This is a genomic window from Streptomyces sp. P1-3, assembly GCF_050613155.1.
Lineage (GTDB): Bacteria > Actinomycetota > Actinomycetes > Streptomycetales > Streptomycetaceae > Streptomyces.
In genome coordinates this window covers 5007592-5065262 of the sequence record NZ_CP192512.1, presented here as the reverse complement: position 1 = coordinate 5065262, position 57671 = coordinate 5007592, and the positions used below count along the sequence as shown (strand labels likewise).

The following is a 57671-nucleotide window of genomic DNA, read 5'->3' as shown; positions in this document are numbered from 1 at the left end:
AGCACCAGCGGAGCCTCCAGCGTCAGTTCCTCCAGGTGGTCGCAACCGACCTGGTCACCGGCGCGGATCGCCAACTCCACGAACGCCGTACCCGGCAGCAACACCGTGTCCAGGATGGTGTGGTCGGCGAGCCAGGGGTGGGTCGACAGCGCCAACCGGCCGGTGAACAGCAGACCGTCCGCGTCGGGCAGTTCGGCGCTGGCCCCCAGCAGCGGGTGCCCGGCCTCGCCCAGGCCCACGGCGGCGACATCGCCGAACGACAGCCACGACACGTTCGGCCAGTACCGCTGCCGCTGGAAGGCATACGTGGGCAGCTGCACCTGGCGGGCACCGGTGCCCGCGAAGTACGCGGCCCAGTCCACCGCCGCGCCACGCGCGTGCGCACGGGTGAGCGCTTCGGTCGACGACTCGGCCTCGGGCCTGCCCTTGCGCAGGACCGGAACGAACACGGCGGTGTCGCCGGTCACGCACTCCTGCCCCATCGCGGACAGCACCGCGTCCGGACCCAACTCGACGAAGGTCGTGACGTTCTGGGCTTCGAGGGCGCGGATGCCGTCCAGGAAACGGACCGCCTCCCGGACGTGTCGCACCCAGAAGCCGGCGGAGGCGATCTCCTCGGCGGAGACCACGGCACCGGTCAGGTTCGACACGATCGGGATCTTCGGGGCCGCATACGTGAGCCCCTCAGCGACCGTACGGAACGCCTCCAGCATCCCGTCCATACGCGGCGAGTGGAACGCGTGGCTCACCGTGAGCCGCTTCGTCTTACGACCCTGCGCCTCGAAGCGCGCCGCGACCTCCAGCGCCACCTCCTCGTCACCGGCGATGACCACGGAGGTCGGGCCGTTGAGGGCGGCGATGCCGACGCCCTCGGTGAGCAGCGGCAGCACCTCCTCCTCCGACGCCTGCACCGCGATCATCGCGCCACCGGCCGGGAGTTCCTGCATCAGACGACCACGGGCGGCGACCAGCGCGCAGGCGTCGGTCAGGGACAGCACTCCGGCGACGTGCGCGGCGGCAAGCTCGCCGATCGAGTGCCCGGAGAGGAAATCGGCCTTCAGACCCCACGCCTCGACCAGGCGGAACAGCGCCACCTCGACCGCGAACAGCGCGGGCTGGGTGAAACCGGTCTGGTCCAGCACGTCGGCGTCGTCACCGAACAGAACGTCCTTCAACGGCCGTTCGAGATGCCGGTCCAGCTCCGCGCAGACCGCGTCCAGCGCCTCCGCGAAGGCCGGGTAGGCGTCGTACAGCTCGCGGCCCATGCCCAGCCGCTGACTGCCCTGGCCCGTGAACAGGAACGCCACCTTGCCCGCGACAGCCGTGTCCGTGACGAGACCAGCCGCGTTGCGCCCCTCCGCCAGCGCCTCCAGGCCCGCCAGCAGACCCTCCCGGTCCCCGCCGACGACCGCCGCGCGCTCCTCGAAGGCAGCGCGGCCGACGGCCAGCGAGTAGCCGACGTCCGTCAGGTCGGCGTCCGTCGCGGTGGCCAGGTGGGTACGGAGCCGGTCGGCCTGCGCGCGCAGCCCGTCCCCGCTCTTGGCCGACAGGACCACCGGCAGGGCCGTCAGCGGCGTCGTGCCCGGGGCCGCCGCCACGTCCTCGTGGTCGGCGGTCGGCGCCTGTTCGATGATCGCGTGGGCGTTGGTGCCGCTGAAGCCGAAGGAGGAGATTCCGGCCCGGCGCGGCTGCCCGGTCTCGGGCCACGGCACTGGTTCGGTGAGCAGGGCGACCTGGCCCGCCGACCAGTCGACGTGCGGGGTCGGCTCGTCCACGTGCAGCGTCCGCGGGAGCACCCCGTGCTGCATCGCCAGGATCATCTTCATCACACCGGCGACACCGGCGGCGGCCTGGGTGTGGCCGATGTTGGTCTTGATGGAGCCCAGCCACAGCGGCTGGTCCTCAGGGCGGTCCTGGCCGTACGTGGCCAGCAGCGCCTGCGCCTCGATGGGGTCGCCGAGCTTCGTCCCCGTGCCGTGCGCCTCGACGGCGTCCACGTCGGTGGCCGACAGCCCGGCGCTCGCCAGGGCCTGGCGGATGACGCGCTGCTGGGACGGGCCGTTGGGGGCTGTGAGGCCGTTGCTCGCGCCGTCCTGGTTGACGGCGGAGCCCCGGACGACCGCCAGCACCGGGTGCCCGTTCCTGCGGGCGTCCGACAGCCGCTCCACCAGCAGCATGCCCACACCCTCACCCCAGCCCGTGCCGTCGGCGCCCGCCGCGAACGCCTTGACCCGGCCGTCGGCGGCCAGCCCGCGCTGACGGCTGAAGTCGACGAAGATGCCCGGGGTGGACATGACGGTGACGCCACCGGCCAGCGCCAGCGTGCACTCGCCGTTGCGCAGCGCCTGGATCGCCCAGTGCAGCGCGACCAGCGACGACGAGCACGCCGTGTCGACGGTGACCGCCGGACCCTCAAGACCGAAGGTGTACGCCAGGCGGCCGGAGACCACGCTCGCCGCGTTGCCCGTACCCATGTGCCCCTCAAGGCCCTCGGGTCCGTTCATCAGCAGGGACAGGTAGTCCTGGCCGTTGGTGCCGACGAAGACGCCGGCCTGGCTGCCGCGCAGCGTCGCCGGGTCGATGCCCGCCCGCTCGAACGCCTCCCACGACGTCTCCAGCAGCAACCGCTGCTGCGGGTCCATCGCCAGCGCCTCACGCGGCGAGATCCCGAAGAACGCCGGGTCGAAGTCGGCGGCGGTGTCCAGGAAGCCGCCCTCGCGGGCGTATGAGGTGCCCTCGACGTCCGGGTCCGGGTTGTAGAGCCGCTCCAGGTCCCAGCCGCGATCCGCGGGCATGCCCGAGATCGTGTCCTCGCCGGACACCAGGAGTCGCCACAGCTCCTCGGGGGTGCGGACCCCGCCGGGGAAGCGGCAGCTCATCGCGACGATCGCGATCGGGTCCTCGGACACCGCCGTGACGGTGGGGCCGGTGACGGCGGCCTGTTCGCCGAGCAGCTCGGTGAGGAGGTGGTCGGCGAGGGCGAGCGGGGTCGGGTAGTCGTAGATGAGCGTGGCCGGGAGCCGCAGCTCGGTCACGGCGTTGAGGCCGTTCCGCAGTTCGACGGCGGTCAGCGAGTCGAACCCGATCTCCCTGAACGCCCGGTCCGCGGCGACGTCCGCCACGTCGGCGTGGCCGAGTACGTCCGCGACGTGCGTGCGGACGAGGTCGAGGAGGACGCTCTTCCGCTCCGTCTCGGAGGGGAGGGCGACGAGCCGGCGGGCGAGCGAGGAGGCCGTTTCGGCGGCTTCCGCGTCGTTCCCGTGCCGCGCCCCGTGTCCGGCGCCGTCCCGCGCGGCCTCGGCGCGGCGCACCTCGGCCAGGTCCGCCAGCAGGGCGCTCGGCCGGACGGCGGTGAAGCCGGGCGCGAACCGCTCCCAGTCGATGTCCGCGACGGTGACGACCGTGTCGTCCTGGTCGAGGGCCTGCTGGAGCGCGCTCATCGCGAGCCCGGCGTCCATCGGCGGCACGCCGCCGCGCCGCATCCGCTGCTCCAGGGCCTCGTCGGCGGCCATCCCGCCCGCGGCCCACGGACCCCACGCGATCGAGGTCGCCGCGAGGCCCTCGGCCCGGCGCCGCTCGGCGAGCGCGTCCAGGAACGCGTTCGCCGCCGCGTAGTTGGCCTGTCCGGCCGCGCCGACCGTACCGCTCGTCGACGAGAAGAGGACGAACGCGGACAGATCCAGGTCGCGGGTCAGCGCGTCCAGGTTGGCCGCGGCCTCGGCCTTCGCCCGCAGCACGGAGGCGAACCGCTCGGGAGTGAGCGCGTCCAGCACACCGTCGTCGAGCACACCGGCCGCATGCACCACGGCCGTCAGCGGAAGGTCTTCCGGCAGCCCGGCCAGCAGCCCGGCCAGCGCGTCCCGATCGGCCACATCACACGCCGCGACCGTCACCCGCGCCCCGGAGGAGGCGAGTTCGTCCCGCAGCTCCACCGCACCCGGCGCGTCCAGACCACGACGGCTGGTCAGCACGACATGCTCGGCACCGCTGTCGACCAGCCAACGGGCCACATGCGCACCCAGCGCACCCGTACCACCCGTCACCAGGACCGAACCCCGCGGCCGCCACGCCTCGGACTCCGCCACCGGCGTCCCGACAGCGGCGCGTGCGATACGGCGTGCCAGGACGCCGGAAGCACGGACCGCCACCTGGTCCTCACCGCTGCCGCCCGCCAGCACCCCGGCCAGCCGAGACAGGACCCGGTCGTCCGCCGTCTCGGGCAGGTCCACCAGACCGCCCCAACGCTCGGGGAGTTCGAGAGCCGCGACCCGGCCCAGACCCCACACCGGCGCCTGAACGAGATCCACCACCGCATCCGAACGACCCACCGACACCGCACCCCGCGTGGCCACCCACAACGGCGCACCGATCTCCGCGTCGCTCAGCGCCTGCGTCAACGCCACGGTACGCAGCAGGCCTCCGGCACCCTCGACGGCCAGCAGCGAGAACACACCCGCCACAGAACCGTCGACAACCGCCGCGCGCAGCAGCTCGGCGACACCGGCACGCTCCTCGGCACCGATCTCGACTCTCAGGACCTCGGCACCCCGCGCGGACAGCGTCCGCTCCACCCCGGCAGCCCAGTCTTCTGCGGCACCGCCGGCGGGCACGGCCACCAGCCAGGTCCCGGAGAACCGCGCCGTGGTCCCCAGGGCCAGCGGCTTCCACGTCACGCGGTAGCGCCAACCGTCGACGCCGGTCGGCGCGAGGCTGCGCACCGGCTCTTCCGGCCAGTAGCGGCGACGCTGGAAGGCATACGTGGGCAGCTCCACGCGCTGAGCACCGGACCCGGCGAAGAACGCCGCCCAGTCCACACCGGCACCCCGGACATGCACCTGCCCGAGGGCTGCTGTGAGGGTCTCGGCCTCGGGGCGGCCACCGCGCAGCACGGGGACGAAGGCGGCAGCGTCGCCGGTCACGCACTCCTGCCCCATCGCGGACAGCACCCCGTCCGGGCCCAACTCCACGAAGGTGGTGACGCCCTGGGCTTCGAGGGTGCGTACGGCATCGACGAAGCGGACCGCCTCGCGGACGTGCCGCACCCAGAAGTCAGCGGAGGTGATCTCCTCGGCAGAGACCAGCTCGCCGGTCAGGCTCGACACGATCGGGATACGCGGCGCCTCGTACGACAACCCCTCGGCGACCGTACGGAAGGCGTCCAACATGCCGTCCATACGCGGCGAGTGGAACGCGTGACTGACGGCGAGCCGCTTGGTCTTCCGCCCCTGAGCCTCGAACCGCGCCGCGACCTCCAACGCCGCGTCCTCATCACCGGCGACGACGACAGAGGTCGGGCCGTTGAGGGCGGCGATGCCGACGCCCTCGGTGAGCAGCGGCAGCACCTCCTCCTCGGATGCCTGGACCGCGATCATCGCGCCACCGGCGGGCAGCTCCTGCATCAGACGGCCACGCGCCGCCACCAGCACACACGCGTCCGCCAGCGACAACACACCCGCCACATGCGCGGCCGCCAACTCGCCGATCGAGTGCCCGGAGAGGAAGTCGGCGCGCAGCCCCCATGCCTCGACCAGGCGGAACAGCGCCACCTCGACCGCGAACAGCGCGGGCTGGGTGAAGCCGGTCTGGTTCAGCAGGTCGGCGTCCGCGCCGAACAGCACACCCTTCAGCGGCTGCTCAAGGTGCCCGTCCAGCTCCGCGCACACCGCGTCCAGCGCCTCCGCGAACACCGGATACGCCTCGTACAGCCCACGGCCCATGCCGAGCCGCTGGCTGCCCTGCCCCGTGAACAGGAACGCCGTCTCGCCGCCGGTCACCGAGCCCTGCACGAGGCCCTGCGCCGTCGGCTCACCCGCCGCCAGGGCCGCCAGCCCGCGGAGCAGCCCGTCACGGTCCTCGACGGCCAGCACGACGCGGTGGTCCAGCCCGGCGCGGCCGGTGGCCAACGCGCAGGCGACACCCGCCGGTTCGAGACCGGCGTCCGAGGTCAGGTGCGCGTGCAGCCGCTCCGCCTGCGCGCGCAGCGCGTCCGCGCCCTTTGCCGACAGCAGGTACGGCAGCACCGGCGGCAGCGATCCGTCCGCCGACCGCACCGGCGCCCCCTCGGCGGCCGGGGCCTGCTCGATGATCGTGTGCGCGTTGGTGCCGCTGATACCGAACGAGGAGACGGCGGCCCGGCGCGGGCGGCCGGTCTCCGGCCACTCCCGCGCCTGCGTCAGCAGCTCGATCTCGCCCGCCGCCCAGTCCACGTGCGGGGTCGGCTCGTCCACATGCAGCGTCTGCGGCAGCACGCCGTGGCGGATCGCCATCACCATCTTGATGATTCCGGCGACACCGGCGGCGGCCTGGGAGTGGCCGATGTTGGACTTGATGGAGCCGAGCCACAGCGGCTGGTCCTCAGGGCGGTCCTGGCCGTAGGTGGCCAGCAGCGCCTGCGCCTCGATGGGGTCGCCCAGCGTCGTCCCCGTACCGTGCGCCTCGACCACGTCCACGTCGGCGGTCGTGAGCCCGCCGCTGACCAGCGCCTGGCGGATGACGCGCTGCTGCGACGGGCCGTTCGGCGCCGTCAGGCCGTTGCTGGCACCGTCCTGGTTGACGGCCGAGCCACGGACGACCGCCAGCACGGGGTGCCCGTTGCGGCGGGCGTCGGAGAGCCGCTCCACGAGCAGCATGCCGACGCCCTCGCCCCAGCCGGTGCCGTCGGCGGCGGCCGCGAACGACTTGCAGCGGCCGTCGGCGGCGAGGCCGCGTTGGCGGCTGAACTCGGTGAACGTGCCGGGCGTCGACATGACGGTGACACCGCCCGCGAGCGCCATGGAGCACTCGCCCTGCCGCAGCGCCTGGATCGCCCAGTGCAGGGCGACCAGCGACGACGAGCACGCGGTGTCGACGGTGACCGCCGGGCCCTCCAGACCGAAGGCGTAGGCGATCCGGCCGGACATGACGCTGCCCGCGTTGCCGGTCATCACATGTCCGGCGACCTCGGCCCCGGCCTCTTCCAGGCCCGCGTCGTAGCCGCTGTAGGCGGCGCCCACGAAGACTCCGGCGCGGCTTCCGCGCAGCGTGTCCGCGTCGATGCCGGCGCGCTCGAAGACCTCCCACGAGGTCTCCAGCAGCAGCCGCTGCTGCGGGTCCATCGCCAGCGCCTCACGCGGCGAGATCCCGAAGAACGCCGCGTCGAAGCGGTCCGCGTCGTGCAGGAAGCCGCCGGTGCGGGCGTAGTCGGCGTCCGCCGCGTCCGCGCCTTCGGCATGGTGGCTCTCCCAGCTCTCCCAGCCGCGGTTGACCGGGAAGCCGGAGATCGCGTCCGTGCCGGTGGTCACGAGCTGCCACAGGTCCTCGGGCGAGTGCACGTCGCCGGGGTAGCGGCAGCTCATCGCGACGATCGCGATGGGGTCGTCGGCGACGACGACCGCGCCCGTGGTGTCCGCGCCCGCGTCCTCGGCGTCCTGGTCGGCGTCCGCACCGAGGAGTTCGGCGCGCAGGTGGTCCGCGAGGGAGGTGGGGTTCGGGTGGTCGTAGACGATCGTCGTGGGCAGGCGCAGCCCGGTGGCGGTGGACAGCCGGTTGCGGAACTCGACCGCGGTCAGCGAGTCGAAGCCCAGTTCCTTGAAGGCCCGGCCCGGCTCGACGGCGTCCCGGGAGGTGTGTCCCAGCGCCGTTGCCGCCTGGGTGCGGACCAGGTCCAGCAGCGCGCGCCGCCGTTCCGGCGCGGAGCGTGCGAGCAGCCGCTGCGCCAGGGACGTGCCGGCCGCGGCCTGGTCGTCGGCAGCGGCGACGCGCCGTCCCGTCGTGGGGATCAGTACGCGCAGCAGGGCGGGGACCGGGTCCGTGCCGATGGCGGTGCGCATCGCCGTCAGGTCCAGGCGGGCGGGGATCAGGGTGGCGCGGCCGGTGCGGCGGGCGGCGTCGAACAGCGCCATGCCCTCGTCGTCGGCGAGCGCGCCCATGCCGTGCCGGGCCATGCGCGCCAGGTCGGCGTCCCGCAGGCCGCCGGTGATGCCGCTGGCCCCGGCCCACAGGCCCCAGGCCAGGGAGGTGGCGGGCAGCCCGTGGGCGTGCCGGTGCTGGGCGAGCGCGTCGAGGAAGACGTTGGCCGCCGCGTAGTTGGCCTGGCCCGCGTTGCCGAACGTACCGGCGATGGCCGAGAACAGGACGAACGCCGACAGGTCGAGGTCGCGGGTCAGCTCGTGCAGGTGCCATGCGGCGTCGAGCTTGGGGCGCAGGACGCGGTCGACGGCGTCCGGCGTCAGGGCCGCCACCGTGCCGTCGTCCAGCACACCGGCGGTGTGGACGACGGCGGTGAGCGGGTGCGCGGCCGGGACGGCGGCCAGGGTCGCCGCCAGGGCGTCGCGGTCGGCGGCGTCGCAGGCGGCGAACGTGACCTCGGCCCCCTGCGCGCCCAGTTCGGCCGCCAGCTCGGCGGCGCCGTCGGCCTCGGCACCGCGACGGCTGGTGAGCAGCAGGTGGCGTGCGCCGTGCTCGGCGACCAGGTGCCGAGCGACGAGCCGGCCCAGGGTGCCGGTGCCGCCGGTGATGAGGACGGTGCCGTGGGGGTCCAACGCGGGGATCCGGACGGTGCCACCGCCCCCGGCGGCGGCACCGGTGACCGGTCGGGGGTCGGAGGCCGGGCCCGGGTCGGCCGCAAGGCCGGTCCCGGTAGCCGGGCCGGACTCGGCCGCCCGGCCGGACGGGGTGGCCGGGCCGGATCCCTCGGCTACGCGGGACGCGACGGACGCCTGTGGCCCGGCACCGGTGCCGGGCTCGACGGCGGCGTCGGCCCGACTTGCGGCACCGGCCACCACGCCGGACCCGGCGGCAGTGGACCCAGTGGATCCAGTGGGCCCACTCGCCGCCTCGCCGCGCGCCGGCTCCGGCGCCGGGGCGCGGACCAGGCGCGGCGCCAGGGCGCGGCCCGCGCGCAGTGCCAGTTCCGGTTCTCCCTCGGCGTGACCGTGGCCCAGGGCCAGCGTCAGGGCGCCGGGAAGGGCGGCGGTCGAAGCGGCCTCCGTGTCGAGGTCGATCAGGACGAAGCGGCCCGGGTTCTCGGTCTCCGCCGTGCGCAGCAAGCCCCACAGGGCCGCGTGCGCGAGGTCGGTGACGTCGTCATCCGATGCGGCCGCGACCGCGCCGCGGGTCAGCACGGCCAGCCGCGAGCCCGCCAGCCGTTCGTCGGTCGTCCAGTTCCGCACCAGGTCCAAGCCCCGGTGCGCCGCCTGGTGCGCGGCCGCGACGAGGTCTTCGGAGGCGTACGGGGCAGTGAAGGCGGCGAGGACGAGGTCCGGCGCGGCGATGTCCCCCGCGTCGACGGCCGCGCCCAGAGCCGCCAGGTCCGGGTAGGAGGCGGTGGCGAGTCCGGCCTCGGCCAGTGCCTCGGCCAGGCCGAAGGGGTCCTGGCCCAGGACGACGGGCCGCACGTCGGCGGCCGGCCCGGCCTCGGCGGCGCGCGGGGCCACCCAGTCGAGTTGGTAGAGGTGGCGCTGGCCGGTACCGAACGCGGCACCGAAGGCGCCCTCCGGCAGCGGACGCAGACTCAGGCTGTCGACGGTGCCGACGGGCAGCCCGGTGGCGTCGGCGAGCGTAAGGGACAGCGTGCCGTCGGCGGCGGGCGCGATCCGTACCCGGAGCGCGGCGGCGCCCACCGCGTGCAGGGACACGCCCTGCCACACCTCGGGGAGCCGGGCTCCGTCGCGGCCGTACGCCGGGTGCAGCGCGGCGTCCAGCAGCGCCGGGTGCAGGGCGAAGCGGCGTGCGCCGGGCTCGGTGTCCTCGGGCAGCCGGACCTCGGCGAACAGTTCGGCGCCACGCCGCCAGGCGGTCGTGAGGCCCTGGAACACCGGCCCGTGCCCGAGCCCGGCCGCGGCGAGTTCCGCGTAGAGCCCGTCGGTGCCGATCGGTTCGGCGCCGGGCGGCGGCCACTCGGCCAGGTCGGGCGACGGCTGCCGGACCCCGGTGGCGAGGACGCCGACGGCGTGCCGGGCCCACGGCGAGTCGGGGCCGGCGTCTTCCGTGCGGGAGGAGACGGTGACCGGGCGGCGCCCGGCGTCGTCCGGCGCCCCGACCTCCAGCTGGATCCGCACCCCGCCGCGCTCGGGCAGTACCAGCGGCGCTTCCAGGGTCAGTTCGTCCAGGTGGTCGCATCCGACCTGGTCACCGGCGCGGATCGCCAGTTCCACGAAGGCCGTACCCGGAAGCAGCACCGCTCCCATGACGGTGTGATCGGCGAGCCACGGGTGGGTGTCGAGGCCGAGCCGCCCCGTGAACAGGAAGCCGTCGGTCACGGCGAGCGGCACGGCCGCGCCCAGCAGCGGATGGTCCGCCGCCTCCAGGCCCGCGGACGTCACATCGCCGACCCGGGCCCCCGGCTCCAGCCAGAACCGCTGGCGCTGGAAGGCGTACGTGGGCAGATCGACCGTACGGGCGCCGAGCCCCGCGAAGACCCGCTCCCAGTCCAGCGGCACGCCGCGGACGTGCGCGCGGGCGAGGGCCGTGGTCAGCGCCTCGGCCTCCGGCCTGCCCTTGCGCAGGACGGGCACGAACGCGGCACCCTCGCCGGTCACGCACTCCTGCCCCATCGCGGACAGCACTCCGTCCGGGCCCAACTCGACGAAGATGGTGACCTTCTGGGCTTCGAGGGTGCGAACGCCGTCAAGGAAACGGACGGACTCGCGGACGTGCCGCACCCAGAAGTCGGCGGTCGCGATCTCCTCGGCGGAGACCAGGTCACCCGTCAGACACGACACGATCGGGATCCGCGGGGCCTCGTACGTCAGCCCCTCGGCGACCGTACGGAACGCGTCCAACATGCCGTCCATACGGGGCGAATGGAACGCGTGGCTGACGGCGAGCCGCTTGGTCTTCCGGCCGTCGGCCTCGAACCGCGCCGCGACCTCCAGCGCCGCGTCCTCGTCACCGGCGATGACGACCGACGCCGGACCGTTGAGGGCGGCGATGCTCACCCGCTCGTCGAGGAGCGGGAGCACCTCCGCCTCCGACGCCTGGATCGCGATCATCGCGCCACCGGCCGGGAGTTCCTGCATCAGACGCCCACGGGCCGCCACCAGCGCACACGCGTCCGCCAGGGACAACACACCCGCCACATGCGCGGCCGCCAGCTCACCGATCGAATGACCCGACAGGAAGTCAGGCTTCAGCCCCCAGGCTTCCACCAACCGGAACAGCGCCACCTCGACCGCGAACAGCGCGGGCTGGGTGAAGGCCGTCTGATCCAGCAGCCCGGCGTCCTCACCGAACAGCACATCGCGCAGCGGCCGTTCCAGGTGCGCGTCCAGCTCCGCGCAGACCGCGTCCAGCGCCTCCGCGAACACCGGATACGCCTCGTACAACTCACGGCCCATCCCCAGCCGCTGGCTGCCCTGCCCCGTGAACAGGAAGGCGAGCTTCCCCGTCACCGGCGAACCCTGCACCAGGCCTGGCGCGCTCGAGTCCTCGGCCAGGGCGTCCAGTCCGGCCAGGAAGCCGTCCTCGTCACCCGCGACGATCACCGCGCGGTGGTCGAAGGCGGCGCGGGTGGTCGCCAGCGAGTAGCCGATGTCGGCGAGGCCGGACACGGGGTGCTCGGCGTCGCGCAGGTAGTCCCGCAGCCGCGCGGCCTGGGCGCGGGCCGCCGCACCGCCGCGCCCGGACAGCACCCACGGCAGGACGGGCGGCAGGGCGGCGGCGGACGTGTCGGTCGCGGCGCCGGACGGGGCGCCGGACGCGGGCTGCGCCGCGGCCGGTTCGGCCTCGGGTGCCTGCTCGATGACGGTGTGCACGTTGGTGCCGCTGACGCCGAACGACGACACACCGGCCCGGCGCGGGCGGCCGGTCTCCGGCCACGGCCGGGCCTCGGTCAGCAGCGACACCTCGCCCGCCGACCAGTCGACGTGCGGGGTCGGCTCGTCCACGTGCAGTGTCCGCGGAAGCACGCCGTGCCGCATCGCCATGACCATCTTGATGACGCCCGCGACACCCGCCACGTTCTGGGTGTGGCCGATGTTCGACTTCAGGGAGCCCAGCCACAGCGGCTGCCCCTCCGGCCGTTCCTGGCCGTACGTGGCCAGCAGCGCCTGCGCCTCGATCGGGTCACCCAGCGTCGTGCCCGTGCCGTGCGCCTCCACCGCGTCCACGTCGGTGGGCGCGAGCCGGGCGTTCTCCAGGGCCTGGCGGATGACACGCTGCTGGGCGGGGCCGTTGGGCGCGGTCAGACCGTTGCTCGCGCCGTCCTGGTTGACCGCCGAGCCGCGCACGACGGCCAGCACCTGGTGACCGTTGCGCCGGGCGTCCGACAGCCGCTCCACCAGCAGCACGCCGACGCCCTCACTCCACCCCGTACCGTCGGCGGCGGCCGCGAAGGACTTGCAGCGGCCGTCGGCGGACAGTCCGCGCTGGCGGCTGAACTCCACGAAGACGTCCGGGGACGACAGCACGGTCACACCGGCGGCGAGGGCGAGCGAGCACTCGCCGTGCCGCAGCGCCTGGACCGCCATGTGGAGGGCGACCGAGGAGGACGAGCAGGCGGTGTCGATGGTGGCCGCCGGGCCTTCGAGGCCGAAGGCGTACGAGAGCCGTCCGGAGACGACGCTGGAGGCGGTACCGGTGAGCAGATGGCCCTCGACGCCCTCCGGCAGGTCGTACTCGCCCGCCCCGTACGCCTGGGCGGAGGCGCCGACGAACACGCCCGCGCGGGAGCCGCGTATCGAAGCCGGGTCGATCCCGGCCCGCTCGAACGCCTCCCACGAGGTCTCCAGGAGCAACCGCTGCTGCGGGTCCATGGCGAGGGCCTCGCGCGGCGAGATGCCGAAGAAGTCCGGGTCGAACTGTCCGGCGTCGTGCAGGAAGCCGCCCCCGCGGGCGTAGAAGGTGCCCTCGTGCTCGGGGTCGGGGTCGTACAGCGACTCGATGTCCCAGCCCCGGTCGTCGGGGAAGCCGGAGATGGCGTCCTGGCCGCCCGCGACGAGCTGCCACAGCTCCTCCGGGGAGCGCACGCCCCCGGGGAACCGGCAGCTCATGCCGATGATGGCGATCGGTTCCCGGGACGCCTCGGTCAGCTGCTGGTTCTGCCGCCGCAGCCGGTCGGTCTCCTTCAGCGAGGCCCGCAGCGCTTCAACGAGTTTGTCGTTGGGGGTTGTCATCTGTGTACGTACTCCGCTTTGGGCCGGGTCAGGAATGAGTGCCGTCGTTGCTGTCGAGCTCGAGCGCCATGTCGATCAGGTGCTGGACGTCCATCGCGTCGATGGATTCGGCGCCGTCGTCGGGGCTCGTGTCGAGGGTCGTACCGGGGGTCGCCGCCTCCGGGTCGGCCAGCTGGAGGAGCGACTCCAGCAGCCCGGCCTCCCGGATCCGGTTCATCGGGATGGTCGCCAGGGTCCGCCGCAGCGCGGCGTCCTGGGGATCGGTGTCCATGTCGGCGGGACCGCCTACATGGACGCCACCTCCGGCCGGGACCAGTTCGCGCAGCAGCTGCTCGGCGAGCGCCTGCGGCGTCGGGTAGTCGAAGACGAGGCTCGCGGGCAACCGCAGCCCCGTGGCCGCGCCGAGCCGGGTGCGCAGCTCGACCGCGGTCAGCGAGTCGAAGCCCAGCTCCCGGAAGGCGCGCCCGGCCTCGACGTCGTCGGCGGAGGCGTGGCCGAGGGCGGCCGACACCTGGGTGCGGACCACCTCCAGCACGGCGTCCCGCCGGTCCGCCTCGCCCAGTCGGGCCAGCCGGTCGCGCAGTGTCGGCCCCGCTTCGGCCGCCAACGGGTCCGTCGCCGGGTCCGCCGGTCCGCCGGGGCCACCGTGCAGGGCCTTACGCACCTGCGGCAGGTCGTCGATCAGCGGGCGGGGGCGGGCGGCGGTGAACGCCGGGGCGAACCGCCCCCAGTCGACGTCGACCACGGTCACGGTCGTCTCCCGGCGGGTCAGCGCCTGCTGGAAGGCGGCCATGTTCAGCTCGGGGGCCATGGGCGGCAGGCCGCGGCGGCTGAGCTGCTCCCCGGCGTCGCCTTCGGTGGCCATGCCGCCGTCGGCCCACGGTCCCCAGGCCATGGAGGTGGCGGTCAGGCCGCGGGACCGGCGCCGCTCGGCCAGGGCGTCGAGGAACGCGTTGGCCGCCGCGTAGGCGCCCTGGCCGCCGCTGCCCCACACCCCGGCGATGGAGGAGAAGAGCACGAAGGCGTCGAGGGCCGGGCGTTGGTCGGGGGCGGTCCCTGCCGGGGTATCGGCCGCGCCCCCGTCCCGGCCGCCGAAGATGGCGTCGAGGTGGATCGCCCCGGCGGTCTTGGCCGCCACGACGTGGGCGAACTCCGGCAGTTCGGTGCCGGTGCCCGGTCCCTGGGAGACACCGGCCGCGTGCACCACGGCCCGTACCGGGGTGCCGTCCGCCGCCAGCTTGTCCACGAGGGTCTCCAGCGCGGCGCGGTCCGCCACGTCGCACGCCTCGACGGTCACGGTGGTGCCGGACGCGGAGAGTTCCGCGACGAGCTCGGCCGCGCCCGGGGCATCGGCGCCCCGGCGGCTGAGCAGGACCAGCCGCTCCGCTCCGTTACGGGCCAGCCAGCGGGCGACATGCTGCCCGAGCGCGCCGGTGCCGCCCGTGACCAGCACGGTGCCGCGCGGGGTCCAGGGTTCGGCGGGCGCGGTGGAGGACGACGGGGTGGGCTGTGCCAGGCGCCGTACGAAGAGCCCGGCGGCGCGGATCGCCACCTGGTCCTCCACGTCCCCGGCACCGGCGGCGGCTCGGGTCCCGGTACCGGCGGCGGCTCCGATCGCGGATCCGGACCCGATACCGGTCTCGGCCGCGGCCCCGTTACCGGCCGCGGATCCGGCGAGCACGCCCGCCAGTCGGTCCAGCGCGCCCTCGTCCACCGTCTGTGGCAGGTCGATCAGACCGCCCCACCGCTCGGGCCGGTCCAGCGCGACGACCCGGCCCAGGCCCCAGATCTGGGCCTGGGTGACGCTCTCCAGCCGGTCAGCGGCGCCGACGGAGACCGCGCCCTGGGTGACGCACCACAGCCGCGCGTCCGGCACCTCGGCGAGTACCTCGTCCAGCGCCTCGGCCAACGCGGCGGTCAGCGCCAGGCCGACCGGCACCGCCGGATGCTCGGGGTGCGGCCGCTCGTCCAGCGCGAGCAGCGACAGCACACCGGTGACGGGACCGCCCGCCGACGCGGCGGCGAGCCGCGCGCCGATCGTCACCGGGTCCCCGTCGGCCGCGTCCAGCTCGACCCGGGCAACCCGCACGCCGCGCCGGGTGAGGTCCTCGACGACCGCGCCGACCCGGGCGTCGTCCGCGTGGCTCGCGGGGACGACCGTCAGCCATGTCCCGGACGGGGTGCGCGAACCCGACGCGCCCCGCGCCCCGGGCGAAGGCTTCCACACCACGTGGTAGCGGCAGGCGTCAGCGGCGGACAGCTCCTGTTGCCTGCGCCGCCACGACGACAGGGCGGGCAGCACCGCGCTGAGCGGCTGGTCGCCCTCGACCAGCAGCTCGGCGGCGAGGGAGGCCAGGTCCTCTCGCTCCACGGCTTCCCAGAACCGCGCGTCCACCGCGCTCACGGTGCTGTCGCCGGACGTCGCGGACCCGCCTCCGGCCCGGGTGCCGGTGTCCGCGTCGGGCCAGTAGCGGCGGCGCTGGAACGCGTACGTCGGCAGGTCGACGCGCCGGGCGCCGGACCCACCGAAGAACGCCGCCCAGTCCACCCCGGCACCCCGGACATGGGCCTGAGCGAGGGCGGCGGTCACGGTCTCGCCCTCGGGGCGGCCACTACGCAAGGCGGGTACGAAGACGGCGGCGTCGCCGGTCACGCACTCCTGCCCCATCGCGGAGAGGATCCCGTCGGGGCCCAGCTCGACGAAGGTGGTGACGCCCTCGGCTTCGAGGGCGCGGATGCCGTCGAGGAAGCGGACCGCGTCCCGGACGTGCCGGACCCAGAAGTCGGCGGTGGCGATCTCCTCGGCGGAGACCACGGCACCGGTCAGGTTCGACACGATCGGGATCTTCGGCGCCTGGTACGTGAGTCCCTCGGCGACCGTACGGAACGCCTCCAACATGCCGTCCATACGCGGCGAGTGGAACGCGTGGCTGACCGTCAGCCGCTTGGCCTTGCGGCCCTGCGCCTCGAACGACGCCGCGATCTCCAGTGCCGCACCCTCGTCACCGGCGACAACCACCGATGTGGGGCCGTTGAGGGCGGCGATGCCGACGCCCTCGGTGAGCAGCGGCAGCACCTCCTCCTCCGACGCCTGCACCGCGATCATCGCGCCACCGGCCGGGAGTTCCTGCATCAGACGACCACGAGCCGCCACCAGCACGCAGGCGTCCGCCAGAGACAGCACCCCGGCCACGTGCGCGGCGGCCAGCTCACCGATCGAGTGCCCGGAGAGGAAGTCGGCGCGTAGACCCCACGCCTCGACCAGGCGGAACAGCGCCACCTCGACCGCGAACAGGGCGGGCTGCGTATACGCCGTCTGGTCCAGCAGCCCGGCATCCTCGCCGAACAGAACATCCCGCAACGGCCGCTCAAGGTGCCCGTCCAGCTCCGCGCACACCGCGTCCAGCGCCCCCGCGAACACCGGATACGCCTCGTACAACTCACGACCCATCCCCAGCCGCTGACTCCCCTGCCCCGTGAACAGGAACGCCGTCCTGCCCTCGGCGGGCGTGCCCTGGATCGCGTGGGGCGCCGACTCTCCCGCCGCCAGTGCCGCCAGGCCCCGCAGCAGACCGTCCCGGTCCCCGGCGGCCACGACCGCACGGTGGTCGTGAACGGCGCGGCCGGTGGCCAACGCGTAGGCCACGTCGGCGGGTTCGGGCGCCGGGTCGGCCGACAGGCGCGCACGCAGCCGCTCCGCCTGCGCCCGCAGCGCCTCCGTGTCCTTCGCCGACAGCACGTACGGCAGCACCGGAGGCAGCGGCCGACCCGCCGCACCCTCGGCTTCAGCGGCCTCGGCCGACGGAGCCTGCTCGATGATCGCGTGCGAGTTGGTGCCGCTGTAGCCGAACGAGGAGATGCCCGCGCGGCGCGGCTGTCCGGTCTCCGGCCACGGCCGGGCCTCGGTCAGCAGCTCGATCTCGCCCGCCGACCAGTCCACGTGCGGGGTCGGCTCGGTGATGTGGAGCGTCTGCGGCAGCGTGCCGTGCCGCATGGCCATCACCATCTTGATGATTCCGGCGACGCCCGCCACGGCCTGGGTGTGGCCGATGTTGGACTTCACCGAGCCGAGCCACAGCGGCCGTCCCTCGGGGCGGTCCTGGCCGTACGTGGCCAGGAGGGCCTGCGCCTCGATCGGGTCGCCGAGCGTCGTCCCCGTACCGTGCGCCTCCACCGCGTCCACCTCGGCGGCCGACAGCCCGGCGTTCGCCAGCGCCTGCCGGATCACGCGCTGCTGCGACGGGCCGTTCGGCGCGGTCAGGCCGTTGCTCGCGCCGTCCTGGTTGACGGCTGTGCCGCGTACGACGGCCAGCACCGGATGCCCGTTGCGCCGCGCGTCGGAGAGCCGCTCCACCAGCAGGAGGCCGACGCCCTCGGACCAGATGGTGCCGTCCGCGTCCGCCGAGAACGCCTTGATCCGGCCGTCGGCGGCCAACCCGCGCTGGCGGCTGAACTCGGTGAAGGCGCCGGGTGTCGACATGACGGTGACACCGCCCGCGAGCGCCAGCGAGCACTCGCCGTCGCGCAGGGCGCGCACCGCGAGGTGCAGGGCCACCACGGACGACGAGCACGCGGTGTCGACGGTCAGGGCGGGGCCTTCGAGTCCGAAGGTGTACGCCAGGCGGCCCGAGGCCACGCTCGCCGCGTTGCCGGTGCCCAGGTGGCCCTCAAGGCCCTGCGGTTCGTTGACCCACAGGGTCAGGTAGTCCTGGTCGTTGGAGCCGATGTACACCCCGGTCTTGCTGCCGCGCAGCGTCGCCGGGTCGATGCCCGCCCGCTCGAACGCCTCCCACGACGTCTCCAGCAGCAACCGCTGCTGCGGGTCCATCGCCAGCGCCTCACGCGGCGAGACGCCGAAGAAGGCCGCGTCGAAGTCGGCGACGTCGTGCAGGAAGCCGCCCTCGCGGATGTAGCTGCTGCCTTCGAGGTCCGGGTCGTCGCTGTAGAGGGTGTCGAGGTCCCAGCCGCGGTCGACGGGGAACGCCGAGATGCCGTCCCCGCGGTCGGCCAGCAGCCGCCACAGGTCCTCCGGCGACCGGACGCCGCCCGGGAGGCGGCAGCTCATCGCCACGATCGCGATCGGGTCGTCGGCCTCCGCCACGCCGGTCGTCGTCCCCTGGCCCTGGGCGGTCACCTCGGCCGTGTCACCGAGGAGTTCGGCCCGTAGATGGCCCGCCAGGGCGGCCGAGGTCGGGTAGTCGAAGACCAGCGTGGCGGGGAGCCGCAGCCCGGTCACGTCCCGCAGGAGGTTGCGGAGTTCGACGCCGGTGAGGGAGTCGAAGCCCAGCTCCTTGAAGGCCCGGCCCTCCTCGACGGCCTGCGGGCCCGCGTGGCCGAGCACCGCCGCGACCTGGGTGCGGACCAGGTCCAGCAGCAGCCGGTCCTGTTCGGCCGCGCCCAGCCCGGCGAGTCGCCGCGCCAGGCCGGGGCCGTCTCCGGTCGCGGCGGCGGCGCCGACCGTCCGCCGTACGGGCACCCGGACCAGGCCGCGCAGCAGCGGGGAGATCGTCCCGGCCGCCGCCCGGGCCCGCAGCGCCGCGGTGTCCACGCGCATCGGGGCGAGCGACGGCTCCCCGACAGTGAGCGCCGTGTCGAGCAGCGCCAGGCCCTCCGCCGGAGCCAGCGGCGGCAGGCCGGCGCGCCGCATGCGGCTGACGTCGGTCTCGTTCAGGCCGCCGGCCATCCCTGACCCGGCCCACAGCCCCCACGCCAGCGCGGTGGCGGCGCGGCCCTCGGCCCGGCGCCGTACCGCCAGCGCGTCGAGGAACGCGTTCGCCGCCGCGTAGTTGCCCTGCCCCGGGCTGCCGAACACGCCCGAGGAGGACGAGAAGAGCACGAACGCGGACAGCTCCAGCTCCCGCGTCAGCTCATGGAGGTTCCAGGCCGCGTCGACCTTGGGCCGCAGGACGCGGGTGACGCGCTCCGGCGTCAGCGAGCCGATGACGCCGTCGTCGAGTACCCCGGCGGTGTGGACGACGGCGGTGAGCGGGTGCGCGGCCGGGACGGCGGCCAGGGTCGCGGCCAGGGCGTCCCGGTCCGCCGCGTCGCAGGCCGCCCAGCGCACCTCGGCGCCGGAGGCGGCGAGTTCGGCGGTCAGCGCGGCCGCACCGGGGGCTTCGGCGCCGCGCCGGCTGACCAGCAGCAGGTGCCGCACGCCGTGTTCGGCGACCAGGTGCCGGGCGACCAGTCCGCCCAGCGTGCCGCTCGCGCCGGTGACCAGGACCGTGCCGTCGCCGTCGAGGGGGGCCGTGGCGCGGTCGGGATCCGCCGCCACGGGTACGCGGGCCAGCCTCGGCGTCCGTACGACACCCGCGCGTACGGCCAGCTGCTCCTCGCCCGCCGCGAGCGCGGCCGGGAGCGCGGCGCGCGACGCCGGCTCGCCGTCGAGGTCCAGCAGGACGAACCGCTCCGGGTGCTCCGCCTGCGCCGAACGCAGCAGACCCCACATGGCGGCCCGCGCCAGGCGGGGTGCCGGCTCTCCCGGGGTCGCGGCGACCGCGCCCGAGGTCACCAGCACCAGCCGGGCGGCGCCGAACCGCTCGTCGGCCAGCCACGCCTGGGCCAGGCCCAGGGCGCCGACCGTGGCCCGCCGCACCGCGTCGGGCGTGTCGTCGGCGCCCTGCCGGTCGGGCGCGACGTCGGACGGGGAATCGGGCGTGGCGACACCGGGGGTGACGAGGACGTACTCGGGCACCGGTGCGCCCGCGTCCACGGCCTCGGCCAGCGCGGTCAGGTCCGCGTACGCCGCCACGTCCGAACCCGCGCCCGCGCCCGCGAGGCCGAAGGAGTCGGACCCCAGGACCGCCCAACGGCCGCCCGGAGTCCCCTGCTCGGCCGCGACCGGCTGTTCGGTCCACTCCAGACGGAACAGCGACTCGTGGTACGCCGACCCCGCGGCCCGCACCTGCTCCTCCGAGACGGGGCGCAGGGCGAGCGACTCCACGGCCGCGACCGGCACGCCGTCGGCGTCGGCGAGGTCCAGGCGCACGCCGTCCGCGCCCGTCGGCACCAGCCGTGCGCGCAGCGCCGGGGCGCCGCCGGCGTACAGCGTCACACCGCGCCAGGCGAACGGCAGCCGCCCCTCGCCTTGGTTACCGCCCAGGCCTCCCAGGCCGAGCGCGTGCAGCGCGGAGTCCAGGAGCGCAGGGTGCAGCCCGAACGTCCGCGCCTCCGCGGTCGCGTCGGCCGGGAGCCGGACCTCCACGAAGACCTCGTCGCCTCGCCGCCAGGCGGCGGTGAGCCCTTGGAACACCGGGCCGTAGGCCATGCCGATGCCGTCGAGGTCCGCGTACAGGTCGTCGACGGGGACCGCCCGCGCCCCGTTCGGCGGCCACTCGGCGAGCGAGATCGAGGGGCGCGGTGCGCCCGAGGCCAGCACACCGGTCGCGTGCCGCGTCCACGGCTCCTCGGCCGGGGCGTCGGCCGGGGAGGACAGCACGGTGAGGGAACGCCGTCCGTCGCCGTCCAGCGGACCCACCGCGACCTGGAGCCGGACGGCGCCGCGCTCGGGCAGTACCAGCGGCGCTTCCAGGGTCAGTTCGTCCAGGTGGTCGCATCCGACCTGGTCACCGGCGCGGATCGCCAGTTCCACGAAGGCCGTACCCGGAAGCAGCACCGACCCCATGACGGTGTGGTCGGCGAGCCAGGGGTGGGTGTCGAGGCCGAGCCGTCCGGTGAGCAGGAAGCCGTCGGTGTCGGCGAGCGGGACGGCCGCGCCCAGCAGCGGGTGCCCGGCCGCTTCGAGGCCCACGGTGGTCACGTCGCCGCTCGGCGTACCGGGCTCCAGCCAGAACCGCTGGTGCTGGAAGGCGTACGTGGGCAGATCGACGCGCTGGGCGCCGGTCCCGGCGAACAGCGCCGCCCAGTCCACACCGGCACCCCGGACATGGGCCTGGGCGAGGGCGCCGGTCAGCGCCTCGGCCTCGGGGTGCCCCTTGCGCAGCACTGGCGCGAAGGCGGCGCCCTCGCCTGTCACGCACTCCTGCGCCATCGCGGAGAGGACCCCGTCCGGGCCCAACTCGACGTACGTGGTAACGCCCTGGGCTTCGAGGGTCCGTACCCCGTCGAGGAAACGGACCGCCTCGCGAACGTGCCGCACCCAGAAGTCGGCGGTGGTGATCTCCTCTGCGGAGACCACGCCACCGGTCAGGTTCGACACGATCGGGATACGCGGCGCCTCATACGACAACCCCTCCGCGACCGTACGGAACGCCTCCAACATGCCGTCCATACGAGGCGAATGGAACGCGTGGCTGACGGCCAGCCGCTTGGTCTTCCGGCCCTCGGCCTCGAACCGCGCGGCGATGTCCAGCGCCACGGTCTCGTCACCGGCGATCACGACGGACGCCGGGCCGTTGACCGCGGCGATGCTCACGCCGTTGCCAACCAGTGGCAGCACCGCCGCCTCGGATGCCTGGATCGCGATCATCGCGCCACCGGCGGGCAGCTCCTGCATCAGACGACCGCGAGCGGCCACCAACGTGCAGGCATCCGCCAGAGACAGCACCCCGGCGACATGCGCGGCGGCCAGCTCACCGATCGAGTGCCCGGACAGGAAGTCCGCCCGCAGACCCCACGCCTCGACCAGCCGGAACAGCGCCACCTCGACCGCGAACAGCCCCGGCTGCGTATACGCCGTCTGATCCAGCAGCCCGGCATCCTCACCGAACAGCACGCCCTTCAGCGGACGTTCGAGATGCCGGTCCAGCTCCGCGCACACCACGTCCAGCGCCCCCGCGAACACCGGATACGCCTCGTACAACTCACGGCCCATCCCCAGCCGCTGACTCCCCTGGCCGGTGAACAGGAAGGCGAGCTTCCCGTTCACCGGCGAGCCCAGCGCCAGGTCCCGCGCCGCCGTGTCCCCTGCCGCCAACGCGGTCAGCCCCCGCAGCAGGCCCTCCCGGTCCCCGGCGACCAGCACCGCGCGGTCTTCGAAGGCCGCGCGGCCGGTGGCCAGGGAGTAGGCGACGTCGGCCGGTTCGAGGGCGGGCTGGTCGGCCAGTCGGGTGCGCAGTCGCTCGGCCTGGGCCCGGAGCGCGTCCCCGCCCTTCGCCGACACCACGTACGGCAGCACCGGCGGCAGCGGCCGCGACGGCGCGGCGGCCTGCTCGGGCTCCGGATTCGCGTCCGGCCGCGGTTCCTCGGCCGCCGGGGCCTGTTCGAGGATGGTGTGGGCGTTGGTGCCGCTGACGCCGAAGGCCGAGATGCCGACGCGGCGCGGCTGCCCTGTCTCCGGCCACGGCCTGGCCTCGGTGAGCAGCGAGACGGCTCCGGTCGTCCAGTCGACGTTCGGGGTCGGCGCGTCGACGTGCAGCGTCCGTGGCAGCACGCCGTGCCGCATCGCCATGACCATCTTGATGACGCCCGCGACACCGGCGGCGGCCTGCGTGTGGCCGAGGTTGGACTTCAGGGAGCCCAGCCACAGCGGCTGCCCCTCCGGCCGTTCCTGGCCGTACGTGGCCAGCAACGCCTGCGCCTCGATCGGGTCACCCAGCGTCGTGCCCGTGCCGTGCGCCTCCACGGTGTCGACCTCGGCGGCGGACAGCCGGGCGTTCTCCAGGGCCTGGCGGATGACGCGTTGCTGGGCGGGGCCGTTGGGGGCGGTCAGACCGTTGCTCGCGCCGTCCTGGTTGACCGCCGAGCCGCGCACGACGGCCAGCACCTGGTGACCGTTGCGCCGGGCGTCCGACAACCGCTCCACCAGCAGCACGCCGACGCCCTCACTCCACCCCGTACCGTCGGCGGCGGCCGCGAAGGACTTGCAGCGCCCGTCGGGGGCGAGCCCGCGCTGGCGGCTGAACTCCACGAAGACGTCGGGGTTGGGCATGACGGTGACGCCGCCGACGAGCGCGAGCGAGCACTCGCGCTGACGCAGTGCCTGGGCGGCCCAGTGCAGGGCGACCAGGGACGAGGAGCACGCCGTGTCGATGGTGGCCGCCGGGCCCTCGAGCCCGAGGGTGTAGGCGATCCGGCCGGACAGGACGCTGGTGGCGCCGCCGGTGAGCAGCAGCCCCTCCAGTCCTTCGGGCGCGCCGTGGAGGTCGTTGCCGTAGCCCATGGCGGCGGCGCCGACGAAGACACCGGTACGGCTGCCGTGGACGGCGGCGGGGTCGATTCCGGCCCGTTCGAAGACCTCCCAGGAGGTTTCCAGCAGCAGCCGCTGCTGCGGGTCCATGGCGAGGGCCTCGCGCGGCGAGATGCCGAAGAATCCGGGGTCGAACTCGGCGGCGCCGTCGAGGAATCCGCCGCCGCTGTTGTAGAAGGTGCCCTTGCGGTCGGGGTCCGGGTCGGCGAGTGCCTCGATGTTCCAGCCGCGGTCGGCCGGGAATCCGGAAATGGCGTCGCCGCCGCCGTCCACGAGCCGCCACAGGTCCTCGGGGGACCGTACGCCACCGGGGAAGCGGCAGCTCATCGCGACGATCGCGATCGGCTCCCGCCCGTCCTCCTCCACCTCGGCCAGGCGGCGGCGGGTCCGGCGCAGCTCGGTGGTCATCCACTTCAGGTTGTCGAGAAGCTTCGCTTCGTTCGCGCTGGTCACTTCAGGACCTTCCGAATTCATTGCTGATGATGTCGAAGATGTCCTCGGCCGAGGCGGCTTCGAGGTCGCTTTCACCGTTGGCGCCCTCGGCTTCGGCGGCGCGCGCCTCGTCTTCGGCGGCTCGCCATTTCCGCATCAGCGCTTCGAGCCGGGCGGTGACCTTCGCGCGTTCCGCGGTCTCGGAGGGGACGTTCGAGAGGGCGAATTCCAGCTTGTCGATCTCGGCGAGCGCCGGGAGTTCCGGCGCCGTGTCCTCGCCCGTGAGGTCGGCCCGCAGATGGGCGGCGAGCGCGGCGGGCGTGGGGTGGTCGAAGACGAGGGTGGCGGGGAGCCGACTCCCGGTCACCGAGCCGAGCCGGTTGCGGAGTTCGACGGCGGTGAGGGAGTCGAAGCCCAGTTCCTTGAAGGCCCTGCCCGGCTCGACGTCCGCGGTGTCGTCGTGTCCGAGGACGGCGGCGACCTGCGTGGTGACGAGGTCGAGGAGGAGGCGTTCTGCCTCGTCGCCGGTCAGCCCCGCCAGCTGCTCCGCCACGGACGCCGCGGCGCCGTCGGTCCGCTCTTCGGGTTCGGCCGCCAGGGCACCGCGTACCTCGGGCAGGTCGGCGATGAGCGGGCGCGGGCGGGCGGCGGTGAAGGCGGGTGCGAAGCGCTCCCAGTCGACGTCGGCGACGGTCAGGGTCGTCTCGTCGCGGTCCAGGGCCTGCTGGAGGGCGGCGATCGCCTGCCGGGGTGCCATGACCGGCAGGCCGCGGCGGCGCAGTTGCCCGGCCGCCTCGTCGTCGGCGACGAGTCCGCCGTCCGCCCACGGGCCCCAGGCCACGGAGGTGGCGGTCAGGCCGCGGGCGCGGCGCTGCTCGGCGAGCGCGTCGAGGTGCGCGTTGGCCGCCGCGTACGCGCCCTGGCCGCCGCTGCCCCACACCCCCGCGATGGAGGAGAACAGCACGAAGGCGTCCAGCTCGGTGTCGCCGAGCAGGGCGTCCAGGTGCGCGGCGCCCGCGACCTTGGCGGCCACGATGTCGGCGACCTCGGCCGGTCCGGTCTCGGCGAGCGGGGCGAACTGCCCGGCGCCCGCGGTGTGGACGACGGCGGTGAGCGGGTGTCCGGTGGTCTCCGGGCCGATCCGGTCCAGCAGTGCGGCCACGGCGTCCCGGTCGGTGACGTCGCAGGCGGCGACGGTGACCTGGGCGCCGAGCGCGGTGAGTTCGGCCGTCAGCTCCGGCGCGCCGGGGGCCTGGGGGCCGCGGCGGCTGGCCAGGACCAGGTGCTGGGCGCCGCCCTCGGCCAGCCAGCGGGCGACGTGCGCGCCCAGGGCGCCGGTGCCGCCGGTGATCAGGACGGTGCCGCGCGGCGTCCACCGGTCGTCTCCGGCCGACGCGTGTGCGGGCTCGGCGTGGGCGATGCGGCGAGCCAGGACGCCCGCCGTACGGATCGCGAGCTGGTCCTCGGCAGCGTCGCCGGACCCACCGGACCCACCGGGTCCGCCCGGGCCACCGGGTCCGCCGAGGACGGTGGCCAGCCGGTCGGCGGCCCGCTCGTCGAGCGTGGCGGGCAGGTCGACCAACCCGCCCCAGCGTTCGGGGTGTTCCAGGGAGACGACCCGGCCGAGCCCCCACACCTGCGCCTGCGCGGCACTGCGCGGCCGCTCCGACGCGGCGGTGGACACCGCGCCCACCGTGACGCACCACAGCGGGGCGGCCACGTCCGCGTCGCCCAGGGCCTGTACGAGGACGCCGGTGAGCAGCGGCCCGGCGGGCACCGCGGGGTACTCGGGATGCGGCCGCTCGTCCAGGGCGAGGAAGGACAGCACACCGCGGAGGGGTCCACTCGCCGGACCACCGACGGGGCGGCCGTCGGCGCCACCCGCGAGGTGGCCCTCTGGGCCTCGCGCCGGACGGCCCTCGGCGCCGCGCGCGGAGCCATTCGCGACGACACCGGCGCGGGAGCCGTCAGTGCCCCCCGCGGCGACGGTCCGGACGTCCCCCGCGGCAGCGGTCCCGGTGGCCCCCGCGGCAGCCGCCCGCAGCCGGGCGGCGAGCGCGGCGCGGTCGAGGCCGTCCGCGGCCGGTTCGACCGGTCGGATGTCGGCGCCCCGTGCGGCCAGCGCGTCCAGGGTCCGGCGTACGCGGGTGTCCTCGGCGTACCCGGCCGGTACGACGGCCAGCCACGTGCCGGCGACCACCGCGGGCTCCGGCTCGTCCAGCGGCTTCCAGGTGACGCGGTAGCGCCAGCCGTCGACGGCGGACCGTTCGCGCTGCGTGCGCCGCCATGCGGCCAGGGCGGGCAGCAGGGCGCTGACCGGCTGGTCTCCGTCGATCGCCAGCGCGCCGGTGAACGCGGCCAGGTCGTCGCTCTCGACGGCCTCCCAGAACCGTGCGTCGACCGGGTCCTGGACGGTGGCCGCCGCCCCGTCCCGGGTCTGCCGCGCGGCGCCTTCGAGCCAGTAGCGGCGGCGCTGGAACGCGTACGTGGGCAGGTCCACGCGCCGCGCGCCGGTCCCCGCGTACAACGCCACCCAGTCCAGGGCGAGGCCCCGGGTGTGCAGCCGGGCCAGAGCCCCGGTCAGCGTCTCGGTCTCGGGCCGTCCGGCGCGCAGGACGGGTACGAAGGCGGCGCCCTCGCCGGTCACGCACTCCTGCGCCATCGCGGACAGCACTCCGTCCGGGCCCAACTCGACGTAGGTCGTGACTCCCTGGGCCTCCAGCGCGCGGATGCCGTCGAGGAAGCGCACGGCCTGGCGGACGTGGCGTACCCAGTAGTCGGCCTCGCACATCTCGTCGGTGACCGGCTGCCCGGTGACGGTGGAGACGAGCGGGATCCGCGGCTGGTGGTAGGTGAGGCTCTCGGCGACCTTGCGGAAGTCGCCCAGCATCGGGTCCATCCGCGGGGAGTGGAACGCGTGGCTGACGGTGAGCCGCCTGCTCTTGCGGCCCCGTAGCGTGAACGTGGCGGCGATGTCGAAGGCCGTGTCCTCGTCGCCCGCGATGACGACGGAGGCGGGCCCGTTGAGGGCGGCGATGCCGACGCGGTCGGTGAGCTTCGGCAGTACCTCGTCCTCGGTCGCCTGGATCGCGATCATCGCGCCGCCGGCGGGCAGTTCCCGCATGAGGCGGCCCCGGGCGGCGACCAGCGCGCAGGCGTCGGTCAGGGACAGCACCCCGGCGACGTGCGCGGCGGCCAGCTCGCCGATGGAGTGGCCCGCCAGCACGTCGGCCCGCAGCCCGGCGGCCTCGGCCAGCCGGTACAGCGCGACCTCGATCGCGAACAGCGCGGGCTGGGTGTACGCCGTCTGGTCGAGCGGCTCGGCGTCCTCGCCGAACAGCACCTCGTACAGCGGCCGGTCGAGGTGCCGGTCCAGTTCGGCCGCCACCGCGTCCAGCGCCTGGGCGAACACCGCGCTCGACTCGTACAGTTCACGGCCCATGCCGAGCCGCTGGCTGCCCTGCCCGGTGAACAGGAACGCCGTACGGCCCTCGGCGGGCGCGCCCTCGATCACGTGGGCCGCGGACTCTCCGCCCGCCAGGGCCGTCAGGCCCGCCAGCAGCCGGTCGCGGCCGGTGCCGACGACGACGGCGCGGCGCTCCAGCGCGGTACGGCTGGTGGCCAGCGAGTACGCCACGTCCAGCGGATTCAGGCCCGGTTCGGCGGCGAGCCGCTCGCGCAGCCGGTCGGCCTGGGCGCGCAGCGCGTCCTCGGTCTTGCCGGACAGCGGCCAGGCCAGGACGTCGGGCTGCACGAGGGGGAGCGCGGGCTCGGCGGCGTCCGGCTCGGGAGCGGGCTCCGGGGCCTGCTCCAGCACGGTGTGGGCGTTGGTGCCGCTGAAGCCGAACGCGGAGACACCGGCCCGGCGCGGACGGCCGGTCGCCGGCCACTCCCGCGCCTGGGTCAGCAGCTCGACGTCACCGGCCGACCAGTCGACGTGCGGCGTGGGCGTGTCGATGTGGAGCGACGGCGGCAGCACGCCGTGCCGCATGGCCAGCACCATCTTGATGACACCGGCGACACCGGCGGCGGCCTGCGTGTGGCCGATGTTCGACTTGATGGAACCGAGCAGCAGCGGCCGGTCCTCGGGCCGGTCCTGACCGTAGGTCGCCAGCAGCGCCTGGGCCTCGATCGGGTCGCCGAGACGAGTGCCGGTGCCGTGCGCCTCGACCGCGTCCACGTCCGTTGCCGACAGCCCCGCACCCGCGAGGGCCTGGCGGATCACGCGCTGCTGGGCCGGGCCGTTGGGAGCCGTCAGGCCGTTGCTCGCGCCGTCCTGGTTGATGGCGGAGCCGCGTACGAGGGCGAGCACCGGATGGCCGTTCCGGCGGGCGTCCGACAGCCGCTCCACCAGCAGCATGCCCACACCCTCACCCCAGCCCGTGCCGTCCGCCGCCTCGGCGAACGCCTTGCAGCGCCCGTCGGGAGCCAGCCCGCGCTGGCGGCTGAACTCGATGTACGCACCGGGGCCGGACATCACCGTCACGCCGCCCGCGAGCGCCAGCGTGCAGTCGCCCTGCCGCAGCGCCTGGATCGCCCAGTGCAGCGCGACCAGCGACGACGAGCACGCCGTGTCGACGGTGACCGCCGGACCCTCAAGACCGAAGGTGTACGCCAGGCGGCCGGAGACCACGCTCGCCGCGTTGCCCGTACCCAGATAGCCCTCGACGCCCTCGGGAAGGTCACGCAGCGCGGCGTCGTAGTCCTGTCCGTTGGTGCCGACGAAGACACCGGCGGAGGTGCCGCGCAGGGTGGCCGGGTCGATGCCGGCCCGCTCGATGGCCTCCCAGGAGGTCTCCAGCAGCAGCCGCTGCTGCGGATCCATGGCGAGGGCCTCGCGCGGCGAGATCCCGAAGAAGGCGGCGTCGAACTGGCCCGCGTCGTAGAGGAATCCGCCCTCGCGGGCGTAGAACGTGCCCTGCTTGTCCGGGTCCGGGTCGTACAGCGCGTCCAGGTCCCAGCCGCGGTCCGCCGGGAACTCCGCGATCGCGTCCCCGCCCGCGGTGAGCAGCTGCCACAGCTCCTCGGGGGTGCGGACGCCGCCGGGGAAGCGGCAGCTCATCGCGACGATCGCGATCGGGTCTTCGGACCCGTCCGACGGGGCGGTCGGGGCCGGGGCGGCGGAGCCGGAGGCGGCCGCCCGCTCGCCGAGGAGTTCGGTCCGCAGATAGCCCGCCAGCTCCGCCGCGGTCGGGTAGTCGAAGACCAGGGTCGCGGGCAGGGAGACGCCGCTGGCGGCGCCGAGCCGGTTGCGCAGTTCGACGGCGGTGAGGGAGTCGAAGCCCAGCTCCTTGAACGCCCGCTCGGCGCCCACCGCCGCGGAGCCGTCGTGTCCGAGGACGGCGGCCACATGGGTACGCACCAGATCCAGCAGAGCGCGGTCCTGCTCGGCGTCGGACAGCCCGGCCAGGCGCTCGGGCAGCGAGGAGCCGGGCGCGGCACCGGTCGTGTGTACGGTGCCGCTCTCCAGCGCCGCACGGGCCTCCGGGATGTCGGCGAGCAACCGACTCGGCCGTACGGCGGTGAAGTCGGTCGCGAACCGCTCCCAGTCGACGTCCGCGACCGTGACGGCCGTGTCGTCCAGGTCCAGCGCCCGCTGCAACGCGCCCAACGCGAGCCCGGCGTCCATCGGCGGCAGGCCGGCTCGCCGCATCCGCTCCTCAAGCACCTCGTCGGCGGCCATCCCGCCCTCGGCCCAGGGGCCCCAGGCGATCGACGTCGCCACGAGCCCGTCGGCACGGCGCCGCTCGGCGAGCGCGTCCAGGAACGCGTTCGCCGCCGCGTAGTTGGCCTGCCCGGCGGCACCGAGCGTGCCACTCGTCGAGGAGAACAGGACGAACGCGGACAGGTCGAGGCCCAGGTCGTGAGTCAGCGCGTCGAGATGCGCGGCAGCCTCGGCCTTCGCCCGCAGGACGGTGCCGAACCGCTCAGGCGTGAGCGCGTCCAGCACACCGTCGTCCAGCACACCGGCCGCGTGGAAGACCGCCGTCAACGGAGCATCGGCAGGAAGCCCGGCCAGCAGCTCGGACAGCGCCTCCCGATCAGCCACGTCACACCCCGCGACCGTCACCCGCGCACCCGACGCCGCCAACTCGTCCCGCAGCTCCACCGCACCCGGTGCGTCCAGACCACGACGACTGGTCAGAACGATGTGCTCGGCGCCGTTGTCGACCAGCCAACGCGCGACCTGCGCGCCCAACGCGCCCGTACCACCCGTCACCAGCACGGACCCGGAGCCAGGCCGCCAAGTGCGGCCACCGGCCGACGGCACGGAAGCCCGCGTCAGGCGGCTCCCGAAGACACCCGCCGAACGGACCGCCACCTGATCCTCACCGCTGCCACCCGCCAGCACACCGGCCAGCCGGGACAACGCGCGGTCGTCCACGATCTGGGGGAGGTCGACCAGACCACCCCACCGCTCGGGCAGTTCCAGTGCCGCGACCCGGCCCAGGCCCCACACCCGCGCCTGCGCCGGATCCACAGCCGCGTCCGAACGGCCCACCGACACCGCACCCCGCGTGGCCACCCACAACGGGGCATCCACACCGGCATCGCCCAGCGCCTGCGTCAGCGCCACCGTACGCGGCAGCCCGGCCTCGCCGTCCGCGGCGAGCAGTGAGAACACACCCGCCACCGCGCCACCAGCGACCGCGGTGCGCAGCAGCCCGGCCACGCCCGCACGGTCCTCCGCGCCGACCTCGACCCGCAGCACCTCGGCACCCCGCGCCGCCAGCACCCGCTCGGCACCGGCGTACCACTCCTCAACGGCCCCGCCGGCGGGCACGACGACCAGCCAGCGCCCGGACGGCGCCCCGGCGGAGCGATCGGTCAGCGGCTTCCACGTCACGTGGTAGCGCCAGCCGTCGACAGTGGAACGCTCGCGCTGCTGCCGCCGCCACGCCGACAGCGCCGGAAGCAGCGCCTCGGCGGCGTCCAGCGTCGCATCGCCGCCACCGTCCCCGTCGCCGAGTTCCAGCGTGGCCGCGAGCGAGGCGAGGTCCTGGCGCTCCACGGCCTCCCAGAACCGGGCGTCGACCGCGTCCGCCGCGATGGCGGGGGTGGTGCGCGCGGCGGTGGCCGGGGCTTCCAGCCAGTACCGCTGCCGCTGGAACGCGTACGTCGGCAACGCGACGCGGCGCGCGCCGGTCCCGGCGAAGTACCGCGCCCAGTCCACCCCTGCCCCGCGCACGTGCACGGCGGCCAGCGCGGCCGTCAGCGTCGCGGCCTCGGGGCGGCCCGCGCGCAGGGCGGGGACGAAGACGGCGTCGCCGTCGGCCAGGCACTCCTGACCCAGCGCGGAGAGCACGCCGTCCGGGCCCAGTTCCACGAACGTCCTGACGCCCTTGGCCGCCAGCGCCCGTACGCCGTCGACGAAGCGGACGGCTTCGCGGACGTGCCGCACCCAGAAGTCGGCGGAAGCGATCTCCTCGGCGGAGACCAGCTCACCCGTCAGACACGACACGATCGGGATCCGCGGCGCCTCATACGACAGCCCCTCGGCGACCGTACGGAACGCCTCCAACATGCCGTCCATACGCGGCGAATGGAACGCGTGGCTGACGCTGAGCCGCTTGGTCTTCCGGCCCTCTGCCTCGAACCGCGCCGCGATCTCCAGTGCCACGTCCTCGTCACCGGCGATGACCACGGAGGCCGGGCCGTTGAGAGCGGCGATGCTGACGCCCTCAGTGAGCAGCGGCAGCACCTCGTCCTCGGACGCCTGCACCGCGATCATCGCGCCACCGGCCGGGAGTTCCTGCATCAGGCGGCCGCGCGCCGCCACCAGCGCACACGCGTCTTCCAGTGACAGCACGCCCGCCACATGCGCGGCCGCCAGCTCGCCGATCGAGTGCCCGGACAGCACATCCGGCGTCAGGTCCCACTCCTCTACGAGCCGGAACAGCGCCACCTCAACCGCGAACAACGCGGGCTGCGTGTATCCCGTCCGCTCCAGCAGCCCGGCGTCCTCGCCGAACAGCACATCGCGCAACGGCCGTTCGAGATGCCGGTCCAGCTCCGCGCAGACCGCGTCCAGCGCCTCCGCGAACACCGGATACGCCTCGTACAGCTCACGGCCCATCCCCAGCCGCTGGCTGCCCTGCCCGGTGAACAGGAACGCCACCTTGCCGCCGGTCACCGAGCCCTGGACCAGGCCGGTCGCCGTCGGCGCACCGGCGGCGAGCGCCGCCAGGCCGCGCAGGAGGTCGTCCCGGTCCCGGCCCACCAGCACCGCGCGGTCGTCGAAGGCCGCGCGCCCGACGGCCAGGGAGTAGCCGACGTCGGTCAGGTCTGCGTCCGCTTCGGCGGTCAGGTGGTCGCGGAGTCGGCCGGCCTGGTCGCGCAGCGCGTCCTGGCCCACCGCCGACAGCGGCCAGGCCAGCACCGGGGGCCGCGCCGTCGCGGATCGCTCCGGCTCCGCCGCCTCGTCAGCCGGCGCCTGCTCGATGATGGTGTGCGCGTTGGTGCCGCTGATGCCGAACGAGGACACGCCGGCCCGGCGCGGACGGCCGGTCTCCGGCCACTCCCGCGCCTCCGTCAGCAGTGACACGGCGCCGTCCGACCAGTCGACGTTCGGCGACGGCGCGTCCACGTGCAGCGTCCGCGGCAGCACGCCGTGCCGCATCGCCATGACCATCTTGATGACGCCCGCGACACCGGCGGCGGCCTGCGTGTGCCCGATGTTCGACTTGATGGAGCCCAGCCACAGCGGCTGGCCCTCCGGACGCTCCTGGCCGTAGGTCGCCAGCAGCGCCTGCGCCTCGATCGGGTCGCCCAGCGTCGTCCCCGTGCCGTGCGCCTCGACCACGTCCACGTCGGACGCGGACAGCCCGCCACCGGCCAGCGCCTGCCGGATGACGCGCTGCTGGGCGGGTCCGTTGGGGGCCGTCAGGCCGTTGCTGGCGCCGTCCTGGTTGACGGCGGAGCCCCGGACGACCGCCAGCACGGGGTGCCCGTTGCGCCGCGCGTCGGAGAGCCGCTCCACGAGCAGCATGCCCGCGCCCTCGGACCAGCCGGTGCCGTCGGCCGCCGCCGCGAAGGACTTGCAGCGGCCGTCGGTGGACAGGCCCCGCTGGCGGCTGAAGTCGACGAACGTCTCGGGCGTGGCCATGACCGCCACACCGCCTGCCAGCGCCAGCGTGCACTCGCCGTTGCGCAGCGCCTGGATCGCCCAGTGCAGCGCGACCAGCGACGACGAGCACGCCGTGTCGACGGTGACCGCCGGACCCTCAAGTCCGAAGGTGTACGCGACCCGGCCGGAGGCGATGCTGCCCGCGTTGCCGGTGCCGATGTAGCCCTCGACCCCGTCCGGGATGTCGCCGAGGCCGGTGACGTAGTCGTGGTACATCACGCCCGCGAACACCCCGGTCCTGCTGCCGCGCAGCGTCGCCGGGTCGATGCCCGCCCGCTCGAACGCCTCCCACGACGTCTCCAGCAGCAACCGCTGCTGCGGATCCATCGCGAGGGCCTCACGCGGCGAGATGCCGAAGAACGCCGGGTCGAAGTCGGCGGCGTCGTACAGGAAGCCGCCTTCCCGCGTGTAGCTGGTGCCGAGGTGGTCGGGGTCCGGGTGGTACAGCGCGTCCAGGTCCCAGCCGCGGTCGGCGGGGAATCCGGAGATGCCGTCGCCGCCGGTGGCGACGAGCCGCCACAGCTCCTCGGGAGTACGGACCTCGCCCGGGAAGCGGCAGCTCATGCCGACGATCACGATGGGGTCGTCGTCGACGGCCACCGGGGCCACCGTCGGTACGGCGACGGCCGCCGCGGCCTCCTCGGCACCGACCAGTTCGTCGCGCAGGTGGGCGGCCAGGGCGGCGGGGCTCGGGTAGTCGAAGACGAGCGTGGCCGGCAGCCGCAGCCCGGTGACCGCCTTGAGGTCGTTGCGCAGCTCGACGGCCGTGAGCGAGTCGAAACCCAGCTCCTTGAAGGCCCGGCCCGCCTCGACGGCCTCGGCCCCGGCGTAGCCGAGGACCGCCGCGACCCGCCCGCACACCAACTCCAGCAGCGCGCTGTCCCGTTCGGCCGGGGCGAGGGCAGCGAGCCGCTGGGCGAGCGAGGAGCCGTCAGCGGCACCCGGCGCGGTGGCCGCCCGCCGGACGGGGGCGCGGACCAGGCCGCGCAGCAGCGCGGGTACGGTGCCGGTCGCCGCGGCCTCGGCGCGCAGCCCGGCGTAGTCCAGCCGCATCGGGAACAGGACGGCGTCGCCGTGGGCGGCGTCCCCGGAGCCGGCGGTGCCCCCGGCATACGCGGCGTCGAAGAGCGCCAGCCCCTCCTCGGACGCCATCGGCGCGACACCGCCGCGCGAGATGCGCCGCAGATCGACGTCGTCCAGATGGCCGGTCATGCCGCTGGCCTCGGCCCACAGGCCCCACGCCAGCGCGGTCGCCGGAAGCCCCTGGGCGGACCGCCGCTGGGCGAGGGCCTCGAGGAAGGCGTTGGCGGCCGCGTAGCTGGCCTGGCCCGGCGCGCCGAACGCGGCGGCGGCGCCGGAGAACAGGACGAACGCAGACAGGTCGCTGTCCTGGGTGAGGTCGTGGAGGTTCAGCGCGGCGTCCACCTTGGGGCGCAGGACGTGCACCACCCGCTCCGGGGTCAGCGACCCGATCACGCCGTCGTCCAGCACACCGGCGGTGTGCACCACGGCGGTCAAGGGGTGCGCGGCCGGGACGTCGGCGAGGACGTCGGCGAGCGCCGCCCGGTCGGACACGTCGCAGGCGGCCCAGGTCACGCTCGCGCCCGCCTCGGCGAGTTCGGCCCCGAGCTCCCGGGCGCCGTCGGCGTCGGCGCCCCGGCGGCTGACCAGCAGCAGGTGCCGGGCGCCGTAGGCGGAGACCAGGTGGCGGACGAAGAGCCGTCCGAGGGTTCCGGTGGCGCCGGTGACCAGCACCGTGCCGCACGGGTCGAGCGGCGGCACGGCGGCACGGCCGCCCCCGGCGCGGCGGCCGGTGTTGGTGCCGGTGCCGGTGGCGGTGGTGGTGTCCGTATGGGCGTCCGTGCCGGTGCCCTTGTCCGTGCCGGTGTGGGCGACGGGCACCCGTACCAGCCGTGGCGCGAGCACCGTGCCGTCGCGCAGCGCCAGTTCCGGCTCTCCCCCGGCGCGACCGCTGGTCGCCGCCCCCAGGGCGAGCGCGGCGGGCACCGCCCCGTACGCCGGCCGCTCGGCTTCCAGGTCGAGCAGCAGCAGCCGCCCGGGATTCTCCGACTGCGCGGAACGGAACAGGCCGCGGGCGGCGGCCTGCGGCAGGTCCGCCACGCCCGCCCCGGGCGCCGTCTCCACCGCGCCCCGCGTCACCAGCACCAGGCGCGACTCGGAGAAGCGCTCGTCGGCCAGCCAGGACTGGAGCAGGTCCAGCGTGCGCAGCGTGGCGGCGTGCACCTCGGTGGCAGTCGCGGTGGCGTGCACCTCGGTGGCGGTGGCGGCTTCGCCGCCCGTGACGTCACCCGGGCTGTCCGCGCCGCTCGTGGCGTCGATGAGCACGGTGTGCGGTACGGGAGCGCCCGCGTCGACCGCCGTACGCAGCACCGTCAGGTCGCGGTACGCGTCGATCCGGACGCCCGGCCCGAACGCCGCCGCGAACGCGGCCTCGTACGCGGACAGTTCCGCGGCCCCGGCGCCCAGCACCGCCCAGTTCCCCGAGGCGGCGGCCGGGCCCGAGCCGGTGGCGGGCACCGGCACGGCCGTCCAGTCCAGCCGGAACAGGGACTCATGGAGCCCGCCGCGCGCGGCCCGCACCTGGTCGGCGGAGGCCTGGCGCAGCGCCACGGAGTCCACCGTGGCGACCGCCCGGCCGGTGCCGTCGGCGACGAGCAGCGCTACGGCGTGCTCCCCCTGTTCGGTCAGCCGGACCCGCAGTGTGGCCGCGCCGGCCGCCAGCAGCCGTACCCCGTGCCACGCGAACGGCAGCAACGCGCCTTCGGCGAGGGCGGCCGCACGGTCGGGGCTATCCAGCCCGATGACGTGCAGACAGGCGTCCAGCAGGGCGGGGTGCAGCCCGAACCGGGCCGCGTCCGCGCCCACCGCGTCCGCCTGGGCGTGTTCGGGGAGGGCGACCTCCGCGTACAAGTCGTCGCCGAGCCGCCACGCGTCCTTCAGGCCCTGGAACACCGGGCCGTAGCCGAGGCCCGTCCCGGCCAGCTCGGCGTAAAGCCCGTCGACCGGTATCCGCGTGGCGCCCTGCGGCGGCCATACGGCGAGGTCGCCGGGCCCGCCGCCGTCCGTGGCCGCGGCGGCGGCGAGCACACCGGTGGCGTGCCGGGTCCACGGCTCCATCCCCAGTGTGTCCTGCCTGCGCGAATGGAGGCTGAATGTACGGCGGCCGGACTGGTCGGGCCCGTCCACGACCAGCTGGACCTGTACCCCGGTCCGCTCCGGCAGCACCAGCGGCGCCTCCAGCGTCAGCTCGTCCAGCAGTTCGCAGCCGACCTGGGCTCCGGCGTGCAGCGCGAGTTCGACGTAGGCCGTGCCGGGCAGCAGCACGGTGTCCATGACCGCGTGGTCGGCGAGCCACGGGTGCGTACGGGTCGCGAGCAGCCCGGTGAACAGGAAGCCGTCGGCGTCCGCGAGGGGCACCGCGGCGCCCAGCAGCGGGTGGTCCGCGCCGCCCAGACCGACCGAGGCGGGGTCGCCCGCGGCCAGTGCGGCGGCGCCGGGCCAGTACCTCCGGCGCTGGAAGGCGTAGGTGGGCAGCCCGGTCAGGTCGACGCGGCCCGCACCGGTGCCCGCGTAGTACGCCGTCCAGTCCGGGGACAGCCCGCGGACGTGCAGCCGGGCGAGGGCGCCGGTCAGGGTCTCGGCCTCCGGCCTGCCCTTGCGCAGCGCCGGGGCGAACGCGGCGTCCCCGCCCGCACAGTCCTGCGCGGCGGCGGTGAGCACGCCGTCGGGGCCGAGTTCGAGGTAGGTGGTGACGCCGTGGGCCTCGAGGGTCCGTACGCCGTCGAGGAAGCGGACGGCCTCGCGGACGTGCCGCACCCAGAAGTCGGGCGTCGTGATCTCGTCGGCGGAGAGCACATCACCGGTCAGGTTCGACACGATCGGGATGCGCGGGGCCTCGTACGTCAGGCCCTCCGCGACCTGGCGGAAGGCCGCGAGCATCGGGTCCATGTGCGGCGAGTGGAACGCGTGGCTGACCGTGAGGCGCTTGGTCTTCCGCCCCTCGGCCTCGAACCGCGCCGCGATCTCCAGCGCCGCGTCCTCATCACCGGCGATCACGACCGACGTCGGACCGTTGACGGCGGCGATGCCCACCCGGTCGGTGACCAGCGGCAGCACTTCGTCCTCGGCGGCCTGGAGCGCGATCATCGCGCCACCGGCGGGCAGTTCCTGCATCAGACGGCCACGGGCGGCCACGAGGGCGCAGGCGTCTTCGAGGGACAGCACCCCGGCGACGTGCGCGGCGGCCAGCTCGCCGATCGAGTGCCCGGACAGGAAGTCCGGCGTCACGCCCCAGGCTTCCACCAGGCGGAACAGCGCCACCTCGACCGCGAACAGCGCGGGCTGGGTGTACGCCGTGCGGTCCAGCAGCGTGGCGTCCTCGCCGAACAGCACGTCCGTGAGGGGCAGGTCCAGCAGGCGGTCGAAGTACGCGCACGCCGCGTCCAGCGCGTCGGCGAACACCGGGTACGTCTCGTACAGTTCGCGGCCCATGCCGAGCCGCTGGCTGCCCTGGCCGGTGAAGAGGAACGCCAGCTTGCCGTCGGTGACCGTGCCCTCGGTCAGCCCCGCCGTCGCCTCCCCGGCCGCCAGCGCCGCCAGCGCCCGCAGCAGGTCGTCCCGGCTCTCCGCGTTCAGCACCGCGCGCCGCTCCAGGGCCGCCCGGCCGGCGGCGAGGGAGTGCGCGAGGTCCAGCGGGTCCAGCTCCGGCCGCGCCTCGACGTACGCGTGCAGCCGCGCGGCCTGCTCCGCCAGCGCCTCGGCGGACTTGGCGGACAGGAGGTACGGCAGGGCGGTGGGAGCCCGGTGGGCGGCGGTCGGCGTCGCCGCCGGGGCCTCGGCAGCGGGGGCCTGCTCGATGATGGTGTGGGCGTTGGTGCCGCTGATGCCGAAGGCCGACACGGCGGCCCGGCGCGGGCGGCCGGTCTGCGGCCACTCCCGCGCCTGGGTCAGCAGTTCGATGTCACCGGCCGACCAGTCGACGTGCGGGGTCGGCTCGTCGACGTGCAGCGTCTGCGGCAGCACGCCGTGCTCCAGCGCCAGCACCATCTTCATCACACCGGCGACACCGGCGGCGGCCTGGGTGTGGCCGATGTTGGACTTGATGGAGCCGAGCAGCAGCGGCCGGTCCGCCGGGCGGCCCTGGCCGTAGGTCGCCAGCAGGGCCTGGGCCTCGATCGGGTCGCCCAGCTTGGTGCCGGTGCCGTGCGCCTCGACCGCGTCCACGTCCGTGGCCGCGAGTCCGGCGCCCGCGAGCGCCTGGCGGATGACGCGCTGCTGGGACGGCCCGTTGGGGGCGGTCAGCCCATTGCTCGCGCCGTCCTGGTTGATAGCGGAGCCGCGTATCAGGGCGAGCACCGGGTGGCCATTGCGCCGGGCGTCGGACAGCCGCTCCACGAGCAGCATGCCCACGCCCTCACCCCAACCGGTGCCGTCGGCGGCGGCGGCGAACGCCTTGATGCGGCCGTCGGCGGCCAGCCCGCGCTGACGGCTGAAGTCGATGAAGTTCTCGGGGGTGGACATGACCGTGACGCCGCCGGCGAGAGCCAACGTGCACTCGCCGTTCCGCAGTGCCTGCACCGCCATGTGCAGAGCCACCAGCGACGACGAGCACGCGGTGTCGACGGTGACCGCCGGCCCCTCAAGCCCGAACGTGTACGAGACGCGACCCGAGACGACACTGGCGGCATTGCCCGTACCCAGGTGGCCTTCCAGCCCGTCAGGCGCCTTCATCATCAGGGAGAGGTAGTCCTGGCCGTTGGTGCCGACGAACACCCCGGCCTGGCTGCCGCGCAGCGTGGTCGGGTCGATGCCCGCCCGCTCGAACGCCTCCCACGAGGTCTCCAGCAGCAGCCGCTGCTGCGGATCCATCGCCAGCGCCTCGCGCGGGGAGATCCCGAAGAACGCCGCGTCGAAGTCGGCGACGTCGTACAGGAACCCGCCCTCACGGGTGTACGAGGTGCCCTGCCGGTCCGGGTCCGGGTCGTACAGCGCCCCAAGGTCCCAGCCGCGATCGGACGGGAACTCCGCGATCGCGTCCCCACCGGCCGTCAGAAGCTGCCACAGCTCCTCCGGCGAACTCACCCCGCCCGGGAAACGGCAGCTCATCGCCACGATCGCCACCGGATCCCCATCCACAGCGGCCAGCGACGCCACCGGACCGGCGACTTCCGCGTCCGCGCCCAGCAGCTCACCGCGCAGGTGCTCCGCGAGCGCCGAGGCCGTCGGATAGTCGTAGACAAGCGTGGCGGCCAACCGCAGCCCACTCGCCGCACCCAGCCGGTTCCGCAGCTCGACAGCGGTCAGGGAGTCGAAGCCCAGCTCCTTGAACGCCCGCCCGGCCTCGACCGCGTCGGCACCACTGTGCCCCAGCACCGCCGCCACCTGCGTACGCACCAGGTCGAGCAGGGTACGACGGCGCTCGGCCTCGCTCAGCCCGGTCAGCCGCTCGGCAAGGGTCCCGGTGCCGGGCGCCACGGCAGTGCGGGGCGAAACGTCGGCTCCGGTGGCCGCCGACGCCCGCCGGGACGCCGCCAGTTCAGCGAGGAGTGCGCTCGGCCGCACCGCCGTGAACTCCGGCAGGAAGCGGTCCCAGTCGATGTCGGCGACGGTCAGCGCGGTCTCGTCCAGATCGAGCGCCTGCTGGAGCGCGCGGATCGCCAGCTCGGGCGCCATGGGCGGCACACCGTCACGGCGCATCCGCTGCTCCAGCGCCTCGTCGGCGGCCATCCCCGTACCGGCCCACGGGCCCCACGCGATCGACGTCGCCGGAAGCCCCTCCGCCCGCCTCCGCTCAGCCAACGCGTCCAAAAACGCGTTGCCCGCCGCGTAGTTGCCCTGCCCGGCCGCGCCCACCGAACCGGCGAAGGAGGAGAAGAGGACGAACGCGGACAGGTCGAGGTCGCGGGTCAGCTCGTGCAGGTTCTGCGCGGACGCGGCCTTCGCCCGCAGCACCCGCTCCACCCGCTCGGCATCCAACGCGTCCAGGACACCATCGTCCAGCACACCCGCCGCGTGCACCACGGCCGTCAACGGGAACTCCACCGGGAGCTCAGCCAACAACCCGGCCAAAGCCGCCCGATCGGCGACATCACACGCCGCCACGGTGACCTGCGCGCCCGTCGCGGCGAGTTCATCGCGCAGCTCCGCCGCGCCCGGCGCGTCCAGACCACGACGGCTGGTCAGCACGACATGCTCGGCACCGCTGCCGATCAGCCAACGGGCCACATGCGCACCCAGCGCACCCGTACCACCCGTGACCAGCACAGTCCCGGAGCCGGGCCGCCAGCCACGACCACTCGTGGACGGCGCCGAAGCCCGCGTCAGACGACGCCCGAAGACACCGGAGGACCGGACCGCCACCTGGTCCTCGCCACCGCCGCCCGCCAGCACACCGGCCAGCCGCGCCAGACCCCGCTCATCCACGGCCTCGGGAAGGTCGACCAGGCCACCCCACCGCTCCGGCAGTTCGAGTGCCGCGACCCGTCCCAAGCCCCATACCTGCGCCTGAACGGGGCTCACGGACGCGTCCGAGCGCCCGACCGAGACCGCGCCCCGCGTGGCCGCCCACAACGGAGCAGCCACCCCGGCGTCACCCAGCGCCTGCACCAGCGTGGCCGTGCGCAGCAGCCCGGCGGCGCCGTCGGCGTCCTCGACGGCGAGCAGCGAGAAGACACCCGCCACCGGGCCATCGGCGGCCGCGGTACGCAGCAGCTCGGCGACACCGGCCCGGTCCCCGGTGCCGATCTCGACCCGCAGGACCTCGGCACCCCGCGCCGACAGCGCCCGGACCGCCCCGGCCGCCCACTCCTCGGCCGCGCCGCTGGCGGGCACGGCGACGATCCAGGCCCCGGACGGCACGCCTTCGCCGGACCGGTCCGCGGCCACCGGCCGCCACATCACGCGGTAGCGCCAGCCGTCCACCGTCGAACGCTCCGCCTGCTGCCGCCGCCACGACGACAACGCGGGCAGCGCGTCACCCAGCGACAACCCCGGATCCACCGCCAACTCCGCCGCGAGCGCATCCAGATCGCCACGCTCCACGGCCTCCCAGAACCGCTCGTCGACAACGCCGTGCGACGCGGTCTCCGGCGCCGGGGCCGCCTCCAGCCAGAACCGCTCGCGCTGGAACGCGTACGTCGGCAGGGCGGCCCGGCGCGCACCGGTGCCCGCGAAGTACGCCCGCCAGTCCGGCGCCTGGCCCCGGACATGGAGCCGGGCGACGGCATCGGCCAGCGACACGGCCTCGGGGCGATCCTTGCGCAGTACGGGGGCGAAGGCGGCGCCCTCGCCGGTCACGCACTCCTGCGCCATCGCGGAGAGCACACCGTCGGGGCCGAGTTCGACATACGTGGTGACGCCGTGGGCTTCGAGCGTCCGTATGCCGTCGAGGAAGCGCACCGTCTCACGGACGTGCCGCACCCAGAAGCCAGCAGAAGCGATCTCCTCGGCGGAGACCAGCTCACCCGTCAGACACGACACGATCGGGATGCGCGGCGCCTCGTAGGTCAGCCCCTCGGCGACCGTACGGAACGCGTCCAACATGCCGTCCATACGAGGCGAATGGAACGCGTGGCTGACGGCGAGCCACTTGGTCTTCCGACCCTCCGCCTCGAACCGCGCCGCGACCTCCGACGCCGCGTCCTCGTCACCCGCGACGACGACCGACATCGGACCGTTGACGGCTGCGATGCTCACCCGGTCGGAGACCAGCGGCAGCACTTCGTCCTCGGCGGCCTGGATCGCGATCATCGCGCCACCGGCGGGGAGTTCCTGCATCAGACGGCCACGGGCGGCTACGAGGGCGCAGGCATCTTCGAGGGAGAGCACACCGGCGACGTGCGCGGCGGCCAGCTCGCCGATCGAGTGCCCGGACAGGAAGTCAGGTGTCAGACCCCACGCCTCGACCAGGCGGAACAGCGCCACCTCGACCGCGAACAACGCGGGCTGGGTGTACCCCGTCTGGTCCAGCAGCCCGGCATCCTGGCCGAACAACACCTCCCGCAGCGGACGTTCCAGGTGCGCGTCCAGATGCGCGCAGACCGCGTCCAGCGCGTCCGCGAACGCCGGATGCGCCTCGTACAGCTCGCGGCCCATGCCCAGCCGCTGGCTGCCCTGCCCCGTGAACAGGAACGCCACCTTGCCTTCGGTGACCGTTCCCACGGTCAGCCCGGCGGCGCTGCGGTCGGCGGCGAGTGCTTCCAGGCCGTCGACGAGTCCCGTGCGGTCGGCGGCGACGAGCGCGGCGCGGTCGTCCAGCGGGGCGCGGCCGGTGGCGAGCGCGTACGCGACATCGGTCCCGCTCAGCTCGGGGTGCGCGCGCAGGTGCGCGGCGAGGCGCGCGGCCTGGGCGCGCAGCGCCGCCCCGCCCTGGGCGGAGAGGACGTACGGCAGGGCGGTGGGAGCCTGGTGGGTACCGTTCGGCGTCGCCTCCGTGGCTCCGGCGGCGGGTGCCTGCTCGATGATGGTGTGCGCGTTGGTGCCGCTGAGTCCGAACGAGGACACACCGGCCCGGCGCGGACGACCGGTCTCCGGCCATTCCCGCGCCTCCGTCAGCAGCGCGACCTCGCCCGCCGACCAGTCCACATGGGGCGTCGGCTCGTCGACGTGCAGCGTCTGCGGCAGCACGCCGTGCTCCAGCGCCAGCACCATCTTGATGACGCCCGCGACACCTGCGGCGGCCTGGGTGTGGCCGATGTTGGACTTGACCGAACCGAGCAGCAGCGGCCGGTCCGCCGGGCGGCCCTGGCCGTAGGTCGCCAGCAGGGCCTGCGCCTCGATCGGGTCGCCCAGCTTGGTGCCGGTGCCGTGCGCCTCGACCGCGTCCACGTCCGTGGCCGCGAGTCCGGCGCCCGCGAGCGCCTGGCGGATGACGCGCTGCTGGGACGGCCCGTTGGGGGCGGTCAGCCCGTTGCTCGCGCCGTCCTGGTTGAGCGCGCTGCCGCGTACGAGGGCGAGCACCGGATGCCCGTTGCGTCGCGCGTCCGACAGCCGCTCCACGAGCAGCATGCCCACGCCCTCACCCCAGCCGGTGCCGTCCGCGCCCGCCGCGAACGCCTTGACCCGGCCGTCGGCGGCCAGCCCGCGCTGGCGGCTGAAGTCCACGAACGGCTCCGGCGTGGACATGACCGTGACGCCGCCGGCGAGAGCCAACGTGCACTCGCCGTTCCGCAGTGCCTGCACCGCCATGTGCAGAGCCACCAGCGACGACGAGCACGCGGTGTCGACGGTGACCGCCGGCCCCTCAAGCCCGAACGTGTACGAGACGCGACCCGAGACGACACTGGCCGCGTTGCCCGTACCCAGGTGGCCCTCAAGGCCCTCGGGCGGGGTGGCGACCAGCGCGGCGTAGTCCTGGCCGTTCGTCCCCGCGAAGACGCCGGTCTTGCTGCCGCGCAGCGTGGTCGGGTCGATGCCCGCCCGCTCGAACGCCTCCCAGGAGGTCTCCAGCAGCAACCGCTGCTGCGGATCCATCGCCAGCGCCTCGCGCGGGGAGATCCCGAAGAACCCCGCGTCGAAGTCCGCAACGTCGTACAGGAACCCGCCCTCACGCGTGTACGACGTGCCCTGCCGACCCGGATCCGGGTCGTACAACGCCCCCAGATCCCAACCGCGATCGGACGGGAACTCCGCGACGGCGTCCCCACCGGCCGTCAGCAACCGCCACAGCTCCTCGGGCGAACGCACCCCACCCGGGAAACGGCAGCTCATCGCCACGATCGCGACCGGATCCTCATCCACAGCGGCCGTGGTCTCGGAGTCCGCCTCGATGCTCCGTGAGCCGAGGAGTTCGGCGCGCAGGTGCTCCGCGAGCGCCGAGGCCGTCGGGTAGTCGTAGACAAGCGTGGTGGGAAGCCGCAGCCCACTCGCCGCACCCAGCCGGTTCCGCAGCTCGACAGCGGTCAGGGAGTCGAAGCCCAGCTCCTTGAACGCCCGCCCGGCCTCGACCGCGTCGGCACCACTGTGCCCCAGCACCGCCGCCACCTGCGTACGGACCAACTCCAGCAGGACGCGGTCCCGCTCCGCGTCGGGGAGCCCGGCCAGCCGCTCGGTCAGAGGGGACGCCGCGTCGGCGTCGGTGACGAGGCGGGCGCCGTCCACGGCGTTCGGGACCGGGCCCGCCTCGGGGAGATCGGCGAGCAACGGGCTCGGCCGCACCGCCGTGAACCCCGGCAGGAAGCGGTCCCAGTCGATGTCGGCGACGGTCAGCGCGGTCTCGTCCAGATCGAGCGCCTGTTGGAGGGCGGTGATCGCCGGCTCGGGCGCCATGGGCGGCATGCCCTCGCGGCGCATCCGCTGCTCCAGTGCCTCGTCGGCGGCCATCCCCGTACCGGCCCACGGGCCCCACGCGATCGACGTCGCCGGAAGCCCCTCCGCCCGCCTCCGCTCGGCCAACGCATCCAAGAAGGTGTTGGCTGCCGCGTAGTTGGCCTGACCCGCGGCTCCGACGGTGCCGCTGATCGACGAGAACAGGACGAACGCGGACAGGTCGAGGTCGCGGGTCAGCTCGTGCAGGTTCTGCGCGGACGCGGCCTTCGCCCGCAGCACCCGCTCCACCCGCTCGGCATCCAACGCGTCCAGGACACCATCGTCCAGCACACCCGCCGCGTGCACCACGGCCGTCAACGGGAACTCCGCCGGCAGCTCAGCCAACAACCCCGCCAAAGCCGCCCGATCGGCGACATCACACGCCGCGACCGTCACCCGGGCACCGGACGCCGCCAGCTCATCCAGCAGCTCCACCGCGCCCGGCGCGTCCAGACCGCGACGGCTGGTCAGCACGACATGCTCGGCACCGCTGCCGATCAGCCAACGGGCCACATGCGCACCCAGCGCACCCGTACCACCCGTGACCAGCACAGTCCCGGAGCCGGGCCGCCAGCCACGACCACTCGTGGACGGCGCCGAAGCCCGCGTCAGACGACGCCCGAAGACACCGGAGGACCGGACCGCCACCTGGTCCTCGCCACCGCCGCCCGCCAGCACACCGGCCAGCCGCGCCAGACCCCGCTCATCCACGGCCTCGGGAAGGTCGACCAGGCCACCCCACCGCTCCGGCAGTTCGAGTGCCGCGACCCGTCCCAAGCCCCATACCTGCGCCTGAACGGGGCTCACGGACGCGTCCGAGCGCCCGACCGAGACCGCGCCCCGCGTGGCCACCCACAACGGAGCAGCCACCCCGGCGTCACCCAGCGCCTGCACCAGCGTCACTGTGGACAGAAGTCCGCCGACGCCCTCGGCGGCCAGCAGCGAGAACACGCCCGCGACGGGCCTGCCGGCGGCCGCCGTACGCAGCAGTTCGGCCACACCGGGCCGGGCCTCGGCGCCGACCTCGACCAGCCGGACCTCGGCGCCCCGCTCGGACAGTGCCCGCGCCACTGCGGCGGCCCACGGGGCGGTGCCCTCTCCGGCGGGGGCGGTGACCAGCCATGTGCCGTGCGGGGTCCCCTCGGGGCGGTCCGTCAGCGGCTTCCAGGTCGCCCGGTAGCGCCAGCCGTCCACCGTCGAACGCTCCGCCTGCTGCCGCCGCCACGACGACAACGCGGGCAGCGCGTCACCCAGCGACAACCCCGGATCCACCGCCAACTCCGCCGCCAGCGCATCCAGATCGCCGCGCTCCACGGCCTCCCAGAACCGACCGTCGACAACGCCGTGCGACGCGGTCCCCGGCGCCGGGGCCGCCTCCAACCAGAACCGCTCGCGCTGGAACGCATACGTCGGCAGGTCGATCCGCCGGGCTCCCGTACCGGCGTACACCGCGCCCCAGTTGACCTTCTTGCCCCGGACGTACGCCTGGGCGACCGCCCGGGTCAGCGTCTCCGGCTCCGGGCGGGCGGCGCGCAGCGTGGGGGTGAGGACGGCGCCGTCGGCGTCGGGCAGGCAGTCCTGGGCCATGGCGGTCAGTACGCCGTCGGGGCCGAGTTCCAGGAAGGTGGTGGCGCCCCGGTCGGCGAGGGCGCGTACGCCGTCGTGGAAGCGCACGGCCTCCCGTACGTGCCGGACCCAGTATTCGGGCGAGCAGAGTTCCTCGGCGGAGGCCGGGCGTCCGGTGACGGTGGAGACGACGGGGATGCGCGGGGGCGCGTACTCCAGGACCTGGGCGACGCGCCGGAACTCGGCGAGCATGCCGTCCATGTGCGGCGAGTGGAAGGCGTGGCTCACCGTCAGCCGCTTGGTCTTGCGGCCTTGGGTCTCGAAGTGGGCCGCGATCCGCTGCACGGCGTCCTCGTCGCCGGAGACGACGACGGACGCGGGCCCGTTGACGGCGGCGATGCCCGCGTGCTCGGTGAGCAGCGGCAGCACCTCGTCCTCGGTCGCCTGCACGGCGGCCATGGCGCCGCCTGCGGGGAGTTCCTGCATGAGGCGGCCGCGTGCCGCGACCAGGGCGGCCGCGTCCTCCAGGGTGAACACGCCCGCCACGTGGGCGGCGGCGAGTTCGCCGATGGAGTGCCCGGCGAGCAGGTCGGGGCGCAGGCCCCAGGACTCGACGAGGCGGTACAGGGCGACCTCGACGGCGAACAGCGCGGGCTGGGTGTATGCCGTCTGGTCCAGCAGCGCGGCGTCGGGCGAGCCCGCTTCGGCGAAGAGGACGTCCCGCAGCGGGACGTCGAGTTGCTCCTCCAGGTGCCAGCAGGCGTCGTCCAGCGCGTCGGCGAAGACGGGGTAGGCGTCGTACAGTTCGCGGCCCATGCCCAGCCGCTGGCTGCCCTGGCCGGTGAAGAGGAACGCGAGCTTTCCGGCGGCGGGCGCGCCGTGTACGGCGGCGGGGGTGTCGCCGCCGTCGGCGAGGGTCCGCAGGTCCTCCAGGGTGGTGGCGCGGTCGGTGGCGAGGAGGACGGCGCGCTGCTCGAAGGTGGCGCGGGTGGTGGCCAGGGAGTAGCCGATGTCGGTGAGGGCGAGGTGCGGCTGGGCGTCGAGCCGGGCGCGCAGTCGGCGGGCCTGGGCGCGCAGTGCCTCGGCCGACTTGGCCGAGAGCACCCACGGCAGCACGGCGGGCGAAGCCTCGGCGGCGGCCTCTGAGACGGCCACAGCGGGGGCCTCTGAGGTTGCCTCCGGAGCAGCCGGGCCAGTGGCGTCCTGGGGGATCTCGGCCGCGGGGACCGGCGGCTGCTCGATGATGGCGTGGGCGTTGGTGCCGCTCATGCCGAAGGAGGAGACGGCGGCGCGCCGGATCCGCCCCGCGGCGGGCCACTCCCGTGCCTCGGTGAGCAGTTCGACGGCGCCCGCCGACCAGTCGACGTGCGGCGACGGCTCGTCGACGTGCAGCGTGCGCGGCAGCACGCCGTGGCGCATCGCCATGACCATCTTGATGATGCCGCCGACCCCGGCGGCGGACTGGGTGTGGCCGATGTTCGACTTCAGCGAGCCCAGCCAGAGCGGCCGGTCCTCGGGGCGGTGCCGGCCGTAGGTGGCCAGCAGGGCCTGCGCCTCGATCGGGTCGCCCAGCGTCGTCCCCGTACCGTGCGCCTCGACGACGTCCACGTCGGCGGCGGTCAGCCGGGCGTTGGCCAGGGCTTGGCGGATGACGCGCTGCTGGGAGGGTCCGCTGGGGGCGGTGAGGCCGTTGCTGGCGCCGTCCTGGTTGATGGCGGTGCCGCGGATGACGGCCAGCACCCGGTGGCCGTTGGCCTGTGCGTCGGCCAGCCGCTCGACCAGCAGCATGCCGACGCCCTCGCCCCACGCGGTGCCGTCGGCGGCGGCGGCGAACGGCTTGCAGCGGCCGTCCGGGGCGAGCCCGCGCTGGCGGCTGAAGGCGATGAACGAGCCGGGGTTGGCCATGACGGCGACGCCGCCGGCCAGGGCGAGGGAGCATTCGCCGTTGCGCAGTGCCTGGACGGCCAGGTGGAGCGCGACCAGCGACGACGAGCACGCCGTGTCGACGGTGACGGTGGGGCCTTCGAAGCCGAAGGTGTAGGCGATCCGGCCGGAGGCGACGCTGGCGGCGTTGCCGGTGACCAGGTAGCCCTCCATGCCCGCCTCGGCCTCGTGCAGGCGGGGGCCGTAGTCCTGGGTCTCGGCGCCGACGAACACACCGGCCTGGCCGCCGCGCAGCGGCGTGGGGTCGATCCCGGCGCGCTCGAACGCCTCCCAGGCGGTTTCCAGCAGCAGCCGCTGCTGCGGGTCCATGGCGAGGGCCTCGCGCGGAGAGATCCCGAAGAACGCCGGGTCGAATTGATCGGCGTCGTGCAGGAATCCGCCTTCGCGGGTATAGCTGCTGCCCGGGGTGTCGGGGTCGGGGTCGTACAGCCCGGCGAGGTCCCAGCCGCGACCCGTGGGGAATTCGGAGATGGCGTCCCGCTCGCCCGCGACGAGATTCCAGAGGTCTTCCGGCGAATGGACGCCGCCGGGGAATCGGCAGCTCATTCCCACGATGGCGATGGGCCCATCGTCGGCAAACGAGGCGGCGACAACCGGTCCGGCGTCCGTCTCCGACTCACCCAGCAGCGCGGCGCGCAGGTGGGTGACGAGGTCGTGGGGCGTGGGGTGGTCGAAGGCGAGGGTGACGGGCAGCCGCAGTCCGGTGGCGGCGGTCAGCCGGGCGTGCAGGTCGACGGCGGCGAGCGAGTCGAAGCCCAGGTCCAGGAAGGAGCGGTGGGGTTCGAGGAGCTCCGGAGCGTTGTCACGCAGGGCGGCCCGGATGAGGACGGCGACCCAGTCCCACAGCGTCTCGGTGCGCTCGGCCTCGGGCAGCTCCGCGAGCCGCTGCTGCCACGACGCCACCGGCATGCGCTCGGGCGTGAAATCCTCGGACCCACTCATCATCGCGCCCCATTACCCCCGCAGACATAATCCAAGACCGTTCGCCAGCCTTACACGGGGCGGGGGCCCGAGAAACCCCTTCAAACCCCCTAGGGACCCCTATTTTTCTGCGCGGGCGCACAATTCATCGGTGTTATCCAGGGTGCACGAGAATGCCGCGCCAGACAAGGAATTCCTTTCCCCTGGACACAATTAGAGGTGGAGGGGCGGCCTTGCGGTCCGCCCCTCCACCTCTCGGGGGATTCGCCAGTTGGTCTGGGGGTCAGCCGCGGTCCGGCACCCGTTCGATGAACGGGGCGAGCAGCTGGGGTACGGCGCCTTCGGCGAGCATCAGCCCTTCGGTGACGGACACGTCGCGGACCTGATAGACGCCGTCACCGGCGGCCGTGGTGGCGCCGAGGGTGAGCAGTCCGGCCCGGCGCTGGAAGGCGGACCGCGAGATCTTCCAGCCGATGATGCCGTCGCGCTGCAGGGCGACAGTGCGGTGGGCGAACGTCCCCGAGCTGGCGACCAGGTAGCGGCCGCGAAGGCCGTGGCCGAGGGTGCGGTAGGCGTCGTAGGCAAAGGCCAGCAGCAGCGGCAGCAGCACGAGAGCGGTGATCCAGCCCGCCGTGACGAGCGCGGGGCTGAGCCACAGGCCGAGGCCCACGGGGACGGCGGCGATGAGGATCGTGGCGGTGATCGCGCGGCTGATCCGGCGGCGCAGGGCGGCCTTGGGGTGCGGGGTCAGCCCGGCCCGTTCGGTGAGGGCAGGGTGTTCCACCAGCACGTCGGCGGCGACCCGGCGGGCCTCGTCGCGGGGGGTGGGCGGGGTCAGCACGCGGCGCCTGCGGTTGTCCTCCCGGTTGCCCAGGCCGCTGGCCACGGCGTGCAGTTTGGCGCCCTTGGCCCAGCGCAGCGGGATCGGTTCGATCAGTTCGACGCCGCGCAGTCGACGTTCCTCGATGCTGACGGAGCGGGTGACGAGCAGTCCGCGGCGGATCCGGAACATGCCGCCTTCGGCGCGCTCCAGCCGGTAGCCGGACCAGCTCTCGATGAAGGTGCCTGTGGAGCCGGCGATCCCGAGGACCACGACGACGGCGGCGGCCACCAGGAGTCCGTACCACAGGGGTACGGAGCCGAAGCGGTTCTCCAGGTCCTTGACGACGCCGAGTTCGAGGGGGTCGACCTTCATCTCGCGCAGTGTGCGGTAGAGGCTGCCGGCGACCACGAAGACTCCGCCGACGCCCCAGACGCTCAGTGGGCCGTACCGCAGCCAGGACCAGTCGAGTTCGCTGATCGGGCCGCCCTCGTGGACCGGCGGCGTGCCGCGGCCTGCGTCGCGCCGCTCGATGATCTGGCGGCGCAGCTCGATCGCGTCGGTCTTGCGGATGCCTTCCAGGGCGAGGGTGCGGCCGCTGGAGGCGGACTGCTCGCCGGTGCCGAGCTGGAGGGTGGTGAGTCCGAAGAGGCGGTGCAGGGGGTTGGCGGTGAGGTCGACGCTGCGGATCCGGTCGAGCGGGATGGACCGCTCGCTGCGGAAGAACCGGCCGGTGTGGAGTTCGACGAGGGCGTCGGTGACCCGGTAGCGGGTGGTGAGCAGGCGCATCACGCCGATGCCGCCGATGACCAGGAAGGTGAGGAACAGCGAGCCGAGGGTGATCAGGACCTGGAGGTTGGTCTTCCCGCCGCCGATCGCGAGGCTGAGGAGGAACAGGGCCAGTGGTGCGGCGACGATGCTCAGGTTGACCAGGACGAGCCGGCCGCTGAGCCGCCCCCAGTCGGGCTGGGCCGCGTGGGTGCGCCGCCGGACCGCGGTCTCGGGGGTCACGTCGCGTCCCCTGGTGTGGCCTGGGTGAACCGGGTCAGGTGCGCCACCAGGTCGCCGGCGACCTGGTGGTCGAGGCCCTTGATCTTCACCGCGCCGGCGGCGGAGGCGGTGGTCACGGTGACACCGGAGAGTCCGAACATCTGCTGGAGCGGCCCGCGCAGGGTGTCCACGGTCTGGATGCGGGACAGCGGTACGACGCGCCACTGCTGCCACAGCCAGCCGGAGGCCGCGTAGACCGCCTGGTCGGTGGCCTCCCAGCGGTGGACCCGGTAGCGCCAGGCCGGCATGACGGCCATGTAGAGCAGGCCGGGGGCGGCGGAGATCAGGGTGGCCCAGGCGAAGAACTCGCGGGTCGGCGGGATGGAGAGGGACAGGATCCCGAAGGTGAGCGGGAGGGGCAGGGCGAACAGCGCCGACTGCAGGGTCCACCAGCCGATCGCGCGGCTGCCGACCCGGTGGCGAGGCGGCCGGAGCCTCACGTTCCCATTGTGTTCCACTGCTTCACCCTCGCTCTTGCATCTCACGACGTTGACTGGCCACTGACGGGAGGTCAGCTCGCCGGGTCGGCACCGCCGACGGGCCGCCCGGCGTCGAGCCGCGGAGCCTGCGCCGACGCGGCACGCACCTTACGCATCTTGGTCAGCAGGACGGCGGTACGGGTCAGCACCATGGCCAGCGACATGAAGACGAAGGCGTTGGCGTAGGTGTCCTCGCCGCTGATCTTGTTCTCGATGGAGAAGCGGATGAGGTCAGCGGTGAACCAGTGCTCGGCCCCGTAGGCGAAGACGATGCGCCCGCAGGAGAGCACCACCCACACCAGCGCGTAGCCGATGCCGCCGATGGTGTAGATCTCGCCGGACTCGTGACGGTAGGCGGGGAGCAGCGTACCGGCGATCAATCCGCAGATCACCCCCACCCCGACCCCTACGAGCTGGAGCGAGAGGTCGTTCCCCTGGGTGGGGAGGGAGTGCACGAAGATCGCGATCACGACGGCGACCGCGATCACCGAGCGCACCATGCGCATCGTGGTGATGCGGCGGCGGCCGATGTCGGTGGCCAGGATGATGATCAGAATCGTGCCGCTGGCGACGAGTGCGGACATGAACTGGCTCATATGACGACTACTCCCGGCCGTGCTGGTTCTTCACAGTGCCTTGGTGCACTTCGCTGTGTCGTTTCCACGCTAAGGCGGCGGGGGCGCCTGCCGAGACGACTGAACGGTGGGTTCCGCGTGTCAACCGACCGGTGGACACGGTGGACACCCGTGGTAGGACTGGTGTCGTGCTCAATCACCCTCAGGGGGACGCGCCGGAGGCCGGCGCGTACTACGGCCCCGAGTCGGGAACCCGCTGGTTCGGCCTGTGGGACGGCTTCTTCGCCGTCTCCTATCTCATCACCGCCGTCTTACTGTTCATCTCCGGTGACGGGCAGGTCTACCACTCCATCGGCATCGGCGCGCTGACACTGATCGTGCCCTGGTACGCGGCCCTCGGCCGGGGGCTGATGATCAGAGACACCATGGGGCCGCGGAACCTGGTCTTCGCCGCGGGCCTGCTGCTGCTGTTCGCCGGGACCACTGCGTTCAACCTCTCGGGCGCCTTCGCCCTGTTCGCCATCGTCCCCATGCTCATCATGAGCCTGCCGATGCGTACGGCCTTCGTGCTGGTGACGGTGGCCAACTTCTGGCCGGTGGCGGTGGCGTGGATGCACGGCGGCAGCCTGGGCATGGACGCGCTGACCGTCCTGCCCATCGCCCTGCTGAGCATCGGCCTGTCGGTCCTCCTCGGCATGTGGATCAAACGGGTGGTACGGCAGAGCAAGGAGCGCGGCCGGCTGATCGAGCAGCTGCAGCAGAGCCGGGAGCGGGTGGCCAGGCTCTCCCACGAGGCCGGCATCTCCGCCGAGCGCGAGCGGCTGGCACGGGAGATCCACGACACCCTCGCCCAGGGCCTGACCAGCATCATCTCCCTCGTACAGGCCGCGGAGTCGGAGGTGGGCAGCGCCCCGGAGCTGGCCCGTACCCATCTCACCCTGGCGGGGCGGGTGGCCAAGGAGTCCCTGGCCGAGGCGCGCGACTTCGTCGCCGCGCTCACCCCGCCCGCGCTGCGCGGCAGCTCCCTGGTGCAGGCGGTGCGCCGGCAGGCCGAGGGCCTGGTCGCCGAGACCGGACTGGACGTCAGGTGCTCGGTCCAGGGCGCGGAGAAGCCCCTGCCGATGGCGGTCAGCGTCGTGCTGCTGCGCGCGGTGCAGGAGGCCATCGCCAACGTGCGCAAGCACGCCACCAGGGCCCGGGTGGTCGATGTGGTGGTGGCGTACGACGAGGACACCGTCCGCGTGCTGATCAGCGACGACGGCCAGGGCTTCGTCGCGGACGGCCGGCAGGAGGGGTACGGGTTGCGCGGCATGCAGGCGCGCGTGGAGGAGATCAGCGGGGCGGCGACCGTCACCAGCCGGCCCGGCGCGGGCACCACCGTCGAGGTGGCGGTGCCCCTGGAGACGCCGGCGGCGGAGGTCGTGAACGGATGAGGAACCCCGGCACATCGAGCGGCGTATGAGGAACACGGGCACATGAACGAGGGAACACCGACCAAGCCGATCGCGGTCCTGCTGGCCGACGACCATCCGGTGGTGCGCGAGGGTCTGAGCGCGATGCTGGAGTCCGCCGACGGCATCACGGTCGTCGGTCAGGCCGGCTCCGGCGAGGAGGCCGTCGTCCAGGCCGCCGCGCTGCGGCCGGACATCGTGCTGCTGGATCTGCGGATGGGCGGAATGGACGGCGTGGCCGCCACCGGCCACATCCTGCGCCGGTCGCCGGGCACCAAGGTCGTCATCGTCACCACGTACGAGGACGACGCCGACATCCTCCGCGCGGTGGAGGCCGGCGCGGCGGGCTACCTGCTCAAGGGCAGTTCGCGGCAGGAGCTGATCGACGCGGTGCACACGGCGGCCCGGGGCGAGACCGTGCTGACGCCCTCACTGGCCGGCAAACTGTTCCGCCCGCGCACGGTGGAGCCCGCGCCGCTGTCCGGACGCGAGTGCCAGGTGCTCCGGCTGGTCAGCCAGGGCCTGACCAACGCCGAGATCGGCGCGAAGCTGTTCATCAGCGAGGCCACCGTCAAGACCCACCTGCTGCGCGCGTATCGCAAACTCGGGGTCTCCGACCGCACGGCCGCGGTGATGACGGCCCTGGAGAACGGGCTGCTCGCGCCGTGATCGCCTACGGCAGTCCCAGCGGACCACTCCCGGTCGGCGGGGAACGCGGCGGCGAGGTCGTCGCCGGAGTTCCGGCGCGGTCGGGATCGGGCGCTCAGGCCGTCCCGGTGAGCGCGCTGTCGGAGAGCTTCGCGGGCAGGTCGCGGCGCCGTTTGACCTTCAGCTTGCGGTAGATGCGGGTGAGGTGCTGCTCGACGGTGCTCACCGTGACGAACAGCTTCGAGGCTATCTCCCGGTTGGTGTTGCCGTGCGCGGCCAGGAGGGCGACCCGGGCCTCCGCCTCGGTCAGCACCTCCACCTCCCGCTGCGGATCCGCCTCACGGCCCGGCTGCGCCGGGGCGACCAGGTCGCCGGTCTCGGCGTGGCTGGGGATCAGCTGCCGGCACAGCGGCTCGGCGCCGCACGCCTTGGCCACGTGCCACGCCTTGCGGACGAGCATCCGGGCCCGGTTGAAGTCCCCCAGGGCGCGGTATCCGCGCCCCAACTCACCCAGGGCGACGGCCAGTTGGAGCCGGTCGTCACCCGCCTCCAGGATCTCCACGGCCTCCTTGAGGGCGGGCAGCCGGCGCTTGAGGTCGTCGGTACGGGCCAGGGCCAGCAGCAGCGTGCCGCGCAGCCGGGGGCGGTCGGCGCCGCGCCGCAGTTGGTCGTCCGCCAGTGCCCTGGCCCGCTTCGGCTCGCCGAGCGCGAGCCAGGCCTCCGCCGCGTCCAGCCGCCACGGGACCAGCTCGGGGGCGTCCAGCCGCCACGCCTCCATCAGCTCGCCGCAGGCGGTGAAGTCGCCCAGGGCGGCGTGGTAGCGACCGGTGGCCAGATGACAGCGGCCGCGGGCGCGCAGGTAGTGCAGTCCGGGCAGGGTCTGGAAGAGCGCGTCGGGGATGGGCTGTTCCAGCAGCGCCATGGCCTCGTCGTACCGGCCCATGCCGGTCTCGGCCTGGATCAGGGTGGCCAGCGGCAGGCCGATGCCGACCCCCCAGCCCTGCGCGCCGATCCGCGCCATGGCCGAGCGCGCCTGGTGGGCGGCGACCGGCAGATCGCCCTGGCGCAACGCGATCTCGGCCCGTACCGCGGAGAGCAGGGCCTGCCAGGTCGGGACCCGGCGGGCCGCGCACTCGCCCAGCAGCCGCTCGCACCAGGACAGGGCGAGGTCCAGCCGGTCGGCGTAGACCAGGGCCAGCAGGGCGAAGACCAGCGGCTGGAGGGCGCCGTCGCTCAGGTGGTAGCGCTGCAGGACGCGTTCGGCCTCGATCTCCGCGCGGCCGCCGCAGCCGCCGCCGAGCGCGGTGGCGAGCGTGGCGGCGGACTGGGCGTACGCCTCCCCGGCCAGGTCCCGTGGCCCGATGAAGGCGGTGGGGGCGCCTGCGGCGGTGGGGACGCGGTCGCGCAGCGGCGGGCTGAGCATCGTCAGCCACTGACCGGCGGCGGCGACGGCCGCGCCGGGCAGCGGGTCGGCGGTGCCCCGCCCGCCGGGGGGCATGGTGCGGGCGACCTCGTCGAGGGTGTCGGCGGCCATCTCCAGCCGCCCCGACCACGCCAGGTACGCGACGGTCATGGCCAGGTCGCGCGGGGCGACCAGGCCGTTCGCGGCCGCGGTGGCCAGCTGCGGCAGGTGGCCGTCCGCGGTCGCGGGGCCGAGCCGCCAGGCGACGCTGACCATACGGGTCTTGAGTTCGGCCCGCAGCGGGCCCTCCACGCAGGCGTCGTGGGCGAGTTCCAGGCAGCGCAGGGCGAAGTCGAGGTCCTCTTCGACCAGGGCGTACTCGGCGGCCTCGCGCAGGACGGGCACGGTCCAGCGCTCGGCCTCCTGCCGGGCGGCGACCAGGTGCCGGCCGACTTCGAGCGCGGCCGCCCCGTCGCCGTGCAGCAGCTCGGCGGCGCGGCGGTGGAGTTCGGAGAGGACGGGTGCGGGGACGGCGTCGAGGACGGCGGTGCGGGCCGCGGCCTCGCGGAACGCCGTCCCGTCCAGGATGGCGCACTGCTGAAGGTCCTGGAGTCCCTGTTCGACGGTGCTGACCCCCGCGTCGAGCAGTCTGCCGAGGAAGTGCGGCGAACTCGCGTCGCCGAGCACGGCCACGCCCCGGGCGATCATCAGGATGTCGGGCTCGCCCCGGTGCAGGCAGTCGAGTACGGCCTGCGCGAAGGTCTCACCGGGCGCCGGGCGCTGGCGGGACTCGCCGCGCTCGCCGCCGGCCCGCCAGTCCTCCAGCAGGGCCCGCAGCAGCAAGGGGCTGCCGCCGGTGACGCGGTGGCACTCGGGCGCCAGCCGGGCCGCGACGGCGGCGGAGACATGGCCGGACAGCATCTCGGCGGTGCCGGACTCGGTGAGCGGGTGCAGCCGCAGCCGGGCGCAGTTGGGCTGGCGCAGCAGTTCGGCGTGGAAGGTGAGCTGGTCCTGGCGGAGCCGGGTCGACTCGGTGAGCACGACCAGGACCTTGGCCTGGCGGACCCTGCGGGCCAGGTGCAGCAGGAACTGGAGGGAGTGCTCGTCGCCGCAGTGGACGTCGTCGACGGCGAGGACGAGGGTGCGCTCCTCGGCCAGGCGCAGCAGCACCGACGACACGTCGGACATCATGCGCATGCGTCCCGTGGCGGTGGCCCACAGGTCCTTGTCGTCCAGGAGGCGGGCCGCCTCCGCGCGGGTGGCGGGCGGTATGGCAGCGTTGTCGAAGAGCTTCTTGAGCAGGCCGAAGGGCAGCTCACGCTCGGCTCGGGAGCCGGTGACCTCCAGCAGCAGCGCGCCGGATTCGATGGCGTGTCCGCTGAAGGTGTCGAGAAGGTCGGTCTTACCGCCGGCCACCGCGCCGCTGATGAGGGCGAGTTTTCCCCGGCCCTGCTGTGCGCAGCGCAGCATTTCGCGCAGCGCGGCGACGTGGTTTTCCCGCTCGGAAAGGGTCGCGGGCAGAGAGGTTGACAGGGTCGCAGGCAAAGACGTTCATCCCCCGAGAAAGTGCGGCCCGAGGCCTGACGGTCATTTCAGGCGTCGAGCGTGCCGCCTTGATTGCTTTCCGTGGACTGCCGTGGGTTATCGGGCGCCGGGTGCCGACATTCCGTCGGCCACGATCTTCAGGATCTTCTCCTGGTGGCTGGCCAGGAAGAAGTGGCCGCCCGGGAACACCTGGAGGTCGAAGGCGCCGGTGGTGTGCGCGCGCCATGCCTCGGCCTCTTCGAGGCTGGTGCGGGGGTCCGCGTCGCCGGTGAGGACGGTGATGGGCGCGCGGACGGTGGCGCCGGGTTCGGAGCGGTAGGTCTCGATGGCGGTGTAGTCGCCGCGGATGGCCGGGAGCACCATGCGGAGGATCTCCTCGTTGCCGAGGATCTGCGCGTCGGTGCCGCTGAGGAGCTTCATCTCCGCGACGATGCCGTCGTCGTCCCGGGTGTGCACGTTTTCGTCCCGGTAACGGGACGGCGCCCGGCGGCCGGAGGCGAAGAGGGTGACCGCGGAGAACGCCGGGTCCTGTTCCAGGCGGCGGATCACCTCGAACGCGATGACCGCACCCATGCTGTGCCCGAAGAACGCGGTCGGCAGATCCAGCCACGGCTTGATTTCGGCGGCAATGGCGTCCGCATACTCGGGGATGTTCTCGATCCGCGGGTCCATGCGCCGGTCCTGCCGCCCCGGGTACTGCACCGAAAGGACGTCGATCGCCGGAGAAAGCGCCTGGGACATCGGGAAATAGAACGGCGCGGAACCACCGGCGTGCGGCAGGCAGACCAGCCGGAGCCGACTCTCTTCGGACGGGTGGAATCGCCGGACCCACGTGCTGCTCTCTCGCTGCTCACCCATGATGCCGAAGGCCATTCCTCAGGTTCTCGTGTGGACACTGTCCTGCTCACATGGTCAGACATCTGGAGCACGACGTTCCTGACAAGAGTCATGTCTAGCACGGCACTTGACGTAGGGGGTACCCCTACGTTTAAAACCCCACCCCGAGGGCAGAGAAGGGGCGCCTCCTCGAAACCTTCACATGCGAGATTTCGCCATCCCGGGCTCGAACAATTGGTCGTCAAAGATTAAATTTTCGATATTTATGACCATGGTAGTCCCCCGGAAACCGTGCGTATTCCGGGGGTTACCACTGGTTCAGTCCTTGATCTCGCAGATGACGGCGCCGGAGGTGAGGGACGCGCCGACTT

Annotated in this window: 11 protein-coding genes and 2 pseudogenes (2 of these 13 only partly in view); 2 read left to right on the top strand and 11 right to left on the bottom strand. The window is 74.0% G+C overall.

All coding sequences use genetic code 11. The features are described 5' to 3' along the window. From ACQUSR_RS21785 to ACQUSR_RS21750, 8 genes and pseudogenes are all read right to left on the bottom strand, one after another. Positions 1-13091 carry the 5' portion of a type I polyketide synthase gene (locus ACQUSR_RS21785; protein ID WP_431044270.1) on the bottom strand. Its footprint begins 12745 nt before the window's first position, so 13091 of the gene's 25836 nt are visible here — the first part of the coding sequence; it begins with the start codon at positions 13089-13091; its stop codon lies beyond the left edge, outside the window. A gap of 28 nt (positions 13092-13119) precedes the next feature. Then, the gene (locus tag ACQUSR_RS21780; protein ID WP_431044269.1) at positions 13120-23631 is read right to left on the bottom strand and encodes a type I polyketide synthase; all 10512 of its coding nucleotides are present in this window, start codon (positions 23629-23631) and stop codon (positions 13120-13122) included. Position 23632: 1 nt separating this feature from the next. Next, positions 23633-34858, bottom strand: coding sequence for a type I polyketide synthase (locus ACQUSR_RS21775; RefSeq protein ID WP_431047765.1), 11226 nt, complete (start codon positions 34856-34858; stop codon positions 23633-23635). A 537-nt stretch (positions 34859-35395) separates the two neighbouring features. Then, positions 35396-43426: pseudogene (locus tag ACQUSR_RS21770) on the bottom strand (type I polyketide synthase); the annotation flags it as partial. 171 nt (positions 43427-43597) lie between these two features. Next, positions 43598-48481 (bottom strand): annotated as a pseudogene (locus tag ACQUSR_RS21765) (type I polyketide synthase); the annotation flags it as partial. A gap of 295 nt (positions 48482-48776) precedes the next feature. After that, complete coding sequence (locus tag ACQUSR_RS21760; protein WP_431044268.1) at positions 48777-50324, bottom strand: PH domain-containing protein; 1548 nt, start codon at positions 50322-50324, stop codon at positions 48777-48779. Continuing rightward, the gene (locus tag ACQUSR_RS21755) at positions 50321-50803 is read right to left on the bottom strand and encodes a PH domain-containing protein (RefSeq protein WP_431044267.1); all 483 of its coding nucleotides are present in this window, start codon (positions 50801-50803) and stop codon (positions 50321-50323) included. The genes ACQUSR_RS21760 and ACQUSR_RS21755 overlap by 4 nt, the downstream gene beginning before the upstream one ends. Positions 50804-50874: 71 nt before the next feature. After that, entirely contained in the window at positions 50875-51426 is a 552-nt protein-coding gene (locus ACQUSR_RS21750) for a hypothetical protein (protein WP_431044266.1), read from the bottom strand. Positions 51427-51605: 179 nt separating this feature from the next. Between ACQUSR_RS21750 and ACQUSR_RS21745 the strand changes: the two genes are divergently transcribed. Beyond that, a complete protein-coding gene (locus ACQUSR_RS21745) occupies positions 51606-52850 on the top strand; it encodes a sensor histidine kinase (RefSeq protein ID WP_431044265.1) in 1245 nt (414 codons plus the stop codon). Positions 52851-52892: 42 nt separating this feature from the next. Then, positions 52893-53537: a response regulator gene (locus ACQUSR_RS21740; protein ID WP_431044264.1), complete on the top strand. Its 645-nt coding sequence runs from the start codon at positions 52893-52895 to the stop codon at positions 53535-53537. A 94-nt stretch (positions 53538-53631) separates the two neighbouring features. Here the strand turns inward: ACQUSR_RS21740 and ACQUSR_RS21735 are convergent, their stop codons facing one another. From ACQUSR_RS21735 to ACQUSR_RS21725, 3 genes are all read right to left on the bottom strand, one after another. Next, complete coding sequence (locus ACQUSR_RS21735; RefSeq protein ID WP_431044263.1) at positions 53632-56463, bottom strand: AAA family ATPase; 2832 nt, start codon at positions 56461-56463, stop codon at positions 53632-53634. A 96-nt stretch (positions 56464-56559) separates the two neighbouring features. Then, positions 56560-57321 carry a thioesterase II family protein gene (locus ACQUSR_RS21730; RefSeq protein WP_431044262.1) on the bottom strand — a complete coding sequence of 254 codons (762 nt, stop codon included), beginning with the start codon at positions 57319-57321 and terminating at the stop codon, positions 56560-56562. 297 nt (positions 57322-57618) lie between these two features. After that, positions 57619-57671, bottom strand: partial view of an acetyl/propionyl/methylcrotonyl-CoA carboxylase subunit alpha gene (locus ACQUSR_RS21725; protein WP_431044261.1) — the final stretch only. It continues 1699 nt past the right edge of the window; 53 of the gene's 1752 nt are visible here — the last part of the coding sequence; the start codon falls outside the window, past its right edge; the stop codon is at positions 57619-57621.

Excerpts from the sequence above, each read along its gene's own strand:
- ACQUSR_RS21750 (WP_431044266.1), bottom strand. The coding sequence starts at position 51,426 with ATGTCCGCACTCGTCGCCAGCGGCACGATTCTGATCATCATCCTGGCC.
- ACQUSR_RS21740 (WP_431044264.1), top strand. The coding sequence starts at position 52,893 with ATGAACGAGGGAACACCGACCAAGCCGATCGCGGTCCTGCTGGCCGAC.
- ACQUSR_RS21730 (WP_431044262.1), bottom strand. The coding sequence starts at position 57,321 with ATGGGTGAGCAGCGAGAGAGCAGCACGTGGGTCCGGCGATTCCACCCG.